The following is a 56,052-nucleotide window of genomic DNA, read 5'->3' on the forward strand; positions in this document are numbered from 1 at the left end:
GGCTACCTGCTCGGCGGATCGATCCTGGTCGAGACAGTGTTCAGTTGGCCGGGCACCGGCTTCCTGCTCAACAAAGCGATCCTGACGCGTGATATCCCGCTGCTTCAAGGCACCATCCTGGTGCTCGCCATGGCGTTCGTCGGCATCAACCTCGCCGTCGATCTGATCCAGACCGCCGTCGATCCACGGATCAAGCGCGCATGAGCGATCTCTCTATCAGCGCCAAACCCGGTGCCCCGACACCTGGCATCGCCGTGCCGGCCATCGATCCGCTGTCACCGCCGGATCAGCCGGCGCTGCGGGTGCGTGGCTACTGGGGCAATGTCTGGCACCGGCTGCGCTACGACTATGTAACGCTATGCTTCCTCGCGCTGATCCTGCTGATCATCCTGTCGGCGGTATTCGCGCCCGAACTGGCGCCGTTCAATCCCGACAAGGCCAGCATGGCCCACCGGCTGAAGCCGTTGCTTTATCGCGACAACCTTCTGGGCACCGATGAACAAGGCCGAGACATACTGTCGCGCATCCTCTACGGCGGCCGCACCTCTCTGCTGATGGGCATCGTCCCGGTCATGGTCGCGACCATCGTCGGCGGTCTGTTCGGCGTCATCGCCGGTTTCGCTGGTGGCCGCATCGGAACCATCATTATGCGCGGCATGGACATCTTCTTCGCCTTCCCGTCGGTGCTGCTGGCGGTGGCGATTTCCGGCAGTCTCGGCGGCGGCATGGTCAACCAGTTGATCACACTGAGCGTGGTGCTCACACCGCCACTGTGCCGAGTTGCGGAAACCGCAACGAGTCAGCTTCGCGGCCTGGACTTCGTCGATGCCGCGCGTGCGACCGGAGCGTCAGCAACCTCGATCCTGTTCCACGACATCCTGGTCAACGTGACCTCCCCGGTCCTGGTCTATGCCTCGACCCTGGTCTCCGGCTCGATCCTGCTGGCGTCCGGTTTGTCGTTCCTCGGACTTGGCGTGTCGCCACCGACGCCAGACTGGGGCTTGATGCTGTCCACCCTGCGCCAGGCGATCTACGTGCAGCCGGTGGTCTGTGCCATGCCCGGTGTCGCCATCCTGATCACCTCGGTCGCTTTCAACCTGGTCAGCGACGGTCTGCGTCAGGCCATGGACGTCAAGGCTTGAACATTGGAGCGCCACATGACGTTACACCCGCGGACCTCCGCGCCGCGGCTGCAATCGCTCGCCGATCGGGGCGGCAAGGCGCAGCCGATGCTGATCGCCACCGGACTGAAGCGCTATTTCCCGATACGCGGCGGCGTGCTCAATCGTACTGTCGCCGAGGTGAAAGCTGTCGACGACGTCTCGTTCACCGTAATAAAAGGCGAAACGCTCGGCGTCGTCGGCGAATCCGGCTGCGGCAAGTCCACACTGGCTCGGTTGCTCATGCACCTGCTGGTCAAAGATGCAGGCGAGTTGATCTTCGACGGCGATCCGGTCGGCCAAGCCGAAGGCCTTTCGCTCCGAGTGTTGCGCCGCAACATGCAGATGGTGTTTCAAGACAGCTACTCCTCGCTCAATCCCCGCCTGCCGGTGGAAGAGTCGATCGCCTATCCACCCCGTGTGCATGGCATGAACCGAGCCGATGCAAAACGCACCGCCGGCGAACTGCTGCAACGCGTCGGACTGAAACCGGAACATTTCGGCGGCCGCTATCCGCACGAGCTGTCAGGCGGCCAGAAACAGCGAGTCAATATCGCCCGTGCGCTGGCCTTGAGCCCGCGCATGCTGATCCTCGACGAGGCGGTGTCCGCACTCGATAAATCCATCGCGGCGCAAGTGCTCAATCTGCTGGGACAACTCAAGCGCGAGTTCAACCTGACCTACATGTTCATCTCGCACGATCTGCATGTCGTGCAGTATATCGCCGACCGCGTGCTCGTGATGTATCTAGGCCAGGTCGTCGAGCTTGGCCCGGTCGCCTCGATCTACAACGCGCCGCGTCATCCCTATACCGCCGCTCTGCTCGAATGCCGGCTGACAACCAACCCCGCGGATCGCATCGATGCGCCGCCGTTGCTCGGCGATCCACCCAATCCGATCGATCCACCCTCCGGCTGCCGGTTTCGTACCCGTTGTCCACACGCCGAACCGGTCTGTGAGGCACGCATGCCCCGGCTGGGCGAATCGAACAGCGATCCATCCGTCCATCTCGCCGCATGCCACATGGCTCATCCTGGTTCCGGACACAGCCATGCTGAAAGGACCGTGCATTGATGCGCTCGGGCTCAATGCCACAAACCGCAATGCCGACAGCCGGAACCGCGCCAACCGGAACGATGCATGGCACAGCGTCTCGCCCACTCGTAGCAGTCCGCGACCTGCAGGTCAGCTTCGTCAGCCGGGAGGCGACAGTCGCCGCGGTCAACGGCGTCTCGTTCGAACTCATGCCGGGCGAAGTCCTCTGCATCATAGGCGAATCCGGTTCGGGAAAGTCCGTGACGCTGCGCTCGCTGATGGGTCTGCACCCGCCGCGCCGCACCGTCATTCGCGGTGCCATCCGGATCGGCCAGCACAACATCCTGGCGCTCAGCGATCGCGCCATGAATGACGTGCGTGGTTCGGTCGTCTCGATGGTGTTTCAGGAGCCGATGACCGCCCTCGACCCGGTCTACCGCATTGGCGACCAGATCGCCGAGACCGTGATCCGCCACCAGCACTGCTCACGCCATCAGGCCATGGCTCGGGCGCTCGAACTGCTGCAACTCGTCAAGGTGCCTTCACCCGAACGCCGCCTGCTTGCCTTTCCGCACGAGCTTTCAGGCGGGTTACGGCAGCGCGCTATGATTGCACTCGCGCTGTCCTGCCGTCCGTCCCTGCTGCTCGCCGACGAACCAACCACCGCCCTGGATGCCACACTGCAGATCCAGGTCCTGATCATGCTGCGCCGGCTGCAGCAGGAGTTCGGCATGGGAGTCATATTCGTCACCCATGACCTCGGGGTGGCGGCACAGATCGCCGACAAGGTCGCGGTCATGTATGCCGGGCGGATTATCGAATACGGCAGCGTCGCCGACGTCCTGCTGCGTCCGGCCCATCCCTACACCCTGGGACTGCTGGCCTCCACGGTCCATGGTCGCTCCCGCGATGCCGAGATCGAGGCCATTCCCGGCAGCCCGCCCGACCTGCGGGCGCTGCCCTCAGGCTGCAGCTTCGCGCCACGCTGCCGCTTCCAGATACCAGACTGCTGGAAGGCGTTTCCGCCGAGCGCCCCGGTTGAGACCGCCCACACAGTATGCTGCCTGCGCGTCGACGCGGTGCGTCAAGCAGCACGCGCTTATGCCGACGCATGACAACCGCTGATCGACAGCAGGAAACGCAACATGGAAGCCGAGGCAACCGATCTGCCCCACCTGCAACCCCCGAACCGGCGGCGCTGTTTCACCCATTGCGCCGACGCGTGCCCGGCCGGACCGAATTTGCGCCAGCCGCGACCGCAAGTCCTACCACGGTTTGGTGCTTGCCGGCGACGCCTGGCATAGATTCGGAGATTGGCAAGATCGTTAACTTCGGTTCGGCCCATGGCCGCCAATAACGATTCTGTGCAAGGCTAACGAAGCGCGAGCCAACCTCTGTAGGTAGTCGACGCGCTCAAACCCCGTCGCATCGCGCGACACAAGGAGACAATCGAGTATGTTGAACAAGACGCGTGCTTTTGCTGTCGCGCTAGTCCTTACAGCAGCACCAATATCGGCGGCGCTTGCCGCGGGTGGTGGCGCAGGCGGCGCCGGCGGAAGCGGAGCTGGTGCGGGGGGCTCGGGGGCCGGGGGCCCGGGTGCTGGGGCCGGTGCCGCAGGTTCGGCCAGTGGCGGTGACATGAAAGCGGGTAGCGCTGGCAACAGCGCACCGCCGCAATCGGGCGCGACCACTTCGTCGGACGGGTCCAGCACGACCCGGGGCGCTCCACCGACGGCTGGATCCTCGAGCAAAACAGGTATCGGCAGCGGGAACGGTAAGTAGGCCGGACCGGTCGCGGCGCTGACCCCGGCCACTTCACCAAGAATGCTACGCCACAGCGCGTCCTGACGAGTGACACCCGTCAGGACGACCCCACCTGAGCTCAATACGACCGCCGCCCGTCCGCATCAAAGCTGTTGCCTTCGGTTACTGCAACAGTGCTGAAGCACCGTTACCAAGCGCCAACCTCCTTGATGAACAGGCGCCACTCGCGGTTATGGTATCGCCCGGCTTGCCATTAATCTTCACATGCTGCTGACGCTGAAAACGAACGATTCACCCATGATGCATCTCACGTGGTCATGCTCAGAGCCTTTTCAGTAGAGGGTGCGGTGGCAGCAAGCGACCGGCATTCCCGTTGTCAACACAGATATTTAGTCGGTGCCCCCAGACAAGTCTGTTGCAGTAACGGCGCACGGCGCCAGGCAATCTAGTATCCTGCCTTCGAACTTCGCCGCACTATGCGGCGGACGTAGAAGACAAGCAGGCCACTGAAACAAAGAGCTAGTGGCGCGAGACTCGCCAGCCACGGCGAACTTCAGACTCGAAACACTAGTGCCGCATGCGCCTAACGGATGGACGTTCGCTCCTGGACGCTGCCGACATCTTGTGCATCTCCCGCTAGAGCTAGAACGCCCTCGCCACACCAAGGCACCCCGGCACAGCTTCTATCATGCATGACCTTGCCGAACCGCACGAACCTGAGCCATTGGCGCCAAAGGCTATTTGCCTGCCCGACGTTATCCTGAAATAACGCGCCGTTGTTGCAAGCGATCGAGCCGCCATCTCGCAGCATCGCCGACTTCATGAAACCGTCGCCTGAAAGATGCCCAGCATAATCGGTCCGCATAGGCAGCGACAAATGTATCAACCGTAGATATATCACATTGTATGCTTAAAAGATTGACACCATACATCGTTTCGATCATCGATATCGAGCGCCCATCGCAACATGATTGTCCGACCGCAAATTTAGGCATGGAACTTGCGAGGCGTCCTCTGGCTCTTGGACCGACTGCTGTTCCAAGAACCAGGCTTCCAGTCCAACGCCTCAAAGGGCCTGAAGATGTCGCGGAATGCTGCTTACGATGCCAGCCTCTGCATCGGAAACGAAGATAGTTACCGGCTGGGCATTACGACATCGGGCATCCGTGATCGCGCGCCTGATCTCCAACGACATTTGAAATTAATCACCGGGCGTTGCCCAAACAAGGAGCCGCATGATGAATCGTCTGCCTGTTGCTGCCACACTTCTCGCGGGCGGCTTGCTCTGTCTGTCTACCACAGCGCAAGCCCGCGAATTTCTTGGCTTTAGTCAGCCCGGTTTTCCAGGCTCCTTGGCTTGGCAGCTCTATCCTACTTTCCAGCCGACCTCCGGTGGCACCAACTCAGCCTACGCCTTCGCCGAATTAGCCTACTACTCGAAAACCGGCTTCACCGGCACGACACGGGACCAGTTCGAATACTGGGTCGGTGCGGATATAGGTTATGCCGATACCAAAGGTGCGGCAGGCAGCAGCGGTTGGGGGACAGCATTTCCCGAACTTGGAATTGAATACTATTACAATGTGCTTCAACCAACAACGCCACGAGGCTCGGCGGATTTTCGCTCATTTTGGGTCAGCCCCACATTTTACGTGAACTTCCCCAACGGCAACACGCAAAGCTCGGGATACGGCGCCGGCGATGACCAGTACTCGATGAATTTCAACGTCAACACCTTCAACCAGTGGGGGCCTGTTATCCTCACCTTTGATACGGTCGAGTTCAACTACTCCTTCAAGAACCTCAACAGTACACCGGCACCCGGAACCTTGAATGGATTCACCAAGGCAACCGGTGGCCTAAGCCTGACCTTCGCCGATTTGGCGGTCGGCTATCAGCTTACCCCCGACATAGCCATCGGCGTGCTCCATCAATTCGATTATAACAACGTCGCAGGCTCTAGCTTCAGGCATACCAGCGAAGGCATTATCGGCCCCACCTTCACCTATGCCGGCTTTGCCAAGATCGGTCTGTTTTTCGCCGGCGCGGTCGAGACCGACTACTACCGGGAAAACATGAACCACAACACCTACATCACCGGCTGGATAACAAAAACCTTCTGATACAACACCGGCGACTGCACGGGCTGGTGCAGTCGCCAACATCACCGAAACGCAACAACGGATCGGAGCTCGCTATGAGCCAGCCTGTAGTTCAAGACGCCGGGCCGTCGCTGGACGATTACGCTCTGTCCCGTGTGCCGCAGGCCGCACGCTATTCGTGGTGGAGCGTTGCACTGCAGCGCTTCGGACAACTGTCTTGCTTGTCGCAGTTCTTGCTGGGATCGGCGCTTGGCTTCGGCATGACCTTCTGGGCCGCGTTCTGGGCACTCACCTTTGGTTCGGTGATCCTCGAACTGGTCTCCATCCTGATCGGCATTGCAGGACAGCGCGAAGGCCTCAGCACCTATGTATTGGCGCGCTGGACCGGCTTCGGCCGTCACGGCGCAACCCTGTTGTCGGTGGTCATCGCCATCACCCTGATCGGCTGGTTCGGCGTGCAGAACGAATTGTTTGCCCAGGGGCTGGCCTCCCTGATCGGCGGCTTGCCGGTCGCCGTATGGTCGTTGATCTGCGGCCTGGCCGTCACCTTGATCGTCATTTTCGGCTTCCTGTCGATGACCTGGACAGCCTACGTCACCGTTCCCGCCTTCCTGGTGCTCGCCGGCTGGTCGATTGTCAGCGCGCTGCAGCAGCATTCCCTCGCCGCCCTGATCGCTTCCCCACCACCCGGGCCGCCGCTCAGCCTGGGTGCCGGAACCACCCTGGTCGCCGGCGGCTTCATCGTCGGCGCTGTCATCACCCCGGACATGACACGCTACAACCGATCCACGGCTGATGTCGTGAAGCAAACCATCGTGGGCATGTCCATCGGCGAGTATCTGATCGGGCTGATCGGCGTCCTGTTGGCCCACGCCGTCGGCAGTTCCGATGTCGTGCGGATCGTGACGTCAACCACAAGCTCCATCGGCACCGTGGTGTTGATCGCCGCGACACTAAAAATCAACGACTGGAACCTTTATTCCGCCTCACTCGGCATCGTCAACGTGGTGCAGGCGATCACCGGGCGGCACGTCAGTCGCGCCTGGATGACGCTGCTGGTCGGCATCCTTGGCTCCGTCCTGTCGATGCTGGGAATCCTGAGCGGCTTCGTCGGCTTCCTGATCTTGCTGGGTGTCGCCATACCCCCGGTCGCCGGCATCATCGTCGTCGAGTATTTCGTGGTGCAACGCTGGCGCCCGCAACTTGAACAGACCCGCCTGACAGGAACGCTGCCGACCGTGGTGCAAGACTGGAACCTCCCCGCCCTGATCGCCTGGGCCAGCGGATTCGCGGTCGGCTACGTCGTGCACGTGGGTGTGCCGTCGATCAATTCTCTGGTGGTCGCCGGCGCCGTCTACTGGGCGGTCACCATGGTTTCCGGCCAGAACCGCCAACAGGTCGCCCACCCCAGCAGCATCTGATACCAGCGCCCAGCGGGACGATAACCGGCGGGACGATAACCAAGGACCACAACATGCGGATCGGCATAGACGTCGGCGGCACCAACACGGACGCCGTCTTGATGGACGGCATGAACGTGCTCGCCTCCCGCAAGGCTTCGACCACCCAGGACGTCAGCGGCGGCATCGTCGCCGCATTGGAATCCGTCTTGCGCGACGCCGCGGTCGAGCCGTCACGCGTCCAGGCGGTGATGATCGGCACCACGCATTTCACCAACGCCGTCATCGAACGTCGGCGCTTGCTGCAAGTGGCAACCATGCGCCTTGCGCTGCCCGCAACCCAGGCACTGCTGCCCTTCATCGACTGGCCGGACGAACTCCGCGATGTGCTCGGTGGCCATACCTATCTCCTACGTGGCGGCCACGAGTTCGATGGGCGTCTGATCTCGCCGTTGGACGAGGACGGGATGCGCGACGCCGCCGCCGACATCCGCAGCAAGCGGCTCCGCGCGGCAGCCATCACCTCGGTCTTCTCGCCGGTCAATCCAGCCATGGAAAAACGCGCCGCCGAAATCCTGCGCGAGGCCGTACCCGACATCGCGATCACGCTGTCCCACGAAATTGGTCGCATCGGCTTTCTGGAGCGGGAAAACGCCACCATCATGAATGCCTGCCTGGCGGACCTGGCCGCCCGCGTCGTCCAATCGTTCCGCCAGGCCCTCAAACGGCTAGCGATCGACGCGCCATTCTTCATCAGCCAGAACGACGGCACCCTGATGGCAGCCGAACAGGTAGAGCGTTTTCCGGTGCTGACATTCGCATCCGGCCCGACCAACTCGATGCGTGGCGCCGCTCTGCTGTCGGGCTTGCGCGATGCGATGGTGGTCGATATCGGGGGCACCACATCTGATGTCGGCATGCTGACGAACGGCTTCCCCCGCCAATCCTCGGTGACCGTCGACATCGGCGGCGTGCGGACCAACTTCCGCATGCCTGACGTGCTGTCGTTCGGGCTCGGCGGCGGCAGCCTGGTGCGGGACGGCGGCGCGCGGATCGGTCCGGATTCGGTCGGCTACGAGATCACCACCCGCGCCATGGTGTTCGGCGGCAACGACCTGACCACAACCGACATCGTCGTCGCGGCGGGGCTCGCCGATATCGGCGACCGCAGCCGCGTCGCCGCGCTTGATCCGCGGCTGATCGAGACCGCGCTTGATACCATTCACCGGATGGTGGACGAAAATGTCGACCGGATGAAGACCAGCGCGAATCCGCTGCCGGTGATTCTGGTCGGCGGTGGGGCCATCCTGGTGCAGCGTGAACTGCCCGCCGCCTCCGCTGTGATACGCCCCGAACAGGCCGGCGTGGCGAATGCCATCGGCGCCGCGATTGCGCAGGTCGGCGGCGAGACCGACCGCGTCTTCTCCCTGATGGGCATGACCCGGGCGGAAGCGCTCGACGAAGCGAAGCGCGAGGCGACCGATCGCGCGCTGGCAGCGGGGGCGGATCCCACCAGCATCGAAATCGTCGATGTGGAAGAAGTGCCGCTTGCCTATCTACCGAGCAGCGCTGCCCGCATCCGCGTCAAAGCGATCGGCGATCTCATCTTGCAGCCAATCCCATGAAGCTGAATGAGAAAGACCTCGCGGATCTTTGCCGCGGCGCCGCCTTTCTGGGCACCGGTGGCGGCGGTGACCCTTATGTCGGCAGGCTGATGGCACAAGCGGCGATGCGGGCAGGCAACGGTGTAGAGATCATCCCGCTCGATCAACTGGCGGACGACGCCCTGGTGATCCCCACCGCCATGATGGGCGCGCCAACGGTCCTGGTCGAAAAGCTTCCCTCCGGCGACGAAGCCTTCCAATCGTTGCGTCGGATCGAGCAGCGACTCGGACGTCGTGCCACCGCAACCATGCCGATCGAGGTCGGAGGCATCAATTCGACCATCCCGTTGATCGTCGGCGCACGCCTCGGACTGCCGGTGGTCGATGCGGATGGCATGGGACGCGCCTTTCCCGAACTGCAGATGGAGACATTCTCGGTCTACGGCATCTCCGGCACGCCGATGGCTGTCAGCAACGAACACGGTGACATGGCGCTGATCGACACCCGCGACAATGCCTCGATGGAATGGATTTCCCGCGGCGTTGCCATCGCCATGGGCGGCTGCGCCTATATCGCCGAGTACGCGATGTCGGGGGCGGAGGCACGCCGCACCGCCATTCCCGGCACGTTGACGCTCGCGCTGCGCATCGGCCGCACTATTCGTGAGGCACGCGAGCAGCACCGTGATCCATTCCGGGCGCTGATCGAGCTGTTGCCAAGCACACCTTACTCGTTCGGCTGCATTCTTTTCGATGGCAAGATCGTCGACGTCCGGCGTGAAACCCGCAACGGCTTCGCACTCGGTCGCACCACGATCCGCAGCCTGAACGGCAGCTCGACGATGGAACTGGAATTTCAGAACGAGAACCTGATCGCCCGTGACGGCAATGAGGTTCGCGCGATCGTGCCGGACCTGATTTGCGTGCTGGATAGCGCAACCGCGGAACCGATCACCACGGAAACGCTCCGCTACGGCCAGCGCGTCAAGGTCATGGCCGTCGCTGTACCGCCGATCATGCGCACACCCGAAGCGCTGGCGGTGTTTGGTCCCGCCGGCTTCGGGATGTCCGAACCGTTCCGCCCGATCGAGCAACTCGCGGCCGGCCGTCGAGGAGACAGCGCATGTGGCTGACCGCTGCCGAAATCAGCGATCTCGCCCGGGGCGCAGCTTTTCTCGGCACTGGCGGCGGCGGTGATCCCTACATCGGGCGGCTGGTCGCGGAGCAGGCGCTTGTCCGCAGCGGCGGCGTTGAGTTGCTGCCGCTTGAAGCGCTTCCGGACGATGCGCTGGTCATCGCCGCTGGCAACATGGGCGCGCCCACCGTGCTGGTGGAAAAGCTGCTAAGCGGCGGCGAGTCGGTGGCAGCCGTGCGACGCCTGGAGACCCATCTCGGACGCAAGGCAACCGCGATCATTCCCTGCGAGGCAGGAGGTATAAACTCCACGCTGCCGGTGTTGATCGCTGCGGAAATGGGTCTGCCGGTGGTCGATGCGGACGGGATGGGACGGGCTTTTCCCGAAATGCAGATGGAAACTTTCGGCGTGTACGGCGTCAAGGCCTCGCCGATGGCGATCGCCAACGAGCACGGCGAGACCGTGATCGTCGAGGCCCACTCCAACCACATGGTGGAATGGATCGCCCGCGGCATCGCCATCCGCATGGGCGGCCAATGTTCTATCGCCTCCTATGTCATGGATGGCCGCACCGCGCGTGACGTCTCGGTACCGGGGACAATGAGTCTGTGCCTGCAAATAGGGCGTATCATCCGCGAGGCCCGCCAGTCCCACCGCGATGCCTTCGCCGCCTTGATCGCGTTCTTTCCAACCACGCACTACCGCCATGCGCGGCTGATTTTTCGCGGCAAGGTCACTGATGTCAACCGTCGTACCGAACGCGGCTTCGCGCTGGCTCATGTCCGCATCGAAGGTCTCGACGAATGGGCCGGCACGATGGAATTGGAGGTGCAGAACGAAAACCTGGCCGCCCGCGTCGGCGGCCAAATACGGGCGATCGTGCCAGACCTGATCTGCGTGCTCGATACGCCAACCGCCGAACCAATCACCACCGAGCGGTTGCGTTACGGCCAGCGGGTCACTGTCATGGCTGTGGCGGTGCCCCCGATCATGTGTACGCCGCAGGCACTAGCGGTTTTTGGACCAACGGCATTCGGAATGGCCAAACCCTACGAACCGCTTGACTCAATCCCGATATCGGCCACGCCAGCCGGCCCGATATAGGCAACGCAGCGGGGACCGTGCATCGCAGGGCCAAGCCAGCGAGCCTCAACTGCCTCGATCCGGAACCACCGCGCAGACCTCCCCCGCGACCCGCCTGGAGGACAGCGAAGTGCTCGAGGTTGCCTGCACGACAAAGACCGTGTGCGTGCGACCGCGATGGTTGTGGCGCTCGTCGTCCAGGTTATCGCGCAGAGCAGCCGGATTTCGGTCCAGCGCCCTCCTTCATCCCCTAGACGCTTCTCCAAAGCCGTGATCCCCTGGACGCTTCGCCAAAGCCATACCTTCGCTGCGGGCAGGCGGCGTCCAGGCCGTCACACGCCCGACACGAGGCACGCCGGCCGCGGACGCTACTCCCCACCAGTCGCCGCACTACCAGTCGCCGCACTACCAGTCGCTGCGGTAGAAGACTGTGCGCCCGGCATCGGATTGTCGGTCCCGCCGCCGCCACTGCCGCCGCCTCCAGCCGCGAAAGCCGGTGCCGCGGTCGCAATCGCCAGCGCCGCCACGGCAGCGAACATCAATTGCCTCATTTGTCGATCTCCATAACAAGGGTCATCGAGACGAATTCAAAATGATGCCCTTACGCATCTATATGGCGCGTCCGCCAGGCGCCAGTAGAGCGTTCGTTGCATATGTCCCATACGCAAAACCGATGAACAACCTATGCGCTGAACACATCCCTCACGACGACACACGGCAATAGCGGGGGCACCGCCGCTTTCGCGCCGTCCGCCGCCGTTACCTGGATCGTCGTCCTCGTCGCCTCGACCAATGAACTTTGCGCGCACCCCGGGCAATTGCATCTGACCCAACCGCACGACGCCCAACCCACGGAAAGCATATGCAAGGTCTTCAAACTCGGTTTCCAGCATAACGCCTATCTGCGGCCATCAGCGTGAATCTGCGGTCCCAAACCGCTTCTCTTGCTCACACCGCGTCCGCCGAACACCCCCGACCGAAAATCCATATGCGATGACCCCGCCTGCGCCCAGATTGCGCATGATTGGTACGTCGTTTGCATCACGAAGTCCGCATCATCGAGCCCAGATCGCAAAGCGTAACGCCCGGTAATGGCCACGCTGTGTGCCATTACCGGGCTGTCGGGCAAATCTGGAAAAGGGGGCTGGCGTGACCACAAGCAGCAAGACAACGGGCAATCAGCCGGGGCTGTCGCGCCGCCGGCTCCTGAAGGGCGCCGCCATCGGTGCGGGTGCCGCGATCGGCTCAAGAGCCGTCACCGGATTCCCGACAATCTGGGCGCAGAACATCAAGGACGTGAAGCTCATCCACATCGGCGGCTCATACGCCTGCATCAAGGAAATCGGCGATCAGGCTGGCAAGGACCTCGGCTTCAAGGTCGAGATGCAGGTGGTCGATCCCTCGACCCAGCTCAGCCGGACGCTCACCCAGCCGCAGAGCTTTGACATCAACAACATCGACAACTCCTCGATCGCCTACATGGTAGGCAAAGGCGTGCTGAAGCCGATCCCGGTCAAGGACTACAAGCTGTGGGACCAGACCGTGCCGATCTTCACCACCGGCAAATTCCCCGACGGCAGGCCGATCCCGACGCAGGGACTCTCGCCGATGAAGACCGGGTTCTGGACCGGGCCCGACGCCAAGAAGCTTGCCACCACGGCGACCGACTACCTCACCATGGTGCCCAGTCTGTTCAACGCCGACACCTTGGGCGTCCGCCCGGACATGGTGGGCGGACGCGACAAGGTCACCAGTTGGGGCGACCTGATCAGCCCGAAATATCACGGCAAGGCGGCCCTGGTCGACTACGCGCCGGTCGGCATTATCGACGCAGCGATGGCGCTGGAGGCCACCAACCAGGTCAAATACGTCGACAAAGGCAACATGACCAAGGCGGAGATCGACAAGACCGTCAAACTCATGGAGGCCCTGAAGAAGTCCGGACATTTCCGCGCGTTCTGGAGCAATTTCGACCAGTCGGTGAACTTGATGGCGTCCGGCGAGGTCGAAATCCAGTCGATGTGGTCGCCCGCCGTCACCGCCGTGCGCTCACGCGGGATCGACTGCTACTTCGCCCCGCTGAAGGAAGGCTACCGCGGCTGGAGCAACGGCATTACCCCGATGGCGCACCTGACCGGCCTGAAGTCCGACTGCGCGATGCAATACCTCAACTGGTACAATTCCGGCTGGCAAGGTGGTTTCATCGCGAAACAAGGCTACTACACCCCAGTGCCCGAAACCGCGCGGAAATTCATGACGCCGGAGGAATGGGACTACTGGTACGAGGGCAAGCCGGCCGCCGTGGACATCAAGGACCCCTACGGCAACCTGATGGAGAAGAAGGGTGCGGTACGCGACGGCGGCTCGCTTTGGCAGCGCGAGGGTAACGTCAAGGTCTGGAACACCGTGATGGACGAAGACCGCTACCTCACGCGGCGGTGGAACGACTTCATCTCGGCATAATCAGACCTAGGTCGGCGTGATCAGGCGCGGGCGGTCATCCGCCCGCCCGCTATCTCGCCTGATCCTCAGGCCCATTTCCATTACAGGGAACGCACACCGGCATGAGGATACGCCCAACTCTCGCGTCCTGGCTGCAAATCGGCCCGCTCGCCACCGTACTGTTACTGTTCTTCGGCATTCCCGTAATCGTCGTCGTCGTCGTCAGCTTTTTCGACTTCGGGCACACCGACATCATCCCGACCTTCATCCTCGATAATTACACAGACATCTTCACCTCCGAAACGACGAAGCGGCTCTACCTGAGCTCGTTGAAATACGCCGTCATCGTGTGGGCAATCACCTTGGTGATCGGCTTCACACTGGCCAATTACCTGGTGTTCCACGTCCACAGCCTGCTGCTCAAGATCGGCCTGTTCCTGCTGTGCTCGGTGCCGTTCTGGACCTCCACGATCATCCGCATGATCTCCTGGATTCCGTTCCTTGGAACCAATGGTATCATCAACTCGGCACTGCTGCGCATGCACCTGATTTCGCACCCGCTTGAGTTCCTGCTGTTCTCCGACTTCGCCGTGATCGTCGCCTATGTCCACCTGTTCACCCTGTTCATGATGGTGCCGATCTTCAACTCGATGGCCCGCATCGACACACGCCTGATCGAGGCGGCAAAGGATGCCGGGGCGTCGCGCTGGACCATCCTGCGCGAGATCGTACTGCCGCTCTGCAAAAGCGGTATCGCGCTTGGCTCGATCTTCGTGGTGACGCAGGTGATGGGCGACTTCTTCGTCGTCAAGGTCATGAGCGGCGGTCAAAGCGCTTCGGTCGTGTCGGCACTGCAGAACGAGATCGCCGCGCTGCAGTATCCGCCGGCAGCGGCGAGTGCCGTCGTCCTGGTGATCGTGGTCATGATGATGGTGGCCGGGATCCTTCGCGTTGTCGATGTGCGCAAGGAACTCGCCACCTGATGGACAACACCATGCAAACAACGATCGCCAACAATCGCCCGTGGACGTTCTACGCGCTGACCCTCTGCTTCGTGCTGTTCCTGGCGTTTCTGTACGGGCCGATGCTGGTCATCTACATCCTGTCCTTCCAGGGAACGGAAGGCGGTCTGACCTTCCCGCTGCGCGGCGTCTCGACGCACTGGTTCCACGAACTGATCGATAACGGGCGCAGCGGCGACATTGCCGGGACCTTCGTCCGCTCGATCGAACTGGCCGCGGTCGTCGCCGTCATCTCGGTACTGATGTGCGTCAGCGCCGGACTTGGTTTCCGCCGCCGCTTCTTCGGCTCAGGCGTCGTGTTCTACATGGTGATCGCCAGCCTGGTGATGCCGGGGCTGTTCGTCGGGCTGGGCATTTCCCTGATCTACCAGTTGCTCGGCTGGCAGACCGATTGGCGCAGTTCCGGCCTCGGCGCCCAGCTAACCTGGACGCTTCCGTTCGGCCTGCTGGTGATGTTCGCCGTGATCGGCCGCTTCAACCGATCGTACGAAGAAGCCGCCAGCGACCTTGGCGCCACCGCCTGGCAGGGCACGCGGGAGGTGACGCTGCCGATCCTGCTACCCGGCATCATCGGAGTTGCCCTGTTCGGCTTCACCCTGTCCTACGACGAGTTCGCCCGCACCGTGCTGACGGCAGGCAGCCAGAACACGCTGCCGCTGGAGATCTGGGCGATGACCACCAACGTGACGTCGCCGGCGCTGTACGCGGTCGGCACGGTCACCACGCTGGTGTCGTTCGTCGTGATCGGCACCGCCCTCGGCTCGATCGCCCTGATCCAGCGGCGGCGATCGCGCCACCTCGCGGCATCCACCGCCGGCTTTCGCCCTGACGCGACGCTTTCCACCGATCACGGGAGACCCGCCATGGCCACCGCCCCGAAAAACGGCCAGATCGAACTCGTCGCTGTGTCCAAGATCTACACCCCCGGTGCGCCGCCGGCGGTAAACCAGCTCGATCTACGCGTCGATAACGGCGCCTATTGCTGCTTGCTGGGGCCCAGCGGCTGCGGCAAGACGACGATCCTGCGCATGATCGCCGGTCACGAATTTCCCACCTCCGGCGACGTACTGATCGGAAACCGTAACGTCACCACCCTGCCCCCCGCTGAACGTGGCACCGCGATGATGTTCCAGAGCTACGCGCTGTTCCCGCATCGCAGCGTGATCGACAATGTTGCCTTCGCCCTGAAGGTGCGCGGCATCGGCAAGACCGAACGCCACGCCACCGCGCGGACGCTGCTGGAGAAGGTGCGGTTGGAGGCATTTGCCGACCGGCTGCCATCGGAACTGTCCGGCGGCCAGCAACAGCGTGTTGCATTGGCACGCGCATTGATCACCAACCCGCAGGTGCTGCTGCTGGACGAGCCGCTATCGGCGCTCGACGAATACCTGCGCCTGCGCATGCGCGGCGAACTACGGCGCATTCAGCGCGAGCTTGGCATCACCTTCGTCCACGTGACCCACACCCAGCTCGAGGCAACCGCCGTCGCCGATACCGTTGTGGTCATGGAACAAGGCCGCATCGAGCAGGCCGCATCGGCCCGCGATATCTTCCTGCACCCACGCAATGCCTACGTCGCGCGCTTCATCGGCGGGCAGAACGTGCTGTCCGGCGCGGTAGAGCGCCTGGTCGATGGCCGGGCAATGATGTTGACCGGCACCGGCGCGCATATCGATGTGCCGCTTAAGGGTGCTCGGGTGGCGGCCGGAGAAACCTTGTTCGCCTCGCTCCGCCGAGACCGCATCGCCGTGCGCCGGCCGGCCCCGGGCGAGTTGTGCCGTGAATTGCCCAACAGCGTCACCGGCGAGGTCCACACCATCGAAAACCAGGGCTCATACGTCAAGATCACGATCGATCTCGCCAACGGCGAGGAGTTCGTCGCCAATGTGCTTGATGAAAATTACTTCGTCGATCCGATCGATATCGGCGATCAGGCCGTGGCCAGTTGGTCCGCGACCGATGTGCGTCTGCTGGAGGATCGTCCTCCAGTCGAGGATACAGCCATGAAACAGCCACACACGATCGCGGCCTGAGCCGGAACCCAGGCGTGCTGTGCCCGGGCAACCGATAGATCTATCACGGAGCTGAACTCATGGATATTGGCGTATTCATTCCGATCGGCAACAACGGCTGGCTGATCTCCAAGACCTCGCCACAGTACAAACCCAGCTTCGCGCTGAACCGCACCGTGGTGCGGAAGGCCGAGCAGTATGGGTTGGATTTTGCGCTGTCGATGATCAAGTTGCGCGGTTTCGGCGGCGCGTCCGAGTTCTGGGACCACAACCTCGAATCCTTCACCCTGATGGCCGGGCTCGCTGCGGTCACCAGCCGCATCCGGCTCTATGCCACCGCCGCGACGCTGACCATCCCGCCGGCGATCGTTGCGCGCATGACCAGCACCATCGACAGCATCGCGCCCGGCCGGTTCGGCGTGAACCTGATCACCGGCTGGGCGAAAGCCGAATATGACCAGATGGGCCTGTGGCCGGGCGAGGCACATTACGAACGTCGCTACGACATGCTGACCGAGTACACCACGATCCTGCGCCAGCTCTGGACCGAGGGACGCTCGGACTTCAAGGGCGAATTCTATACCATGAACGACTGTCGCCTGAGCCCCCGCCCGGCTGCCTTGGTGCCGCTGGTATGCGCCGGTCAGAGCGCGCGCGGCATGCAGTTCGCAGCCGCGTTTGCCGACTACAATTTCTGCGTTGGCAGCGGGCTCAACACGCCCACCGCCTACGCCGCCACCAATGCTCGGCTATCGGCGGAACTGGCGAAAACCGGACGCGATGTCGGCAGCTATCCGCTGATGATGGTTATCGCCGACGAAACCGATGACGCCGCGTTCGCCAAATGGCAATGCTATGTCGACGGCGCGGATGCCGAGGCGCTGTCCTATCTCGGCCTCCAGGCCGGCGCCGACAGCAACGCCGATGCCGGTTCCTCGGCACGCTGGATGACGCAGACAACATCGCCGGTGAACTTCAACATGGGAACCCTGGTCGGCTCCTACGCCAACATCGCACGCATGCTGGATGAAGCAGCCGCGGTGCCCGCTACCGCGGGCATCATGCTGACGTTCGACGATTTTGTCGTCGGCATGGACCAGTTCGGCCAGCGCATCCAACCGCTGATGACCAGCCGCACCCATCTCCGTGCGGTGGCGTGACAGACAGCAAGCTTGCGGCTGCGCCGGCGCGCAATCCGGCGTGCCCAACACCGGCTGAGGCAAACGCGGTTCGCGCCAAACTCGCCCGCCATCTTCGATAACCACTAAGCTGGAGTTGCACTGCAATGACATCTGAACCCTTGCACTATCTCAGCCTGATGGATCTGTCGGCGAAACTGAAATCCGGCGCCATAACGCCAACAACGGTGACCGAAGCATTGCTGGCGCGCATCAAGCAGCACGATGGCAGCCTGAAGTCCTACACCACACTTCTGGCCGACCGAGCGATGGCGCAAGCCCGTGTCGCGGAGCACGAGATCAAACGCGGCTTCTGGCGCGGCCCACTGCATGGCGTACCGATCGCGGTGAAAGACCTCTGCTACACCACGTTCGCGCCAACCGCGGCCGGCATGTTCATCCACAAGGACTTTGTCCCGCCGTACAACGCAACCGTGGTCGAACGGCTGGAACGCGCCGGCGCCATCATCCTTGGCAAGCTGACAATGACCGAGGGCGCCTACGCGACCCACCATCCCAACATGCCAACGCCGCTCAATCCGTGGAACGCGGAGGTCTGGACAGGCAGTTCGTCGAGCGGTTCGGGTGCCGCGACGGCCGCCGGGTTGTGCTACGCGTCGCTAGGATCGGACACCGGCGGCTCGATCCGTTATCCGTCGTCGGGCTGCGGGCTGACCGGGCTGAAGCCGACCTGGGGACGGGTCAGTCGCTACGGCATCTGCCATCTGTCGGAATCGCTTGATCACATTGGTCCGATGACCCGCACCGCCGCCGATTGCGCCGCCGTGCTGGCGGCCATCGCGGGCGCCGATCCGAACGATACCACAGCGCTGCTGGCGCCGGTGCCCGACTACCTTGGCGAACTCGATGGCGGCATCCGCGGCCTGCGCGTCGGCATCGCCCAGGAGTACGCGTTTGACGGCCTCGACGACGAGCTGCTGTCCGTGCTGCTGGCGGCAAGCGACTCTCTGGTGACGCTGGGCGCTCGGCTGGTGCCGGTGACATTCCCACCGATCACCGAGGCGGCGACCGCCTGGGGCCACCTGTGCATGACGGAAACCGCGATCGCCCATGAAAAAACCTATCCCGACCGAGCGAAGGAGTATGGGCCGGGGCTTGGCAAATTCCTGGCCGGGGCGGCGTCGGTGAGTACGATGGATCTGGGCAAGGCGCAGATCACCCGCGGCAAGTTCGCCGGACAAGTGGCCGCTTCGATGCAGGACGTCGATGTATTGCTGGTGCCGGTGATGAAAACCACGACACCAGGTGCCGCGGAATGGATCGAGATGGCGAAGGGCGATCTGGCGCATTTGCTGCGCTACACCGCCGAGTTCAACTTCACCGGCATGCCGGCGATCACGCTGAATGGCGGGTTCGACAAACGCGGTGCGCCGGTTGGCTTCCAGTTGGTCGGCAAACATCTGTCAGAGCCGCTTCTGCTGCGCGCCGCGCACGCGTTTCAGTCGGTCACCGACTTCCACGCCCGCTACCCCGCGCTCGCTGGGTGACGGTTGTCATGACAAATGACGTTCACGCCCGGCACCCCACGCTTCGCTGGGTGACAGTTGTCATGACAACTTACTTCCACGCCTGGCACCCCGCGCTCGCTGGGTGACGGTTGTCATGACAACGGCGATGCCATTGCGACAGGAACGCAAAACGACAGCACTGACGGGACAGGCGGCATTGGTTACGAGCGCGCGACGGGCGATCGGCAAAGCGACCGCCATTGCCCTGGCACGAGCCAACCGAGCCGCGTTATCGTTTCCCATTGGCAAAAACTTCGCCCGACCGCGCCTTCACCAATGACCTGATCCGTTCCGCCATCGCCGGCGTCGCCGGATTGTAGACCACCATGCTCAAGTCCGGTCGGCCGTCCACCGCGAACGCTGAATATTCGAACGCGATCGGGCCGAGAACCGGGTGTCGTATCTGCTTCACACCCTCGCCGTGGCTGCGGACGTCGTTGTCAGGCCACATCGCCTTGAACTCAGGGCTCAGCCGGCAGAGGTCGTCGACCAGAGGTTGCACCTCGGCCGCCGCTCCCGCACGCGCCGCATCCACCCTGAATGCGCCGACCACGAACCGCGCCACGCTTTCCCAATCATGTTGCGCAGCGCGCACGCCAGGATTGAGAAAGATGATACGCAGCACATTGCGCTGCTCCGGCGGCAGCGACCCATAGTCGGTCAGCATCACAGTCGCCGCCCGGTTCCAGCCGACCACGTCCCAAGTCGCGGTCCTGATAAAGGCCGGGCTCGGTTCCAACGCATCGAGCACGCGCTGCAGCCGCGGCGTGACGCCTTCGTCCTTGCGGTAGCGCACCTCGGGCTGGCGGCCCAGGCCAAGCAGGAACAGGTGCTCCCGCTCGACATCGGTCAGCATCAGTGCGCGGGCGATCCGGTCCAGCACGTCGGCCGAGGGTGCGCCGCCGCGGCTTTGCTCAAGCCACGTGTACCAGGTCGGGCTGATATTGGCACGCTGCGCGACCTCCTCGCGGCGCAGGCCAGGAGTGCGGCGCCGCGCCGCCGAAAAGCCCAGCACCGCCGGATCGAGCTTCGCGCGGCGGTCCTTCAGATAGGTTCCCAGCAGGGTCCCGCTGATGCTGTGCTCGCCCATCCTGTTACCCATTATACGATGATGATGTCACTACTTTACCAGGATACCCAACGAGCAAAGATCTGTCTCCGTCGAAACCTGGAGATCGATCATGCGTGTATTTGTGACTGGCGCCACCGGCTGGGTCGGCTCCGCCGTCGTCAACGACCTGATCGCCGCCGGCCATCAGGTCCTGGGTCTGGCCCGCTCGGACAACGCGGCAGCAGCGCTCGCCGCGGCAGGCGCCGAGGTTCATCGTGGCGCGCTCGATGACCTCGACAGTCTGCGGATCGGCGCCGCGCGCTCCGATGGCGTGATCCATACCGCCTTCAACCACGATTTCTCGAAATTCGAGGCGAATTGTGCCGAGGACGCCGGCGCCATCGGAGCGATCGGCGCGGTGCTTGAAGGCTCCGACCGTCCGCTGCTGGTGACGTCGGGGGTGCTGCTGCTCGCCCCTGGCCGCATGGCGACCGAGGCGGATCTACCGCCCGCCCACTCGGCCTCTTATCCCCGCAAGTCAGAGGCGGCGGCGGCCGCGCTTGCGGAACGCGGCGTCCGGGTAACCACCATCCGGCTTGCGCCGTCGGTCCATGGCCATGGCGACCATGGCTTCATTCCGCGGCTTATTCAGTTGGCGCGGGAGAACGCCGCGTCCGCCTACATCGGCAACGGGCTCAACCAATGGCCGGCGGTGCATCGGCTCGACGCCGCCCGCGTCTATCGGCTCGCGTTGGAACGCGGCGCCACCGACGGGCCGTTCCATGCCATCGCCGAGTTCGGCGTGCCGCTGAAGGCGATCGCCGAGGTGATCGGACGCCGCCTCAACATCCCCGTGGTCTCGAAGTCACCCGAAGAAGCGGCCCAGCATTTCGGCTGGATCGCGACGTTCGCCGGCAACGACGCCCCGACATCGAGCGCGCAGACCCAGTCCTTGCTCGGCTGGCAGCCGGAACAGCCCGGGCTGATCGCCGATCTCGATCACCCGGCCTATTTCACCCAATAGTTCCGCATCGGCAGCCCCAGGTCGGCCTCCCCGGATCGGCAGCCTTGGGTCGGCAGCCAGAGGCCGGCAGCCTCAGGCCAGCACCCCTGGATCGGCGGCTCCGGATCGGCGGCCCTGGATCGGCCGCCCCCGGCCGGCAAGAAATGACGATAGCCGCAGTGGCTTTCACAGGAGATGAACGATGAGTGATACGACGATGTCGCTTGCGGGAAAACGTGTCGTCCTGATCGGCGGCGCCTCGGGCATCGGCTTCGCGGTCGCCGCGCTCTCGCGAGCGCAGGGCGCGGAGGTGCTAATCGCTTCCCGCAATGCGGCCAATGTCGCGGCGGCCGTCGAGCGCTTGAGCGGAACCAAGGGCGCCACCGTCGATCTGCGGGACGAAGCGAGCGTATCAGGCTTCTCGCAGAACCTCGGCGCGTTCGATCATCTCGCGATCACGGCGGGCGACTGGGACGGCAGGCTGTTCCGGGCCACGCAGGACCTCGATCTCGCCGCGGCGCGCAACGGCTTCGACGTGCGTTTCTGGGGTGCGCTCGCCGCCGTCAAGCACGCCAGCCGCCTAGTCGCTGCAAACGGGTCTATCACCTTGACCAGCGGTATGCTCACCCATCGCCCCAGGAGAGCGACTTTGCTTGCGACCGCGATCGGCGGAGCGGTCGAGTCCCTGGTGCGCGGCCTTGCCGTCGATCTCGCTCCGCTGCGGATCAACGCTGTGCGTCCAGGTCTCATCCTGACCGATCATGTAAAGCAAATGCCACCCGACATGCAGCGGACTTACGTCGCCGGCTTGCCGTTGCCGCGCGCCGGGTCGCCGACCGAGGCCGCCACGGCCTATGTGTATTTGATGCTGAACAGCTACACGACCGGACAGATCCTCCCGGTGGACGGCGGTGGCGGCTTGGTGTGAACCCACCGCCTGCTCTGTCGGTGGGCCGGGAGGAAGCCGGCGCTCTGTTGTCTGTCAGCTCAGGGCCGCGTGCATGTCCGGGCATCCCAGCCCCGTTCATTCGCGGCACCCGAACCCGCCCCAGCCCAGTGTATTGAGGGCTCGGTGTATCTGATACTCACAGCCAATCGAGCGGTCGGATCCTGTCGGGCAACCGACGCCCCAGCCATTCGTTTATGATCCGAACCGCTGGCCGGTCCGTAGCAAGGTCGCATGGCACCCAACAAACGCACTCTGATGAAACGCGCCCCGGCCAGACCCATCCTGGCCACACCCATCCTGGCCACACCGTTGCTCGCCACAGCCACCCTGGCGACCGGCAAACCAACCAAACGCACCGCGGTTGCACGCAAGCTGGCCGTGCTGGCGATCGCGGCGCTCGGGGTCTCCGCTCTGGCTGCGTGCAGCGGCGACTCCGCGCCGCTGACCCTGGCGCCGAAGGTGGAGCTGGACCGCTATGCCGGGCGCTGGTACGTGATCGCCAACATTCCGTATTTCGCCGAAAAGGGTAATGTCGGCAGCTACTTCGACATCAGCTTCCAGGCCGGCGACAAGCTGACCGACGTCTACACCGCGCACCCCAAAACATTCGACGCGCCGACCAAATCCTACACCTTGAAGGGCTACGTGGTGCCCGGCACCGGCAACGCGCGCTGGCGGGAAAGTCCGTTCTGGCCGTTGTACCTGTCGTATCTGATCCTGTACGTCGATCCGGACTACCAGACCGCCCTGGTCGGCTACCCCGGCCGAGGCTACGGCTGGGTGTTCGCCCGCAAGCCGGTGATCGCGGACGCAGCCTATCAATCCCTGCTCCAGCGGATGCGGGATAAAGGCTACGACATCAGCCAATTCCGCCGGGTTCCGCAGGATGCCGCGCAAATTGGCAATCCTGGCTTCCAATAGCCACCCCAAGCGGTCTATGTGCGCCGCGCCGGATCGTTGACACGACTCGATCGTGACCGGTCACGGTTCGACAGCTTTGGACAGGGCGCAGGCAATATGACCGATAACCGAGTAGGCCCTCGTGCGGGCTGCAAGCGGCACGGGCCAGGGAACACGCTTTCGGGGAGCACGCTTTCGGGGACCACGCCTTCGGGGAGCACGCTTTCAGGGACCACGCCTTCGGGGACCACGCCTTCGGGGACCACGCCTTCGGGGACCACGCCTTCGGGGACCACGCCTTCGGGGACCACGCCTTCGGGGACCACGCCTTCGGGGACCACGCCTTCGGGGACCATGCTTTCGGGGACCATGCTTTCGGGGACCATGCTTTCGGGGACCATGCTTTCGGGGACCACGCTCTCAAGGACCATACTCTCGGGCACCATGCTCTCGCGGACCATGCTGCCGATGACCGTGCTCTTGATCAGCGGGCTGACGCTGGGCGGCTGCTTGCAGAACGCGGCTTCCGTATCCGGCCCGCGGGTCTATGCCGCCGACCTGGCCGGGGCGGCGAAAGCCTGCGAGGTGGGCAAGATCACACCGCTCGCCAATACCGGGTCCGAGACCGCGATGAAACTGGCCAATGACGGCGGCTGGTGCGCCATCAGCGTGCATCAGGAAGGCCCCAAGCCATACGAGGCCGGACTGCTGACGCAACGGCCGGACCACGGCAACGTGCTGATCCACGAGGTCGGGGACGAAACCCGGATCGACTACACGCCGGATCGCGGTTTCACCGGCAGCGACAGCTTCGCGGTCAAGCTGATCCCCGGCGGGGCCAGCATCCGCACCGCGGTGACGGTGACGGCAAAGCGCGGCTGACCGTTTTTCCCGGCGCGGCGACAGGTCAGGGTAATCGCATTTTTCTGGAACCACGGATGCGCAACGGAGGTCTTTGCACCGAGCTTTTAGCGAAACTGCTATCGGCGTGCATCGGCGGTGGCAAACCGCTTCTCTGGTCCCGCCGCGTCCGGCGTTTCTCTCGATCACGCCGCGTCCGGCGCTTCTCTCGATCACGTCGCGTCCGGCGCTTCTGTTGGTAACGCCGCATCCGGCGAATAGCGCCGACAGAAAATCCAAATGCGAGTACCCTGGGCGGCAGGGGCTGGCCGATTGACGGATGACGGCGCTGCGTTCAGACCGCAAGGCGGCGCCGCTGCCTCGGGCGGTGCGCCCAAGCCGAGCCGTAGGGAGGTCACGCAATGAAGGATTTCGCCGGCAGGATCGCGGTTGTTACCGGCGGCGGCACCGGGATGGGCCGCGAACTGGTGCGCCAGCTCGTCGCCGAGGGCTGCAACGTCGCGATGTGCGACGTCTCGGCCCGGGCGATGGCGGAGACCACGCGGCTATGCGAGGCCGCTCGGCTGCCGCAGGGGCTGCGGCTGAGCAGCCATGTCGCCGATGTCTCGGACGAGGCACAGGTGCAGCGGTTCGCCGCCGAGGTGGCGCACCGCCAGGACACCGACAAGATCCACCTGCTGTTCAACAACGCCGGCATCGGCGGCGGCGGCAGCCTGTTCACCCATAGCCGAGAGGAATGGGAGAAGACCTTCAACGTCTGCTGGGGCGGGGTCTACCACAATACCCGAGCGTTCCTGCCGATGCTGCAAGCCGCCGACCAGGGTCATATCGTCAACACCAGCAGCGTCAACGGGTTCTGGGCCTCGATCGGGCCGAAGGTGCCGCACACCGCCTATGCCGCGGCGAAATTCGCGGTCAAGGGCTTCACCGAGGCGCTGATCACCGATCTGCGGATCAATGCGCCGCACATCAGCTGCTCGGTGGTGATGCCGGGCCATATCGGCACCTCGATCGTGGGGAACTCGCGCAAGGTGCAGGGCGGCCACGACTCCGACGAGATCAGCCCGGCCGAGATTGCCTTGGCGCGGGCACGCATGGCCTCGACCCGAGCGGACGCGGCGTCGATGTCGGACGAAGACATCCGCGCCATGATGGCGGAACGGGCGCGCCGCTTCATCGAGGAGGCGCCGATGACCGCGGCGGCGGCGGCGACCGCGATCCTGGAGGGGGTCAAGGCCGACCGCTGGCGGATCTTGGTGGGCGAGGATGCGCACGGGCTGGACCAGCGGGTCCGGCAAGCCCCGGAACGCGCCTACGACATCGACTTCTTCGAGCAGATGGCGGCCGACATCGGCTGGCGCCTGGGAACGTGAGCGCCGCCGCGGACCGCAAGCGGCGCAATCAATCAGGTCCGAAAACGGCCAGACGCGTCACCCGGCGTGTGCCAAAACCCGGCACAAATCGGAGCGCATGAACGTGACCCAGCCAGCAAGTGCCAAATCGCCGCAGGCCTACCCAGGGATCAAGGCTGGGGTCGCGGCCGGGATCGAGACTACGATCGAGTCAGGTATCGAGACCGGGACCGAGGCAGGGATCGAGACCACGATCCAGCCAGGGATCGAGACCGGGACCGAGGCAAGGATCGAGACCGGGACCGAGCTAGGGATTGAGGCCGGGATCGAGGCCGGGATCGAGGTCGGGATCGAGCCGGGGATCGAGACCACGATCGAGGCCGGGATCGAGCCGGGGAGCGAGACCACGATCGAGGCCGGGATCGAGCCGGGGAGCGAGACCACGATCGAGGCCGGGATTGAGCCGGGGATGGAGACCACGGTCAAGGCCGGGATCGAGCCGGGGATCGAGGCCGGGATCGAGCAGGTCGAGGCGGGCATCGAGGCGGGGCGCCTCGATCTGGATCACGACGCCTGTTATCGCGCCATCGCGGTGCGCGACGCCCGCTTCGACGGGCGGCTGTTCACCGGGGTCAAGACCACCGGGATCTACTGCCGTCCGATCTGCCCGGCGCGGACGCCTCGGTCGGAGAACGTGGTGTTCTTCCCCACCGCGGCGGCGGCGCACGAGGCCGGGTTTCGGCCCTGCCTGCGCTGCCGGCCGGAGACCTCGCCCGATCTCGGCGCCTGGCACGGCGCGTCCAACACGGTGTCGCGGGCGCTGGCCCTGGTCGAGTTGGGCGCGTTGGACGATGCCCCGGTGGATGCCCTGGCCGGCCGGGTCGGGGTGGGAGAGCGGCAGCTTCGGCGGCTGTTCCAGCAGCATCTGGGCGCGTCTCCGGTGGCGGTGGCGCAGAGCCGGCGGGTGCTGCTGGGCAAGCAGTTGATCCACGAGACCAGGCTGCCGATGACCGAGGTTGCCATGGCGGCAGGATTCGGCAGCCTGCGCCGGTTCAACGACACCTTCCAGACGCTGTTCAAGCGGCCGCCGACGGCGCTGCGGCGCTCCGCCGGACGGGATGTGTCGGCTGGCCCTGACGGTGAGATCAGCCTGAAGCTGCGTTATCGCCCGCCGTATGACTGGCCGGCGATGCTGGATTTTCTGCGGGCGCGGGCGATCAGCGGGGTGGAGAGCGTGGACGGTGACGTCTATCGCCGCAGCATCGGGCTGCACGGGCGCCAGGGCACCGTTTCGGTGCGCCCGGCCGGGGGCAACGCGCTCTGCGCCACGGTACGGTTTCCCGTTCTGTCGGCGCTGCCGCGGATCATCGCCCGGCTGCGCCGGGTGTTCGACCTGGCGGCCGATCCGGATGCGATCGCTGAGCAATTGGGGAAGGACCCGACCTTGGCACCGCTGGTCGCGGCGCGGCCCGGGCTGCGGGTGCCCGGCGCCTGGGACGGGTTCGAGCTGGCGGTGCGGGCGGTGCTGGGCCAGCAGATCACGGTGTCGGGGGCGATTCGGCTGGCCGACGCGCTGGTGGCTCGGTTCGGCGCGCGGTTGCAGGCTCCGGACGGCGCGCTGACCCACGTGTTTCCCGATCCGGCGATGCTGGCGGCGGCCGATCCGGCGGCGATGGGCATGCCGCGCAGCCGCGGCGCGGCGTTGCTGGCGGTGGCGGCGGCGGTGGTAGCCGAACCGCGGATCTTCGCCACCGGGCGCAGCCTGGAGGAGGCCGTGGCACAATTGCGGGCGCTGCCGGGCATCGGCGAATGGACCGCGCAGTATATCGCCATGCGCCAGTTGCGTGAGCGGGACGCGTTTCCGGCGGCCGATATCGGGCTGATGCGGGCGATGGCGGATGCCGCCGGATTGCGGCCGACGGCGCGCGCGCTGCTGGCCCGAGCGGAAAGCTGGCGGCCGTGGCGGGCGTATGCGGCGCAGCATTTGTGGGCCAGTGGCGCGCAGCGGGGAAGCGCGACGCGTCGGGGCTTGTTCGAGTCTCCGGCTCACACGCCAGATCCGGGCTCCGCGTCTCCGGATCCTGGACGCTCCGTGTCTCCGGATCCTGGACGCTCCGGGTCTCCCAATCCTGGACGCTCCGCGGCTCCCAGTCCTGGACGCTCCGCGGCTCCCAGTCCTGGACGCTCCGCGGCTCCCAGTCCTGGACGCTCCGCGTCTGGCGCGTCCGCGCGCGCGGAGAGCGGCGCATGAGCGGCGCACCGTTCCACATCGAGCAGGTGGCGACGCCGACCGGGCCGATGCTGCTGCTGACCGATGACGACGACCAGGTCCGCTCGCTGGAGTGGCAGGACCACACGGCGCGCATGCACCAATTGCTGCGGCTGCACTGCGGCGAGGTGGAGCTGCGGCCGCGGCCAGGCGCGTCCCCGGCGCGACGGGCGGTGGAGGCGTATTTCGGCGGCGACCTGGCGGCGATCGAGCGGCTGCCGGTGAAGACCGCCGGGACGGCGTTTCAGCGCGCGGTGTGGGCGGCTTTGCGCGCCATCCCCGTCGGCGAGACCACGACCTATGGCCGGTTGGCCGCCCGGCTCGGCCGCGCTGGGGCGATGCGGGCGGTGGGGATGGCGAACGGCGCCAACCCGATCGGCATCATCGTGCCCTGCCATCGGGTGATCGGCGCCAACGCCGCGCTGACCGGCTATGGCGGCGGCGTCGAACGCAAGCGCTGGCTGCTGCGGCACGAGGGCGCGATGGCGGAGCTCGCCTTGTAAGCGGCGTCGAACCTGAGGGCTGGCCGGCGCGGCGCGAGGCAGCGACGGTGGCGTTCGCCGGGTGATCCGGTTTACTTGCTGACGGTGACCGCGACCTCGTTGCGACGCAGGAAGGGGATGGTGAACGGCGGGTCGTAGTTGAGCTGGAACACCTCGCCCTGGGGCTTCCAGGCGGTGGTCGCAAGGATCTGCTTCAGTTGCGCGGCTTTCTGGTCGCGCGTTGCCTGGGTGGCGATGCCGCTGTAGCGCAGCGCGGCGATGGTGGTAGCCGGGATCCGCACCAGATGCAGGCGCGGGTCGAGCGGCGCCGGCGCGCCGGCCTGTTCCACCGCTTGCGGCAGGAAGAAGCGCATGGCGATCTGGTCATTGGCGCTGGTGGTCTGCACCGGCACGGTCATGGCGATGCGTTCGGAGCGGGTCTGCACCGGCGCGGTCATGGCGATCTTCTGGTCGCGCTGATTGGCCCCGGTGATGTAGCGGAACAGCAGGCTGAAGGCCTCGCTGGCGGCCTTGCCGCGGTCGGGGTCGTCGATCGTGGCCTCGATCGCGAGGCGGGGATCGTAGCGGCGGATTTCGGCGCTGTGGCCGATGTCCTGCTCCACCACGTAGCGCGGCTGTTCGTAAGGAAATCGCAGCCCGACCACCGAGGTGACGGATTCGGCGAAGGTCAGCAGGTAGTAGAAGAAGCCGGACATCCGGTAGCCTCCTGGACGGGCCCCAGAGGTGGGTCTCGGGTGGCGGATCGGCAATCGCGGCGGATCAGGAATGCTGCATCCGGCGGCGTTGCGGTCGCATCCGGGTGGAGCTGCCTCGATGCGCGGCGGCGGGGCCGAACGGGTATGGGGTCAGGTCGGGTTCGGCGTTGCGGTGCCGAGGTCACCCGGTCTTGGGCGGGTCGGCGGCTTGCCGGAGCGTAGTTCGACGGCGCAGTTGTTCAGCGCCCGGATGTGGGTCTGCGCGGCTTGGCGTTGGTCGGGCGGCAGGTGATCGAAACCGGCGGCGTATTCGGCGGCGACCACGCTCATTGCATTGGCCCAGAGTTGCTGGATCTCGGATTCGCTGGGTTCGGCCGCGAACGGTGGCGCGGCCGTGGGCTGCTGCGAGACAGCGGCTCGCGACGCGGGGGCTGGCGAGGCGGGGGCTGGCGAGGCGGGGGCTGGCGAGGTGGGGCGCGGCGCCGCGGAGGGTGGCGAAGCGGGAGGCCGGGGGTCGGGGCGTGGAGTGTTCGGAAGCGGGACGTCCGGGTGTGGGGCGTCCGCGCGCGGCGGCTCCCGATGCGGCGGCTCCCGGTGCGGCGGCTCGGGGTGCGGCGGCTCCCAGTGTGGCGGCTGGGGGCGCGGCGGCTCTCGGTGTGGCGGCTGGGGGCGCGGCGGCTCGGGGTGCGGCGGGTTGGGGGGCGCGGCCGGTTCGGCATTCGCCGCGGCGGTCAGCACCAGGCGGTTGCGCTCGGCGGTGCGGGCGGTGCTGTTGGCATTGCCGCGCAGACGCAGGACCATCGGCAGCGGCAGGTCGTCGGCCATCGACCGGCAGACCGAGTCAGCGGCGCCGAGGCTGAAGCTGATGATCTGCACAATGGTCAGCAGGTCGGCCTGGGTGCGGCCGATGGTTGCGAGCGCGGCCATGCGAGCGAAGTACAGCTCGCCGCCGGCGGCGGTGATGAACAGCGGAACCAGAAGGCTGACCACGAGATTCAACAGGATGTCGGCGGGATCGAACCCGAGGGGTTCGTCGGCGGCTTCGGTGGGGGCGATGGCGATGGTTTCTGACATGCCGGCACGCTCTTGACGGTGATTAGGTTTTTTACCTTAGATTATTCTAAAATATCAAGGAAAATTTCCTAATATGGGCTACATGGCCGCGACGGGTCGAGTACGGGTTGGTAGCGCTGTGAACTTCGTGTCTCTGTGTCTTGGTGTTGATTCAGCACCAAAAACCGCACGAACCCGGACCCGGACCCGATGTCCGACGACCGGTTCAAATCAGTGCCACGAGCCGACCGGTCCTCGGTTTCAATGGCAGTAATCCAACACGAAGACACAATGACACCAAGATATTGGGTCTGGTTCCGGCCGCCAGCGGAACGCGTTTTCGGCGATTTCCGTTCGTCCAGCTCCGACTCTGGCCGCCTCCGATCGGCGCCCGTCACTGGCCATCTATCACTGGCCATCCGTCACTGGCCGCCCGTCACTGGCCGCCCGTCGCTGGCTGCCCGTCGCTGGCCGCCCGTCACTGGCCGCCTGTCGCTGGCTGCCGGTCACGGCCGCCTGGCGGTCAGGCCGAACGGGTTGCTTCGCGATTGAATTCGGGTCGCCGACGTCCTGGATATCGCAAGATGCGGGTTCTTTGGATGCGGACCCAAGGCTAAAGTAGCTCGCGCCGCATCAGTGCGAACGGTTTCCCGTTGTGTTGGATAGTCTCGGTCGTCTGCCACCCGAGACGGGCATAGATGCGTTCAGCGGTGTTGGTATAAAGCCAAAGCGTCGGGATCGATGCCGCCGCGGCAGTGTTTTCCACCGCGGCGACCAGACGAGCGGCATAACCCTGGCCTCTTGCGTGGGGACTGACGAAGACGCCGGCAAGCCAGGGTGTCAGGTCGGGGCGGTCGTCCAGATCGTGGGCGACCAGGCTGGCGGTGCCGACCGGTTCGCCGTCGGCAAGCAGGATGAAGGTCCGCGGCATCGGCTGGCCCGTAACCGACCGACGGACGGCTTCAAGAAGCTGGTCAGGCGTTTTGTCGGTGTGGCGCCAGAACGCGTCCCACAGCCAGCGCGCGACCAAGGGAACGAAGTCGGGGCGGTCGGTGGTGGATGTGACCGAGATCGGCATGGCGACGCTTACCTCCTGCCGTTTGCAGTATGCGTGACGGCGTGAGTTCCTGCCATCATAAGGCGACCCTATGGTCGGGCGAGATCTGGTCGGCGGCGAGCGGGTCGCTCGGGCGCCGGAGCGGGTCGGGTGGGTCATGGCGGGCGTCGGTATTATCGGCGGATTTGCGCGCCCTGCCGGTGACCCCATATCGTGGGTTCAACCACCGCAAGGATCTGCCATGCCCGGCCCGCTGCACGGCTTCCGGATCGTTGACCTGACCTCGATGATCTCGGGTCCGTTGGCGACCATGATCCTGGCCGACCAGGGGGCCGACGTGATCAAGGTGGAAAACCCCGATGGCGGCGACCATACCCGCGCCGCCAACAACCGCCGCAACGGCTTCTCGGCCTCGTTCCTGAACAACAATCGCAACAAGCGTTCGGTGGCGCTGGACCTAAAGAGCCCGGCGGCGCGCGAGGCGATGTTGCGGTTGCTTAGCACGGCCGACGTGCTGGTGCAGAATTTCCGGCCCGGGGTGGCCGAACGGATGGGGCTGGGCGAGGACGCGGTGCGCGCGGTGGCGCCGGCGATCGTCTATGTCTCGATCAGCGGCTTCGGCGAGACCGGGCCGTATGCGCAGAAGCCGGTGTATGATCCGCTGGTTCAGGCGGTGTCGGGGCTGGCCTCGATCCAGGCCGGATCGGATACCGAACGGCCGCGGCTGGTGCGCACCATCATTCCCGACAAGCTGACCGCCTACAATGCCGCCCAGGCGATCACCGCGGCGCTGCTGTCACGCGAGCGGACCGGCCAGGGCCAGCATATCCGGCTGTCGATGCTGGACGCGGTGATCGCGTTTCTGTGGGCCTCCGACATGGGCAGCCAGACCTTCGTCGGTGAGGAAATCCCGCAGCAGCAGGCGGCCAGTTTCATCGACCTGATCTATGAAACCGCGACCAGCCCGATCAGCGCCGCGGTGCAGACCAATCGCGAATGGGTCGCGCTGACTCGCGCGCTGGACAGACCGGAGTGGCTGGACGACCCGCGTTTCAAGACCCCGGCGCTGCGCCAGCGCCATATCGACGAACGGCTGATGTTGACGCAAGAGGCGTTGCGCACCCGCTCGGCCGAGGATTGGCTGGAGCGGCTGACGCAGGCGGGCGTGCCGTGCGCGCCGGTGCTGACCCGTTCGGCGATGCTGAGCGATCCGCAGGTGATCGCCAACGGCATCATCGAGGAAACCGAGCACAGAGGCGCCGGACGGCTGCGCCAGGCGCGTCCGGCGGCTCGGTTTTCCGCCAGCCGGGGCGGCCCGGCTCAGGGCGGCGCGGCGTTGGGCGAGCACACCGCCGAGGTGCTGGCGGAACTGGGCTACTCGGGCGAACAGATCGAGGCGCTGGCGGCGCGGGAGCAGGCGGCATGATCGACTTCTATTACTGGCCCACTCCGAACGGCTGGAAAGTCTCCATCATGCTGGAGGAGACCGGGCTGGCGTACAGCCTGAAGCCGGTGAACATCGGTGCCGGGGATCAGTTCAAGCCGGACTTCATGGCGATCAGTCCGAATGCTCGGATGCCGGCGATCGTCGATCACGATACCGCGGACGGTTCGCTGCCGATCTTTGAATCCGGCGCCATCCTGATCCATCTGGCGGAGAAGTCCGGCCGGTTGATGCCCTCGACGCCAAAGGGTCGTAAGGAGTGCCTGGAGTGGCTGTTCTGGCAGGTCGGCAACCTGGGGCCGATGGCCGGGCAACTGAGTCACTTCGTCAACTATGCCAAGAGCGTGCAGCCGGGCGATCATTTGTATGCGCATCAGCGCTACGCCGGGGAATACAACCGCTGCCTGGGAGTGCTGGAGCGCCGGCTGCAGGGGCGTGGGTTCATTCTGGACGACTACTCGATCGCCGACATCATTGCCTGGCCGTGGGTGCTGATCGCCAAGCCGCTGGGGCAGTCTCTGGATGAGTTTCCCAACGTGTCGCGCTGGCGCGACCTGATCAAGGCGCGTCCAGCGGTGCGGCGCGGGGTCGATCTGGCCAAGGACCTGCGGCGCAGCGGCCAGCACAGCGAACAATCGCGCAAGATCCTGTTCGGCCAGACTGCCGGTTCGCTAGGCGATGGGTGATTGGCGGCGGCGTTGAGACCGATCTGGATCGCTCGGTGGTGATCTGCTGACGGGAGGGTTGCTTGGTGTCATTGTGTCTTTGTGTTGAACCAGCGTTTACGGGTTGATGGCCGGTGGGGCGGGGGCACTGATTTGAAGCGGGATGTCGGTCATCAGGTCCGGGGCTGGGTTCGTGCGGTGTTTGGTGCTTATTCAACACAAAGACACGGAGGCACGAAGTTCATCGCGCGGTGGACGGGACGCTAGGCTGCGTGCTGGACTTTCTACGATCGGTTCGGGTGGAGACGCGGGGGGGTGCCGCCGCTGGGTGCCGCGATAAGCTGTCCGGCGGGCCTATCTTAGGGTCGCCGCGACCGTTACCGGTGATTTACTGGACCCCGGGACCTTTCGGGTCAGCGAGGCGTGCTTGATCCTTTTGCGTGTCTCTCGTGGCTCCTGTACCTCGACGGCTCCGGGTAGCTCGGGGGCTTTCTCCTCCTTCGTGATTAATGCCGCATTTGCGATCGTGATTAATGTCGCGTTTGCGATCGCGCGAACGGCGCGACCAAGGCGGTTTGGGACGAAGCGGGTCGCGTCTGGGTTTCGTGTTGCGTATCGAATCGACTTGGCTTGAACGATCAAGGTCGGTGATGCGGTTGCTGAAAAAAAGCAGCCGCGGATGAGCAGCTTTCTGGCTACTTTTAAGGATCGGTCAACGATAGCCGGGCGGCGGCGGTGGGTAGCCGGGCGGGTAGCTGGGGGGCGCCGGGTAGCCGCGCGGTGGAGGCGGCGGGGCGTAGCCGGGCGGCAGCGGCGGTGGCGATCCGGCCGGCACGAACCCGGGAACCTGGTTGCCGCGCGAATACATGCATTGCGAGTAGGCCAGGTTGTAGCGCTGCTGCAGGCTGCCTTGGGCCTGCCCGGCCGGCCCGGCGCCCACCGCGGTGCCGCCCAACGCGCCGGCGCCGGCGCCGATCGCCGCTCCGCGTCCGCCGCCGATCGCCGCGCCGAGGCCGGCCCCTAGCAGGGTGCCGATCACCGCGGTGCCGATCTGGCGGTTGTTGGCCGATTGCGCCCCGCCCTGGGTTTCGTTGGTGGCGAACTGCTTGCACAGCGCCTGATCGCCCTGGAATACGTCGAACGGCTTGCCGGGGGCGGGCATCACGGCAACCGACGGGCCCATCGGTTCCGATGCGCAGGCGTTCAGCAGCAGCAGCGGCACCAGAAGCGCGGCCGGGCGGGTCAATGGTGGCATGGCATGGTCCTTAGCGGCATGGTCGTTATCTGGGCGGCACCGACGGCACTAGCCGCCAGGGTGTCTGGCAGGTCGGGATATAGGGATAATACCCGGCGGGGGAATCACACCGGTATGAGAAACCGGCCTGTGCCGGGCCGAGACGCGACGGGTCGAGGGCGCCCAGGGTCAGGACGCGGGGGTGACGACGCTGATGGTGACGCCAATCGCCGCGATCGGGGTCGGAGTGATGCGCATCGGCGCGGTGCTGTTGCAAGCCGGGGGCATCGTCGTACAGGGCGTTCTCGGCGCGTGCGCCCGAGGGCCATGCCGCTTGGGACCATTCGCCTTCAGACCATGCGCCTTCAGACCATGCGCCCTGGGAGCATGCCCCTTGAGACCATGCGCCTTGTGACGATGCGCCTTGGGACCATGCCGCTTGAGGCCTTGCGGCTTCGGCCGAGACGGTCCACGGCCATGCGCCTTGGGCCAGCGTTGCCGCGGCCGAGAGCAGAACAATCCAGCAGCACGACCGCACCATGCCAATGACCCCCGACCCGTTGCCGGCAGCATCGCCGCGCTGGCTTAACATTTCGTTAACCAGGACCGATCGGGTTGACCCGCGCGGGTCCGGATCAAACAACCCCGCCCGCATCGGCCGCCCGCGGTGCGCCACCGAGGCATCCGCCTCGGTCAGCTCTCGGCGGCCGGTTCGCGCCCGGCCAGCACCTTGTCCACGCGGCGGCCGTCCATCGCCATGACCTCGAAGCGCCAGCCGCCGAACACAATCCGGTCGCCCAGCCTGGGCACTCGGCGCAGCAGCGCCAGCAGCAGCCCCGCCAGGGTGTGATAGCTGCCCTCGGCGGGCAGGTCGGGCAGGTTCAACCGATCCTTCAGCTCGTCCACCGGGGTCATGCCATCGAGCGTCAGGGTGGTCTCGCCCTCGGGCCCGGGGACGCCTTCCTGGTGTTCCGGACCGGGTGCCTCGCCGACGATCGCTTGCAGCACGTCGGCGGCGGTGACCACGCCTTCAAAGCTGCCGTATTCGTCCATCACCAGCGACAGGCCCAAGGTGTCGGATTTCAGCCGCTCCAGCGCATCCAGCGCACTGATCGTGTCGGGCACGATCATCGGCTGGCGCAGGCTGGCGCTGACCGAGAGTTCGCCACCGCCCAGAATGCGGTCCAGCAGGTCCTTGGCCTGCACCACGCCGACCACGTTGTCGATCGACTTGTCGCACACCACGAAGCGCGAGTGCGGCGCCGCCTTCAACGCCGCGGTGATCGCATTGGCCGAATGGCTGCGGTCGATCCAGGCCAGTTCGGTGCGCGGCGTCATGATCGCGCGCACCGGCTTGTCGGCCAGCCGCAGCACGCGCTCGATCATGTCGCGCTCTTCCATCTCCAGCACGCCGACCTGGGCGCCCTCGGTCAGCAGCGCCTTCAATTCCTCCTCGGTGACCGACTGGCGAGAGGCCCGGTGCAATCCGAACAGCCGCAGGATGGCGTTGGAGGATTTGCCCAGCAGCCAGACCGCCGGGCCGACCAGGCGCGACAGGATGGCGATCGGGCGGGCGACGCGGATCGCCATCAGCTCCGGCGTGCGCAGCGCCAGTTGCTTGGGCACCAGCTCTCCCAGTACCAGCGTCAGGTAGGTGGTGACGATGACGACGATGGCCAGCGCCAGGCTTTCGGAGAACGCGCCGATGCGGGGGATCGGTGCCAGCAAGGCCTGCACGTGGGCGGCGATGCGAGCGCCGCCGAATACCCCGGTGAATACGCTGACCAGGGTGATGCCGACCTGCACGGTGGGCAGGAAGCGCTGCGGATCGTCCGACAACGCGCGCGCCGCGCCGGCGCCTTTGACACCCTTGCGCTCCAGCACCGCCAGCCGGGCTCGGCGCACCGAAACCAGCGCCAGTTCGCTCAACGAGAACAGCCCGTTCAGCAGGATCAGCAGCAGGATGACGACGATCTCGGAACCGATGGTCATGTTCAGCCCAGGTGAATGAAATCCACGATCAACGTGAATTGTAGCGGTCTAGCATAAGTCGGCCGCGCTCATGAGGGTACAAGGTCGCGCCGATTCGAGGAGCCGCCATGCCGACCATCGCCATTACCTTGACCCTGCTGGGGCTGGTGCCGCTGATCGTGTTCGCCGGTGGTGCGGTCGGCCAAATCCCCGAGACGGCGGAGCGCATGCAGGTGGCGCTGATCGACTACGCGGCGCTGATACTGGCGTTCGCCGGCGGCGTGCACTGGGGTCTGGCGCTGTTGCCCGGGGCGGTGCGGCCGTCGCTGCGCTTCGTCGCCGGCGCGCTGCCGATGATCGCGGCGTGGGTCGGGCTGGTGCTGGCGCAACTGGTGGCACCCTCGATCGCCTTGATGGTGCTGATCATCGGCTATCTCGCAACTGTGTTGGCCGAGCACCGGGCCGCCCGGCTTCTGCTGGTGCCGGCGCGATATGTGTGGATTCGCTGGGCTTTTTCGTTGGTTGCGGTGGTCATGATGGCGCTGGTTCTGATCCTGCGCGGGGTCGGGCAGACCGTTGTATTCTAATAATTTGTGGCCTCGTTCGCGCGGTTCATGATTGATTAACCACTGCCTGTTTCCTGACCGGAGCGCTGCCGTGATCCCTTCCGATTTAACTGATCCGCCAATGGTGGCTGCCGCCTCGGCGCTGGTGATTCCGTTCCCGGTCCGGGCGAAGCGGCCGGGGTCGCGCGCGCAGCGTTCGCCGCGCCGCGCCGGCGACACTGGCACTGGGCAGAACAACCGGGTGATCGTAGCGGACTGGACTTCGCCGGCGGTTGCCGACGTCAGGTTGGCGGCGGATCCGACGCCGGAACAGCGGCTGAACCGCGCCTTGACGTCGCTGAACACCGCCTTGGCCGAGCAGCGGGCGGCTGTCGCGGCGTGGCGGGATCGGCTGGTGACGCTGCGGACCACCACCGCCCGTCTGGCGGACAGCCTGCAGCGCTATCGGGTCAACCTGGACAAGTTGAACGACAGCGTCTCGATGCTGAGCGACAACGCGCGTTCGCTGGAGACATGGGCCGACGGGGCGGCGGCGACCGGGGACTAGACCATTTTCAGCCTGACTGTGCATGCCGAAAATGGTCTAGCTCTTTGTTTTGTCGCATGATTCACGCGCCTTGAACGTTCCGCTCAGCGCGATCATGCTCTAGGCCCTGTCGTCGCGTCATGTGTCGTTAGTGTGGGTACGGCGGTGAAGGGCCGATGCTCGGGTCTTGCAGCCAAGCTATTTTGGCATCGACGAACGAGACGAGCTTCTCCAGGTCGGAAATTCGTCCGGTAAGCCGATCACGTTGCTCCGCTAGAAAGGCGATGACGACATCGTCTTCATTTCCGTCGAAAGCTCGTTTGTTGAGGAACACGCCAATCTCCTTGAGCGATAGCCCGAGCGCTTGGCCGGCACGGATGATGCGCGCCTTCTCAATATCGAGGGCTGAGAAAATCTGGTAGGGGCGCGACCCTCCCTTTGTCCCGGTCTCCGGCTGCAACAAGCCGCGGCGGACGTAAAGCCGGACTGCATCAACCGACAGCCTACTTTCACGGGCAAAGGCAGCGATCATCATTGCGGACAAGACCATTGACTATGGACCATGGGCCACAGTTATACCCATCTGCCGGGAGCGACAATGCCTCGGCCGTCAGCCGCTCCATCCGGTTCTATCCATGATGGAGATCAATGTGTCCGAAACCGATTCCTTTGAAAGCTTTCCGGCTATGTTGCGTCGCGTGCTGGGTGATCGCCTCAGACCCGATGCCGAGACGTTTCCAGAGATGTTCGCCGTGGATGGTGTCCTTGAGTACCCTTATGCGCCGCCCGGACTGAGCACGCCGATTGCGGGTCGGGATGCCATCATCGCGAATTTCCAGAGGATCAGGAAGCTACTTCGGATCGACGGAGTCGCTGACGTATGCGAAATTGGGGCAAGTGATCCGGATATGGTTGTGCTTGAGTTCTCCGGGCGCGGAGAGGGCGTGATTACGAAAGAAGCCTACAACCAACGCTACATTTCGGTGATCCGCATGCGTGATGGAAACATCGTTCATTACAAAGACTACTGGAACCCGATTGCTTTGCTTCGGGCAGTCAAAGGCAGTGTGACAACGAGGGCTTTCACGATCGACTAGGCGCTGTCGACGGAAACTTGCAGCGTTGCCGGAGAAGTCAGGGTAATAAAACCAGGCCGAGCATGGCGCATGATTGGCTCAGCAGAATGCCGCCGTGCAAACCACCCCAAGGGTCGCCTGAGCCGCGATCGCCACGCCCAGGATGGGTGCCGTCGCGACATCCCAGACTGCAACGACCAAGGCCCGATGGGCTACGCGACCCGGGGCACCGGCACGGCATTCTTCCGATAGAACTCGTCGGCCATCTCGGGCCCGGCCAGGATCTCCACCAGCCGCACCGCCGCCATGGTCCCGATACTGCCCTGACGCACCGCCGCCTGCACCGCTTCGCTCGCCTTCCCAAGCAGCGCATCATAGGCGGCCGGGTTGCCCAGCTTCCGCCCGGCGGTCTCGATGGTGCGAAGATCCCTGGCGAACGATTCCATCTGCCTCTGGCCGGCGCCGTCGATCGCGGCCCTGGCGACGGCCAGCGGTCCGACCAGCCCGTTGGTGATGCCCTCGACGAAGCGCCCGCGGCAGACTTCGTCCAGCTTCTTGCGGATCCCGCTCAGCCGAGCACGATGGTGGCCCGCGCCGGGGTCCTGGTCGATGTCGCGCAGCAGCGTGGCGATGCGCTGCACCTCGGTTCCCACCGCCGAGAAGACCCCGTCGCGCAGTCCCTCGGTCAACTCCGATCGATCCTCCATGTCGGCCAGCAGCGCGTCGGTGCCCTCGTCCATCGCGGTCTGCAGCATGGCGCGGTCGGCCGGCGTGCCGCTCAGGATGATAAGCTGGCGCAACCGCGGCACCACGTGCGGCAGACGCCGCAGCAGCAGCTTGAACACCATCGTGCCAGCCGGCGCGTTCGATATCATCCCGCCAGCCGGCGCGTTCGATATCATCCCGCCAGCCGGCGCGTTCGATATCATCCCGCCGCCCGGCGCGCTGGATAGCATCCCGCCGCCCGGCGCCGGTTCGCTGCTCAGGCTCGCCACGATGTCGCGGATGGTCTGTTCATCGGGTTGCAGCACACCGATTTCGACGTCACGCTCCAGGTCGCGCAACGCCGAGGCGCTGCGCAGCACGGTGGCGATGGCGCGAGCCAGCGGTGCATACAATCCTGGCGGCAGCCCGGTCTCCGCCCAGCCTATCGGCGCCGGCGCGCGGCCCAGTATCTCAGCTGCCCGACCCCACGTTGCCAGTCCGGTTCGGCTGACGATTTCGGCTTCATCGGTGTGGTGCCCGATGATCATCGTCTCGATCGCGCTGGCCTGCTCGCCCAATGCGGCCTGAACGGTCCGCGACATCGCCTCCAGCACGCTGCGCGGGATGGTCGCGTGCCCGGGTTTCCATTCCGGTGCGGGCACGATCAGCCCGTCCAGCGGCATGAACAGCAGCCGGGTAAAGCGCAACATGCGCGGCGGCTTCAGGCTGGACAGCCGCCGGCGCAGCGGCTCCAGCACCGCCTTGCGGACCCCGGGTTCGGCGGATGCCTCCAGCAAGGCAACGATCTGGCGGATCTTCGCATCGTCTGCATGCAGCAGATCGGCGCGCAGCGCGCCCATCTCGGACCGCGCCGGCCGGCCCGCCGCCGGCGGCTGCGCCGCGGCTCGCATCAGCATGACAGCGCCCGCATGTGTTCGTTGCGAGCGACCGTATCGAACACCGTCGCCCCGGTGCGCCAGTCCTCGTTCAGCGGGATCAGCCGGCGCAGTTTCATTGAAATATCGAACTCCTGGAATTGGTCAGCCCATTCCTTGGCCTCCTTGGGCAGCACCGGCAGCAGTTGCACCATCTCGACCAGCGCGGCGCGGCGCCCGGCATCGTCCTGCGCCAAGGTCCAAAGCAGGCAGATCTGCTCCCAGCCGTCCAGCAGCCATTCCGGACGTCCGGACAGCCGCACGATCGGGTCCGGATCGTTGCCCCAGGTGCGCAACAGCCCGACCACGTCGTTGGTCAGGTCGCGCGCCTGCCCCAGCGTGGTCTCGGCCAGCTTCAGAGTGTGGTCGGCAACGGTGCAGACCATCTCGGCATAGGACGCCTGGTCGTCGGAGCGCTGCGCGCTGCTCCACGCCGCGACTTCTTGCGAGCAGCGCTGCAGCAGCTTGATCAGCCGCGGTATGCGACCGCTGGTGCTGCCGACGGTGACGCCGATATAGGACATGGTGTCGCCGATCGCCTCCAGCGCCGAGGCCACCCAGTTGGTGGTCCGCCGCAGCCGCGGCGCCACCTGGTCGACCGCCAAGCGGGCGCGGCGCTGCATTTCCTCGGGATCGCTGACGGCGGCGAGTTTCTGCTCCGCGGTCGGGGCATCGACCTGCTCGACCAGGGCCAGCAGCAGCAGGTAGTTCGCCAGCAGCCGGTCGCCCTTGTCATTGTCAGCTGCCTTTTGCGCGGCGGCCATCGCCTCATCGCCGGCCAACCCCTCGGCGGCGATTTCGCGGCTGACCCGGCGGATGGTGCCGGGGGTCACGCTGGTCAGCGCCTCGATCCGATCGTTGAGCTGCCGGTCATGCAGCGTGGGACTGCACAGCGCGCTGATGCTTTTCCACGCCATGATGTAAACCCCGCGGCCGCCCGAGGGGTTGGGGATCACCAGTTCCAAGCCACGCTTCTCGCCCGGCCGCGCTCGGGTGCCGGCAAGCAGCGGCGTGGTGAACGGCACCGCGACGCCTCGTTCGAGGAACGTTGTCGGATGGTAGGTTTGTACCGGCGGCAGGCAGCTTGCAGACACGTTCGGTCCCTCAAGAGCAGCCAACCCGTTGCAATCGGCCGGCATTGCGCATGCAATAGACCGAATTAGTTGATAAATGATTAGCGCGCGCCCTGGGACTTGCCGCCCGGGGGCGGGTTGCGTTCGGCTCTTGAGCAATCGCCAAGACCGGCCGATGATCCGGCAGGATTTGCCAGAAGGAAGCAGCCATGCCCGACAGTCCGGCCGACAAGGCGATGTTCGCCGCCAGCACGACCCGCCTGCCGCTGAACGGCATCACCGTGCTGGACCTGACGCTAGCGCGCGCCGGGCCGACCGCGGTGCGCCACTTCGCCGACTGGGGCGCCGACGTCGTCCGCATCGAGCCGCCGGCCGGCGAAGGCGAGGACGTTGCCGGGCGCCGCCACGGCTTCGACTTCCAGAACCTGCACCGCAACAAGCGCGCCGTCACCCTGAACCTGAAGTCGAAGGAAGGCCACGAGGCGTTCATGCGGCTGGCGGCCAAGGCCGACGTGGTGCTGGAGAACATGCGGGCCAACGTGAAGCACCGGCTGAAGGTGTCGTACGACGACGTCCGCGCGGTCAACCCGCGCATCGTCTATGGCAGCATCTCCGGCTTCGGCCAGGACGGCCCGTATGGCCCGCGCGCCGGGGTCGACCAGATCGCCCAGGGCATGGGCGGGCTGATGTCGATCACCGGCGAACCGGGGCGCGGCCCGATGCGGGTCGGCATCCCGATCGACGACCTGACCGCGGGCAACCTGCTGGCGCTGGGCTGCATGATGGCGCTGTTCGACCGCGAACGCACCGGGGTCGGCCGCTGGGTCACCACCAGCCTGCTGGAGGCGCAGGTGTTCATGCTGGATTTCCAGGCCAGCCGCTGGCTGATGGAGGGCGAGGTCGCCGGCCAGGCCGGCAACGACCACCCCACCGGCATCCCCACCGGAGTCTTCCCGACCAGCGACGGCCACATCAACATCGCCGCCAGTTCGTCGCGCGTGTTTACCCGGTTCTGCGAGGCGATCGAGCGCCCGGATTGGCTGACGCGCGACGACTGGAAGACCCAGGCCGGCCGCTCGCGCGACCGCGCCGCGATCAACGCCGCGATCGGCGAGATCACCCGCACCAAGCCGTCGAACCACTGGATCGAGCTGTTCGAGACCAACGGCATCCCGTGCGGGCCGATCAACTCGATCGACCAGGTGTTCGCCGATCCGCAGGTCAAGCATCTTGGCATGGCGACCAAGATGCGCAGTCCGCATCTCGGGGAGAAGGAGGTGGTTGCATCCGCGATCAGTATATCGGGGTTCTCCAAGGCGATCCGCGAGCACACGCCGAACGCCGGTGAGCACAGCGACGAGATCCTGAAGAGCGTCGGCTACAGCGACGCCGAACTGAACGACATGCGCCACAAGGGAGTCATCTGATGCTGCCCGACCACGCCGAGACCCGCGCTTTCGCGGGCGGAAAGATGCTGGCCGCGAAGGATGACGGCGTCGGCCTGATCACCTTCAACCAGCCGGAAAAGCGCAACGCCATGTCGATGGAGATGTGGACCGGGCTGGGCGAGATCCTGGACGAATTCGCCGACGACGACAGCGTCAGCGTGGTGATCATGACCGGTGCCGGCAACAAGGCATTCGTCTCGGGCGCCGACATCAGCCAGTTCGAGAAGAACCGCAACAGCGCCGACGCACAGGCCGAGTACGATCGGGCGACCGGTGTCGGACGCAACAAGTTCCACGCCTTCAGGAAGCCGGTCATCGCCCGCATCCGCGGCTTCTGCATGGGCGGCGGGCTGGCGATCGCGATGGCGACCGACCTGCGCATAGCTGCCTCGGACAGCCAGTTCGGCATTCCCGCGGCACGGCTGTCGATCGCCTATGCGCCGGACGCGGTGAAGCGGCTGATCGACCTGGTCGGACCGGCGCACGCGCGGATGATCCTCTATACCGCCAAGCGGATCGATGCGGCGGAGGCGGAACGCATCGGCCTGATCAACAAGATGACGTCGGAGGAAGGCCTGAACGACGTGGTGCTGGATATCGCGCGCTCCATCGCCGATAACGCCCCGCTATCGGTTGCCGCGTCCAAGCTGACGATCAACGAGATGATCAGGGACCGGTCCGAACGGGACATGGAGGCGATCCGCAAGATGGGTGAGATCTGCTTCAACAGCGCCGACTACAAGGAAGGCCGCACCGCGTTCATGGAAAAGCGCACGCCGCGTTTTGTCGGGCGGTAAGGCTGGCGGCCGGTCGGATGGTTGATGATCGGAGGTTGAAGCCTCAGATCTTGAAGCGAGCGGCTTCGACCTTGAGCGTCGGCTTGCCGGGTCTTACTTTGGTCGGTAAGAACCAGGAGCCGAACATGCGCGTTACATCGAAAGGTCAGGTGACCATTCCGCTTGAGATCCGTGAAAGAGCCGGCTTGATGCCGAACACCGAGGTCGAATTTGATTTCGATGGGCAGGTCGTTCGCATCCTTCGAGCCACCTCCCCGACCCGCATCAACCGAGGCGGTCGGCTGGTGGCGCACCTGCGCGGGCGGGGCGATGTGACCATGAGCACGTCCGCCATCATGGCGTTGACGCGTGGCGATTGAGTGACCGCGGTTCTGATCGACAGCAACGTCCTGCTCGACATCATGACCGAGGATCCGCAATGGTTCACGTGGTCCGCCGTTGCGCTGGAAGCCGCCGCCGATACGTCTCGTCTGGTCATCAATCCGATCATCTATGCCGGGGTTTCAGTGCGATATTCGCGCATCGAAGACCTGGAGGCAGCGTTGCCGGTCGGGCTCATCGACCGGGAGGCGATACCGTACGCAGCGGCCTTTCTCGCGGCGAAGGTGTTCCGCGCCGACCGGCGCCGGGGCGGGGTGAAGCGGTCGCCGCTGCCGGACTGCTTCCTCGGCGCCCATGCCGCGGTTGCCGGTTACCGTCTGCTGACCCGCGACACCGGCCGCTATCGAAGCTATTTCCCGACGTTGAACATGATCTGTCCAGGGTGACGGATACTCGGCTGGTCCGCCGCGAACCCGCGTTGTCGTGACGCGGCGGGCGGATCGTGCTTTGCTTTGCCGGCCCAGCCCAGTGCGTGGCTCTAACCAATCAGGACTTGCCCATCATGCTTGAACGCCCCGAAGAGCACCGGATGCTCCAGGATCTGGTCAACAAATTCATCGACCGTGACGTCATTCCGTTGGAGAAAGGCGTGCTGGCGCGCGAGATGTCCGGCCAGGGATCCGGGCTTGCGGCCGAGGACGAAGCGGCCCTGCTGAGCAAGTGCAAGGAGCTTGGGCTGTGGGGGCTGGACGTGCCGGAAGAGTATGGCGGGGCCAACCTGCCGTATGCGGCGCTGGCCGGGGTGTATGAGGAACAGGGGCGGACCTGCGTGCCGTTCACTTTTCCCCCCGACAGTCCGAACCTGCACATGCTGATCGCGGTGGCCAACGACGAGCAGCGGCGCAAATACCTTGAACCCTATGCGCGCGGTGAGGCGCACTCCGCGATCGCGATCTCGGAGCCGGGGGCCGGCGGTGATCCGGCGGGGATGACCACGCGCGCGGTCCGGCAGGGCGGCGACTGGGTGATCAACGGCCGCAAGATCTGGGTCAGCCGGGTGCCGCAGGCCGATTTCGTCATCGTAATGGCGCGCACCGGGGAGGGCAAGCGGGCCGAGGGGGTGACCGCCTTCATCGTCGAGCGCGGCACCAGGGGCTTCATCATCGAGCGTGAGATCCCGATGCTGGGCGGGCAGCGCACCTATGAACTGGTGTTCGAGGATTGCCGCGTTCCGGCCAGCCAGTTGCTGGGCGTCGAGGGCAAGGGCTACGCGCCGATGCAGCTCCGCCTGACGGTGCGCCGGGTGCAGATCGGGGCCTGGTGCGTCGGCATCTCGCGCAGAGCGCTGGACATGATGGTGGAGCACACCAAGCAGCGGGTGACCTTCGGGCAGCGGCTGGCCGACCGCCAGGCGATCCAGTGGTGGATCGCCGATGCCGCGGTGAAGATCCATGCCTGCCGGCTGATGGTGTATGACGCCGCGATCAAGGCGGATGCCGGGCAGGATGTGCGCACCGAGGCGTCGATGGTGAAGCTCTATGGCACCGAGATGGCGACCGAGATCGTCGATCACGCGATGCAGGCGTTCGGCGCCATGGGGGTGGCGAAGGAACTGCCGCTGCAACTGATGGCGCAGAAGGTCCGCACCATGCGGGTGTATGAAGGCCCCTCGGAGGTGCATCGGATGGCGATCGCGCGCCGCATCATCGGCAAGTGAGCGACGGGCGCGAGACGCCGACGCCGCGGATCAAGGCGGGAATCTGGGTCGGCATGGCGTTGCGGATGGGCAACGCGGGTGGCCGCTACGGCGCGGTGATCCGCAAGGGCGATCCCGATGCCGGAGGGGTGCTGGTGGTGCTGCGCAACGACAAGCAGGTGTCTGTGTTGTCGCAGGTCCGTTCGGCGGCCGGTGCGCTGGCCTGGATGCGTGCCACCGGTGACGCAGCGGTCGATGACGCTGCTGCCGATGCCTACATCGCGCGACAGGTGAAGTTCGACCCCGACCTGTGGGTGATCGAATTCGAGGCGCCTGATCTGCTGCCGCCGTTCGAGGCGAAGCTGTTGTGATCGCGGCGCCGGCGGGCCGTCGGCGTTTTGCCGCGGGCTTTCACCCACTTATTGCCCGGGCTTTCCGCCCAGTACTGCCCGGGCTTTCCGCCCGGAATTGCCGGGGCTTTCCGCCGCGTTTTTGATTGCAACGATGGTCCTGGCGACCTATGTTGCACTGCAACAAGACGGAGGCGTCCTTTCCGAGTTATTGAAAGGAAGTGCCAGATGCATGAATCCGATTACTGGGTGGATTGGGCCAAGGCGATGGAATTGTCGGTCCAAGGCAACAGAATGATCGCGCGTGAGATTGGCGAACTAGCCGGGCGCCTGTGGCGTCGGCTGGGTTATCGCGTGACGGGCGTGGTCGGCGGCTCGCATCCGCCGCCGCCGGTCTGATCGGCGACGCGCCACCCGGGATCAGCCTTGCTGGCCGGCCATGACCATCCAGTTCAGGCCGAAACGGTCGGTCAGCATGCCGAACTTCGATGCGAAGAAGGTCTTGGCTAGTGGCATGGTGACCTGACCGCCATCGGCCAATGCGGCGAACAGCCGGTCCGCATCGGCGTCCTCGGCCACGCCGAGGGATAACGAAATGCCGCTGAATGCTGACGTTCCAGAGCACCCTCCGTCGCTTGCCATTACCGTCGAGTCGCCCATGCGCAGGCTGACATGCATGATCTTGTCCGCCGACCCCGGCGGGACAATCGACTGGTCGGGGGCGTCCTTGAAACGCATCAACATGCGAACCTCGGCGCCGATGGCGGCCTGGTAGAATTTCACTGCCTCGTCGCAACGTCCGTTGAACGAGAGGTATGGCTGCACGAGCATTGTCGTTTCCCCTTGCTGACAGCACGGCCGCTGCGTCGGCCGTTTGTGAACGTCGTCCACATCGGCGTTTAGCAGCACTTCTGGACACTGTCCACATGATTGCGCGATAGTGTGCGGGATCGATGAGACCTGCCAGCACCGTCGCGGCCCGCGACACTTATCGCCATGGCGACCTGCGGCGCGCGCTGCTGGAAGCCGGCATCGCGCTGGCTCGCTCTGGAGGACCGCAGGCGGTGACGCTGCGTGAGGCGACGCGACGCGCCGGGGTGGTTCCGAATGCCGCCTACCGCCATTTCAACGGTCAGCAGGACTTGCTGCAGGCGGTGCGTTCGGCGGCGTTGTCCTCGATTGCGGTGGCGATGGAGCAGGAACTGTCCGCGATTGCGGCAGAGCTATCGCCGGCGGCGTTTGCCAAGGCCAGCCTGCGCGCTGTCGGGCGCGGCTATCTTCGGTTTGCCTTCACGGAGCCGGGGCTGTTCCGCACCGCGTTCGGCACGGGTCCGCAACAGGGCCAGGGCCGCAGCACGGAGCAGGCGGGCGGCAGCGGGCTGGATCCGTTTCAGTTGTTGAGCCTGGCGCTGGATCGGATGACAGCCGCGAGCGTGCTGCCGGCGGAGCGTCGCGATGGCGCCGAATATCTGGCGTGGTCGGCGGTGCATGGGCTGGCGATGCTGGTGATCGATGGTCCGTTGCGGGGGATGGATGGCGGACGGATCGAGGCGGCAATTGCTCGGCTGCTGGGGATGGTGGAGGACGGCATTTGATCTTGGGCGGTGGAGCGCCTGGGGCGTTGGACTTTTTTCAGCCTGATTTCGCATGCGGGAAAAATGATAAGCTTTGCGGTGTTCCTGGTTTTCAGAACGACTTCGAGTTCCAGCGAATCCGTGAGGCGAAATTTTATGCTTGTGATGGTGCACCGGATCAACTTAAGCCGTTGCTGGCGAGCATAGGGTTCGAAAGTTCGTGGTTGTTGCGTGACACTTCCGAGGCGTCTTTTCAGGAAACCATGCCGGTTGCACGAGTGCCCCCGGCCCCACGAAAAGGAGCCGAAATGGATGAGCTTCCAAATGAGCAAAGTTAGAGTTGGTTTCTATCTAATACTATTGCTTACGCCGTGGAGCGCGAAAGCGGCGAGTTTCGATTGCCGCAAAGTTCTGGCTTCGCCCGTTGCCCCGGCGGATGAGAAAGCGATCTGTAGCAACGATCATCTCTCTGCTCTCGATGATCTGCTCGGTACAGCCTATACAAATATCCGCCGCAAGATCGGCGAGATGCGCGATGGCGGGCGCGAGAGTTTCTAGCGGACCGCAGGCGGTGCCAGGCTAAACTTGCTTGTATCGTAACCACATATTTTGATGCGCTGCAAACGTATGGATCGCTTGGCTCCTCAGTCAGCCTCCCGGCCTGGGCCTATTCTTTCGGGACCGAAGTCGGCGCCGAACCCCTTAAAATCGGGACCTGTGTTCACATAGCCATTGCCGAGATCAGTGGAAGGTTGGAGGGCGACTCTGACTTCGCGTCAGGAACATCGGTTGCATTTGATAACGGAACCAGACAGGTCAGCTATGAGCGCGAACAGGCGGTTGTGGCATCAAGGCACGGGGACACTGTACTGCAATGTCTTACTTCCCTTCCAGAAGATTGTCCGCCCGGAGATCTTCGTGGCAAGACCTACGCTGTCACCAATCTGCGCACTCGACAATCCTGGACTTTGTCAGACTCCCAGCACATGTGTGGCGGGGCGTAACCCAGGCTCTTCAATCTCGGTGTTGCTCCGCTCGCTAGCGTGCTATTGGTCCAGTCGCAAGAAGTCACCATTACCAACGTCACGACGTCGCTGACCTTTAACATGGGGCAGAACGCAGTGGTCATGGCTAAAGTGATCAATATGGGCCAATCACGACTAATATAATGCGCTTCGTGTTGGTCAAGGTGAGCGGCCAGTGGCGAATCGACGATGTCGATAATACTCGAAAGGTTTTTGCCAAGGCCGGCCGTTAAAGAAAGAGATTTTTGACAAGTGGAACCCATCCAGCAAGACGGTTCGCCCGTAGCATAAGCCACTCTATTTGCCATAATAGGCCAGTAGGAAGCTGCAACCGCTTCTGCTCCAGCAAATGATCGTCATCATGCGCGCTTCTTGAACCCCCGCAACGGTGGCGAAAGCGCTGCAGTTTAGGTTGGTCAACTATGTGACGAAAGGCACTGACAAGCCACTAGGCGGAGCTGTGGCGGGGATGTTGGCGGAAGAAGCGCAGCATTTCGGCGGTGGCATCGGGCCCGCGCGGATCGGTGTATGATCCATCGGGGCTGCCGCCGAACCAGGCATGGCCGGCGCCGTGGACGATCCATTGCTCCGTCAGCGTGATGCCGTCGCGGTCGATCCGCGAGGTTCGCGTATAGGCGTGACCGTTTGGCACCTGAGCGATCTCGACCTGGGTGCGCAGCGGCTGACGCTGTGTTGACTGGGCGATGACGGCGTCGGCGTTGCGGGCGTTGACCGTGGCGTCTCGGTCGCCGTGAAAGACGATGGCGGGGACGATCCGTCCGGTTGCGGATCGAGCGCCGTCGTTGCCTCGCTGCATGGCTGTGAATGCCGAGTGCATGTCTCGGGCTGCGCCGCAGGCCAATCCGGAATGGATACCGACGGCGGCGTAAAGCTCGGGGTAGGTGTTGGCCATGATTGCCGCTGCCGCTGCGCCGGCTGACAGTCCGGCGAGGTAGACCCTGGCTGGGTCGATGGCGAAATCGTGCATCACCTGGCGGGTGATGCCGGCGATGAGGGCGGCTTCTCCGCCGTCGCGCTGCTGGTCGGCGGGGTTGAACCAATTCCAGCACCTTTGCGCGTTGGCGCTACCGGTTTGCGCCGGATAGGCGACGATGAAGCCGTGTGCCTCGGCGGCATGGTTCATCCGGGTGCCGGCGGCGAAGTCATCGGGGGACTGGGTGCAGCCGTGCAGCATGACCACCAGCGGCACGGGCTGTCCGGCGTAGTTGGTTGGTATATACAGTTTGTATGGTCTGGTGCCTGCCGAAGCGGTGAAGCTGCCAGACTTGAAACTGCCGCCAGGGGCCGGATCGCTGGGCGGCGAGGCACGGCGCGTCCAATTGGGGAAGCCGGCGCCGGGGTGCGGCGATCCGGGGTACGGCCACCGGGGTTGCGACGGCTGGGGTTGCGACGGCTGGGGGTGTGGTGCCCGCGTGTGCGGTGTCTGCGTGTGAGGTGCCTGCGTATGCGGTGTCTGGGGATGCGGTGTCTGGAGGTCCGGTCTCTGGTGCGGTGTCTGGAGGTCCGGTGTCTGGTGCGGTGCCTGGAGGTCCGGTGTCTGGAGGTCCGGTGTCTGGTGCGGTGTCTGGGGGTGCCGTGCTTGGGGGTGGGGTAACTGGGCATTCAGGCTGCCGAGCGTCCGACGAAGGGCGTTGGTTGCGTCGATCAGGCGGCCGGTGGAAGCAAAACGTTTCGGTGTTAGTAGGTCTCGTGGCGAGAAGAATTTCATGATGTTCACTTTCGGCATGGCAGGTTCGGCAACCAGGGCCGGCTTGGGTCGTCCTGGTTCAATGTGTGCGGTCGGCCAGCGCGGCCTTGACCGTCGGACTGGCGTGGAGCGCGCCCAGGACTGTGATCGAGGCAATCGCGGCGCGCGCCAGTTCGGCGGTCACGTCCTGGGCGATGCTGGCCAGACCGAGCACGTTGATGTGCAGCATTTCGTTGCGGCTTCGCGCGGCCTCGAGGTCGCTACTCGTGTAGTGACAAAGGCCGAGGTCGAGGGTTTTTCGGGTCACCGATTGGCGGACCACCTCGGCATGGCGATCGAGCTGGTTGCGGATCGCGGTGCGGATGAAGTCGGTGCGGTTGGCGTAGAAGCCGTCGCGCACCATCAGATCGACCTGGCCGAGGTCGACGAAGCCCAGGTTTATGGTGATTTTTTCGCTGTCCGGAGGTTTTGGTCGTAACTCGTGAAGCTTGCCCATCACCATCTCCTTACCATCCACATGGATGGTAGGTGGGGCGCGCTTGCCGGCTTGCAAGCGGTCAGTCGAAACCGAGGAAGCCCGGGGAGGCGTTGATCGGCGGTGCGGCGCGCAGGGCAGCGAGGTCGGGCAGCGGCCTGGCGGTGCGGGTATCGTGGGCGAGCAGGGTCTCGAGTTCGGCGGCGACGCGCAGAACCAGGGCGTCACCGCCGCGCGGGCCGACGATCTGCAGGCCGAACGGCATGCCGTTGCGGTCCAGGCCGAGCGGCAGCGACAGCGCGGGGTGTCCGACCACGGTGACGGAGTAGGCCATCGCCAGCCAGTGGAAATAGGTGCGGGTGGGCGTGCCGTCGATCTCGGCTGGGTAGAGCTCGCGCCAGGGTCGCGGACTGATGGTGATGGTCGGGGTCAGGATAATATCGTATTGTTCAAAGAATGATTGCCAGCGGTGGTATTGCTTGGTCTGCGCGGCCTGCGCGCTGGCGATATCCTCGGCGCTGTAGCGTAGGCCTTGCTCGACGTTGGCACGCACGTTGGGGCCGACCTGATCGGGGGTGTTGCGGACTTTCTCGAGATGGGCGGACAGGAACAGGGTGGCGCGCAGCACCTCGAATACGCGGTTGGCCTCGGTGCAATCGGGCGTGGCGTCGTCGGCGCGGGCGAACACGTGGCGAAACAGGCTGGTCTTTTCCGCGAATACCGCGGCGATGTGGCGATCGGTTGGCGCGAAGCCGAAATCCGGGGTCAGCGCGACGCGCAGACTGGCGAGGTCGATCGGCGCCAACGGGTGGAAATCGACGGGCTGGCGGAGGGTTTTTCCGTGCATCGTGGTGGCGAGCGGATCGCCGGCGTCGTCGCCGATCATGGCGCCCAGCAGCAGCGCGGTGTCGGCGACGGTGCGGGCCATCGGGCCGACCACGGGCAAGATGCTCCAGCCGAGCGGGCGGCGTTCGGTGGGCACCAGGCCGGGGGTGGGACGGAATCCGACGATGCCGCAGAACGAAGCCGGGTTGCGCAATGACCCGCCGGTGTCGGAGCCCTGGCAGATCGGCGCCATGCCAGTTGCCAGCGCCACCGCCGATCCGCCGGCGGACCCGGCGCAGGATTTGGTCGGATCGAATGGGTTGCCGGTGGCGCCGTAGACGGCGTTGCGGGTGTTGGCGCCGGCGCCGAATTCCGGCGTGTTGGTCTTGCCGATGACGATCGCCCCGGCGGCGCGGATCTTTGCCACCAGGCGCATGTCCTGGGCGGGAACGTTGTTGCTGAATAATGGACTGCCGAAGGTGGTGCGCAGGCCGGCGGTCGGCTCCAGGTCCTTGATCCCGATTGGCAGGCCGTGCAGCGGCGGCAGCGTGTCGCCGCGGGCCACGGCGGCGTCCGCGGCCTCGGCGGTGGCGCGGGCGCGGTCGAAGTCGCGCGCGACCATGGCGTTGACGGCAGGATCGACCGCCTCGATGCGGCCGATGCAGCTTTGCAGCAGTTCGCGGCTTGACAGGCTTTTGGTTCCGATCAGCCGGCGTGCCTCGACGGCGGTCAGGTGGCAGGGGTCCATGGTCAGTAGCCCAGCGCCAAGCCGTCCTTGCGCGGTTCGGATGCGCCGACCAGGCAGCCGCGGGCGTGGTCGATCCAGATCGCCTGGCCGCCGCCGTGCGGGCGTTCGGTCGGCGCCAGGTCATGGCCCATGGCGGCGAGCTTGCGCGCCAGATCGTCGGGCACGCCGCGTTCCACCAGAACCTTGCCGCCGGTGGGGAAGACGCGGAACAGATCGAGCGAGTGCTGCAGGTCCAGGCCATATTCGAGGAAGTTGGTCAGGAACCAGGATTGCCCCATCGGCTGATAGTGACCGCCCATCACGCCGAACGGCATGACGGCGCGGCCGTTCTGCATCAGCATCCCCGGGATGATGGTGTGCATCGGCCGCTTGCCAGGGGCGATGCAGTTGGGATGCCCGCGCTCCAGGCGGAAGCTGAGGCCGCGGTTCTGCAGCATGACGCCGGATTTGTGGGCCAGGATGCCGGTGCCGAAACCCTCGAACAGGGAATTGATGAAACTGCAGGCGTTGCCGTCGCGGTCGACGACGCAGAGGTAAACCGTGTCCTTGTGTTGCGGCAGGATCGATTCGCCTGGCGCCGGCAGGTTGGGCATTGCTGTCGTGTCGCTGATCAGCGCGCGCTGGGCGGCGAGATACTCGGGGCTTAGAAGTTTCTTGACCGGAACGTCAACCGCGCCGGGGTCGGCTATGAAGGCATCGCGATCACGGTAGGCCAGGCGGGCGGCCTCGATATGGCGGTGGGCGCGGATCGCGCCGGATGCGCCGTCGGGGGCAGGCGGCAGGCCGTCGAGCATGCCCAGCAGCATCAGCACCAGCAGGCCTTGGCCGTTCGGCGGGCACTGGTAGACGTCGTAGCCCTTCCAGTGCAGCGTGATGGGTTCGACGAATTCGGCGTTGTGCAGGCCCTTGGCGAAATCCGCCTCGGTGTGCAGGCCGCCGCGTTCGCGCAGTGTGGCCACCATGTCGGCGGCGACCGGGCCTTGGTAGAACGCCTCGGCGCCGTGGCGGGCGATGGCGCGCAGGGTTTCGGCCAAAGCGGGTTGGGCGAACAGGTCGCCGGGCTTGGGCGCGGTGCCGTTGGGCAGGAACGGGGTGGAGCCGCCCTTGCGCAGTTTATCGGCCAATCTCGCCCAGTCCCAGGACACCTTGGGGTGCACCGGCCAGCCGTCCTGGGCGAAGCGGATTGCCGGCTGCAGCAGCTCGTCGAGGCCCTTGCGACCGTGCGCCTTAAGTAACGTTTCCCAGGCGTTGACCGCGCCCGGCACCGTCACCGAGTGCGGCGAGGTGTTGTCCTGGGCACGCATCTGGCGGCTTTCGTAGTATTCGATGGTGGCCGCGGCGGGTGCCCTGCCCGATCCGTTCAGCGCGTGGACCTTGCCGGTGCCGGCGGGTGCGTAGAGGCAGAAGCAGTCGCCGCCGATGCCGGTCGATTGCGGCTCTATCACGCAGAGCGCGGCGACCGCGGCCACGGCGGCGTCGAGCGCGTTGCCACCGGCCCGTAGCACGTCGAGCGCGGTCAGCGTGGCTGCCGGCATCGAGGTTGCCGCCATCCCGTGGGTGGAATAGACGGGACTGCGGCCGGGCAGGTGGTAATCGCGCATGGGGGGTCCTTCGGTCAGCGAACCGTCACATTAACCCAGGTCTCCGCCAAAGCAACGCAGAGGAAACAATCAGATGGCGCAGCAGATCAGCTACGAGGCGTTCGAGGCGGTGGACATCCGGGTCGGCACCATCACGGAGGCGAAGCCGTTTCCGGAGGCGCGCAAGCCAGCGGTCAAGCTGACGATCGATTTCGGGGCGGAGATCGGGACGAAGAAATCCAGCGCGCAGTTGACGGTGCACTACCGGCCGGACCAGTTGATCGGGCGGCAGGTGTGCGCCGTGGTGAATTTTCCGCCGCGCCAGATCGGGCCGTTCCTGAGTGAGGTGCTGACGCTTGGGATGCCGGACGAGGACGGCGCGGTGGTGCTGGTCCGCCCCGATCTACGGGTGCCCAACGGCGGGACGTTGTTCTAGGATGGATTGGTGTGGCGGAGAGACGGGTGAATGACAACGCATGCAGAGACTGGGCAAGCTGCTGAGATTGGTCTGCTGACGCGCAATCCTTGGGTGGCTCGGCGGCCGCTAACTGTGGCTGAGTACCATCGCATGGGCGAGGTCGGCATCCTGACGGAGCGCGACCGGGTGGAACTCATCGAGGGAGAACTGGTCGCGATGGCGCCGATCGGAAGTCAGCATTCGGGCACGGTGAATGGGCTAAATCGCATGCTGATGCAGGCCGTGGGTGATCGCGGTGTCGTGTCGGTGCAAAATCCGGTGCAGCTTGGTGATCGCTCTGAGCCTGAGCCGGATTTTACGGTGCTGCGGCCGCGGGCGGACGATTATCGGCGTTCGACGCCGAGCTCTGAAGACGTGCTTTTGGTGATCGAGATCGCCGCCAGCAGTCTGGACTATGATCGCGCGGTAAAAAGGCCGCTGTATGCCAGCCACGGCATTTCTGAACTGTGGATCGTGAACCTGGCGGTGGGTGAGGTGGAAGTTTGCCGCAATCCGGCCGGCGATGATTACGCGTCGGTGTCGCGGGTTGGGCGCGAGGGCGTGCTGGAACCGCTGCTGCTGCCGGGCGTGGCGATTTCGGTTGCCGCGCTGTTGGGTTAGGAAGCGCGGTGGTCTGGGGACGACGCCCATCGGGGCGACAGATTGGGCGGCCATCGCCCTCCCCGACAAATTGCCGGTTCGGCTGGGCTCGAGATGGCCTGCGGGAAGCAGGCTATGCACTTCCAGAGCATCGGCAGTCGGTGACGCTAGCGCGGTTTATTTGAGCGAGCAACTTTATCAGCCCGACTTTTCAGGCAGGCTGATGTTGCGCTTTGTTTGAGCGAGCAACTTTATCAGCCCGACTTTTCAGGCAGGTTGATGTTGCGCTTTGTTTGAGCGAGCAACTTTATCAGCCCGACTCTGCAGGCAGGCTGATGTTGCTCTACCGGCCGCTATCCTTTCTGGTGGAAGCCGGGCTCTTCCGGCAGTTCCGCCAGGTCTTCGTCGATCGAGGATACCTCGGCCATGCGCGGGCCGCGGCGGCATAGGCGGGACATTTCCTCGACCGAGGCGGTATCGCCCGAGATCAGGGTCTCGACTGTTCCATCCGGACGGTTGCGGACCCAGCCGGACAGGCCGAGCTCGGTTGCCTTGTGGGTCATCCAGGCGCGGTAGCCGACGCCTTGGACATGACCTGCGATAACCAGTCGTTTGGCGTTCACTGATCCCCCCGGGTCAGGTCGATATAATGCGCCGCCAGCGTGATGTCGGCCAGCACGGCGGCGCGGCGGGTGACGGCTTCGTCGTCTTCCCCCCATTGCTCCGCCTGGAACAATTCGTCCAGAGCACCCAGCGCGTGAGCGGTCTCGGCGTCGAGTTGCCGGGCGGCCAGGGCGAGGCCGAGCACCAGGCTGCCGAGTGCGGGGACGGCGATGCCGAGGCCGGCTAGGGCGTCGACGTCGAGGGCGGCGACTTTCAGCCGGAGTGCGGTGATGCTGTCGTGGTGCTGCTTGACGTAGCCGACGCCGGTCACCACGCGCAGCTTGGCGCCATGGGTGCGTTCGGCCCAATCCAGCCAGGGGTGCCATTGGTCGTGCTGTCGTTGCACCAGGGCTTGCGGGGTTTCGGCGCGGTAGCACAGCAGGTCGGTTTCGCCGTAGCGGGCGACGGCGTCGATGGTGAGGGTGGGATCG

53 protein-coding genes and 3 pseudogenes (2 of these 56 cut by a window edge) are annotated in these 56,052 nt (G+C 65.1%); 40 read left to right on the forward strand and 16 right to left on the reverse strand.

The window, feature by feature from the left end; translation table 11 throughout:
• From ACQY4T_RS24705 to ACQY4T_RS24775, 15 genes and pseudogenes are all read left to right on the forward strand, one after another.
• Positions 1-204: the final stretch of an ABC transporter permease gene (locus ACQY4T_RS24705; RefSeq protein ID WP_428536070.1), read on the forward strand. Its footprint begins 753 nt before the window's first position; 204 of the gene's 957 nt are visible here — the last part of the coding sequence; its start codon lies beyond the left edge, outside the window; it ends in the stop codon at positions 202-204.
• The gene (locus ACQY4T_RS24710; RefSeq protein ID WP_428536072.1) at positions 201-1,142 is read left to right on the forward strand and encodes an ABC transporter permease; all 942 of its coding nucleotides are present in this window, start codon (positions 201-203) and stop codon (positions 1,140-1,142) included. Before ACQY4T_RS24705 ends, ACQY4T_RS24710 begins: the two co-directional genes overlap by 4 nt.
• Positions 1,143-1,157: 15 nt before the next feature.
• Positions 1,158-2,234: an ABC transporter ATP-binding protein gene (locus ACQY4T_RS24715; protein ID WP_428536074.1), complete on the forward strand. Its 1,077-nt coding sequence runs from the start codon at positions 1,158-1,160 to the stop codon at positions 2,232-2,234.
• 62 nt (positions 2,235-2,296) lie between these two features.
• Positions 2,297-2,869: pseudogene (locus tag ACQY4T_RS24720) on the forward strand (ATP-binding cassette domain-containing protein); the annotation flags it as partial.
• 123 nt (positions 2,870-2,992) lie between these two features.
• On the forward strand, positions 2,993-3,310 hold the full coding sequence (locus ACQY4T_RS24725) for an oligopeptide/dipeptide ABC transporter ATP-binding protein (RefSeq protein ID WP_428543067.1): 318 nt from the start codon (positions 2,993-2,995) through the stop codon (positions 3,308-3,310).
• Positions 3,311-5,197: 1,887 nt separating this feature from the next.
• Positions 5,198-6,082, forward strand: coding sequence for a hypothetical protein (locus ACQY4T_RS24730; protein ID WP_428536076.1), 885 nt, complete (start codon positions 5,198-5,200; stop codon positions 6,080-6,082).
• 74 nt (positions 6,083-6,156) lie between these two features.
• Complete coding sequence (locus ACQY4T_RS24735; protein ID WP_428536078.1) at positions 6,157-7,482, forward strand: purine-cytosine permease family protein; 1,326 nt, start codon at positions 6,157-6,159, stop codon at positions 7,480-7,482.
• A gap of 53 nt (positions 7,483-7,535) precedes the next feature.
• On the forward strand, positions 7,536-9,086 hold the full coding sequence (locus ACQY4T_RS24740; protein WP_428536080.1) for a hydantoinase/oxoprolinase N-terminal domain-containing protein: 1,551 nt from the start codon (positions 7,536-7,538) through the stop codon (positions 9,084-9,086).
• Complete coding sequence (locus ACQY4T_RS24745) at positions 9,083-10,198, forward strand: DUF917 domain-containing protein (protein WP_428536082.1); 1,116 nt, start codon at positions 9,083-9,085, stop codon at positions 10,196-10,198. Before ACQY4T_RS24740 ends, ACQY4T_RS24745 begins: the two co-directional genes overlap by 4 nt.
• Positions 10,189-11,304, forward strand: a complete 1,116-nt coding sequence (locus ACQY4T_RS24750; protein WP_428536084.1) for a DUF917 domain-containing protein — start codon at positions 10,189-10,191, stop codon at positions 11,302-11,304. Before ACQY4T_RS24745 ends, ACQY4T_RS24750 begins: the two co-directional genes overlap by 10 nt.
• Positions 11,305-12,432: 1,128 nt before the next feature.
• Complete coding sequence (locus ACQY4T_RS24755; protein ID WP_428536086.1) at positions 12,433-13,746, forward strand: ABC transporter substrate-binding protein; 1,314 nt, start codon at positions 12,433-12,435, stop codon at positions 13,744-13,746.
• Positions 13,747-13,847: 101 nt separating this feature from the next.
• Entirely contained in the window at positions 13,848-14,708 is an 861-nt protein-coding gene (locus ACQY4T_RS24760; RefSeq protein WP_428536088.1) for an ABC transporter permease, read from the forward strand.
• 11 nt (positions 14,709-14,719) lie between these two features.
• Positions 14,720-16,780 carry an ATP-binding cassette domain-containing protein gene (locus ACQY4T_RS24765; protein ID WP_428536090.1) on the forward strand — a complete coding sequence of 687 codons (2,061 nt, stop codon included), beginning with the start codon at positions 14,720-14,722 and terminating at the stop codon, positions 16,778-16,780.
• A 59-nt stretch (positions 16,781-16,839) separates the two neighbouring features.
• On the forward strand, positions 16,840-17,919 hold the full coding sequence (gene rutA, locus ACQY4T_RS24770; protein WP_428536092.1) for a pyrimidine utilization protein A: 1,080 nt from the start codon (positions 16,840-16,842) through the stop codon (positions 17,917-17,919).
• A 125-nt stretch (positions 17,920-18,044) separates the two neighbouring features.
• Positions 18,045-19,445: an amidase gene (locus tag ACQY4T_RS24775; protein ID WP_428536094.1), complete on the forward strand. Its 1,401-nt coding sequence runs from the start codon at positions 18,045-18,047 to the stop codon at positions 19,443-19,445.
• 250 nt (positions 19,446-19,695) lie between these two features.
• Here the strand turns inward: ACQY4T_RS24775 and ACQY4T_RS24780 are convergent, their stop codons facing one another.
• Positions 19,696-20,556 carry a helix-turn-helix transcriptional regulator gene (locus ACQY4T_RS24780; protein ID WP_428536096.1) on the reverse strand — a complete coding sequence of 287 codons (861 nt, stop codon included), beginning with the start codon at positions 20,554-20,556 and terminating at the stop codon, positions 19,696-19,698.
• Between the two features lie 91 nt (positions 20,557-20,647).
• On the opposite strand from ACQY4T_RS24780, the gene ACQY4T_RS24785 reads away from it, so the two are divergent.
• The 9 genes and pseudogenes from ACQY4T_RS24785 (at position 20,648) to ACQY4T_RS24825 (ending at position 28,354) form a co-directional block, all read left to right on the forward strand.
• Entirely contained in the window at positions 20,648-21,541 is an 894-nt protein-coding gene (locus ACQY4T_RS24785) for an SDR family oxidoreductase (protein ID WP_428536098.1), read from the forward strand.
• Between the two features lie 181 nt (positions 21,542-21,722).
• Positions 21,723-22,448 (forward strand): SDR family oxidoreductase, encoded by a 726-nt coding sequence (locus tag ACQY4T_RS24790; RefSeq protein WP_428536100.1) that lies wholly within the window; start codon positions 21,723-21,725, stop codon positions 22,446-22,448.
• Between the two features lie 252 nt (positions 22,449-22,700).
• Positions 22,701-23,390, forward strand: a complete 690-nt coding sequence (locus tag ACQY4T_RS24795; RefSeq protein ID WP_428536102.1) for a lipocalin family protein — start codon at positions 22,701-22,703, stop codon at positions 23,388-23,390.
• Positions 23,391-23,511: 121 nt separating this feature from the next.
• Positions 23,512-23,601, forward strand: a pseudogene (locus ACQY4T_RS24800) (hypothetical protein); the annotation flags it as partial.
• A gap of 122 nt (positions 23,602-23,723) precedes the next feature.
• Positions 23,724-23,798 (forward strand): annotated as a pseudogene (locus ACQY4T_RS24805) (hypothetical protein); the annotation flags it as partial.
• 39 nt (positions 23,799-23,837) lie between these two features.
• Positions 23,838-24,251: a hypothetical protein gene (locus tag ACQY4T_RS24810; RefSeq protein WP_428543082.1), complete on the forward strand. Its 414-nt coding sequence runs from the start codon at positions 23,838-23,840 to the stop codon at positions 24,249-24,251.
• A gap of 380 nt (positions 24,252-24,631) precedes the next feature.
• A complete protein-coding gene (locus ACQY4T_RS24815) occupies positions 24,632-25,603 on the forward strand; it encodes an SDR family NAD(P)-dependent oxidoreductase (protein WP_428536104.1) in 972 nt (323 codons plus the stop codon).
• Positions 25,604-25,706: 103 nt separating this feature from the next.
• A complete protein-coding gene (locus ACQY4T_RS24820) occupies positions 25,707-27,833 on the forward strand; it encodes an AlkA N-terminal domain-containing protein (RefSeq protein ID WP_428536106.1) in 2,127 nt (708 codons plus the stop codon).
• Positions 27,830-28,354 carry a methylated-DNA--[protein]-cysteine S-methyltransferase gene (locus ACQY4T_RS24825; protein ID WP_428536108.1) on the forward strand — a complete coding sequence of 175 codons (525 nt, stop codon included), beginning with the start codon at positions 27,830-27,832 and terminating at the stop codon, positions 28,352-28,354. Before ACQY4T_RS24820 ends, ACQY4T_RS24825 begins: the two co-directional genes overlap by 4 nt.
• Before the next feature lie 71 nt (positions 28,355-28,425).
• On the opposite strand, the gene ACQY4T_RS24830 is transcribed toward ACQY4T_RS24825, so the two are convergent.
• From ACQY4T_RS24830 to ACQY4T_RS24840, 3 genes are all read right to left on the reverse strand, one after another.
• Entirely contained in the window at positions 28,426-29,049 is a 624-nt protein-coding gene (locus ACQY4T_RS24830) for an SOUL family heme-binding protein (protein WP_428536110.1), read from the reverse strand.
• A 150-nt stretch (positions 29,050-29,199) separates the two neighbouring features.
• Positions 29,200-30,123: a hypothetical protein gene (locus tag ACQY4T_RS24835; RefSeq protein ID WP_428536112.1), complete on the reverse strand. Its 924-nt coding sequence runs from the start codon at positions 30,121-30,123 to the stop codon at positions 29,200-29,202.
• 592 nt (positions 30,124-30,715) lie between these two features.
• Positions 30,716-31,180: a GNAT family N-acetyltransferase gene (locus ACQY4T_RS24840; RefSeq protein WP_428536114.1), complete on the reverse strand. Its 465-nt coding sequence runs from the start codon at positions 31,178-31,180 to the stop codon at positions 30,716-30,718.
• 220 nt (positions 31,181-31,400) lie between these two features.
• On the opposite strand from ACQY4T_RS24840, the gene ACQY4T_RS24845 reads away from it, so the two are divergent.
• Together ACQY4T_RS24845 and ACQY4T_RS24850 are read left to right on the forward strand one after the other, a co-directional pair.
• Positions 31,401-32,585 (forward strand): CaiB/BaiF CoA transferase family protein, encoded by a 1,185-nt coding sequence (locus tag ACQY4T_RS24845; protein WP_428536116.1) that lies wholly within the window; start codon positions 31,401-31,403, stop codon positions 32,583-32,585.
• The gene (locus ACQY4T_RS24850; RefSeq protein ID WP_428536118.1) at positions 32,582-33,289 is read left to right on the forward strand and encodes a glutathione S-transferase family protein; all 708 of its coding nucleotides are present in this window, start codon (positions 32,582-32,584) and stop codon (positions 33,287-33,289) included. Before ACQY4T_RS24845 ends, ACQY4T_RS24850 begins: the two co-directional genes overlap by 4 nt.
• A gap of 691 nt (positions 33,290-33,980) precedes the next feature.
• Here the strand turns inward: ACQY4T_RS24850 and ACQY4T_RS24855 are convergent.
• Positions 33,981-34,523, reverse strand: a complete 543-nt coding sequence (locus ACQY4T_RS24855) for a YMGG-like glycine zipper-containing protein (protein WP_428536120.1) — start codon at positions 34,521-34,523, stop codon at positions 33,981-33,983.
• 672 nt (positions 34,524-35,195) lie between these two features.
• Positions 35,196-36,494, reverse strand: coding sequence for a hemolysin family protein (locus tag ACQY4T_RS24860; RefSeq protein WP_428536122.1), 1,299 nt, complete (start codon positions 36,492-36,494; stop codon positions 35,196-35,198).
• Positions 36,495-36,601: 107 nt separating this feature from the next.
• On the opposite strand from ACQY4T_RS24860, the gene ACQY4T_RS24865 reads away from it, so the two are divergent.
• Both ACQY4T_RS24865 and ACQY4T_RS24870 read left to right on the forward strand, forming a co-directional pair.
• Entirely contained in the window at positions 36,602-37,060 is a 459-nt protein-coding gene (locus ACQY4T_RS24865; protein ID WP_428536124.1) for a DUF3429 domain-containing protein, read from the forward strand.
• Positions 37,061-37,160: 100 nt separating this feature from the next.
• Complete coding sequence (locus ACQY4T_RS24870) at positions 37,161-37,586, forward strand: hypothetical protein (protein WP_428536126.1); 426 nt, start codon at positions 37,161-37,163, stop codon at positions 37,584-37,586.
• A gap of 127 nt (positions 37,587-37,713) precedes the next feature.
• Here ACQY4T_RS24870 and ACQY4T_RS24875 read toward each other — a convergent pair whose 3' ends face one another.
• The gene (locus ACQY4T_RS24875) at positions 37,714-38,100 is read right to left on the reverse strand and encodes a MerR family transcriptional regulator (protein WP_428536128.1); all 387 of its coding nucleotides are present in this window, start codon (positions 38,098-38,100) and stop codon (positions 37,714-37,716) included.
• Between the two features lie 100 nt (positions 38,101-38,200).
• On the opposite strand from ACQY4T_RS24875, the gene ACQY4T_RS24880 reads away from it, so the two are divergent.
• Positions 38,201-38,662: a nuclear transport factor 2 family protein gene (locus tag ACQY4T_RS24880; RefSeq protein ID WP_428536130.1), complete on the forward strand. Its 462-nt coding sequence runs from the start codon at positions 38,201-38,203 to the stop codon at positions 38,660-38,662.
• A gap of 191 nt (positions 38,663-38,853) precedes the next feature.
• On the opposite strand, the gene ACQY4T_RS24885 is transcribed toward ACQY4T_RS24880, so the two are convergent.
• A complete protein-coding gene (locus ACQY4T_RS24885; protein ID WP_428536132.1) occupies positions 38,854-40,263 on the reverse strand; it encodes a hypothetical protein in 1,410 nt (469 codons plus the stop codon).
• Positions 40,257-41,375: a hypothetical protein gene (locus ACQY4T_RS24890; RefSeq protein WP_428536134.1), complete on the reverse strand. Its 1,119-nt coding sequence runs from the start codon at positions 41,373-41,375 to the stop codon at positions 40,257-40,259. The genes ACQY4T_RS24885 and ACQY4T_RS24890 overlap by 7 nt, the downstream gene beginning before the upstream one ends.
• Before the next feature lie 188 nt (positions 41,376-41,563).
• On the opposite strand from ACQY4T_RS24890, the gene ACQY4T_RS24895 reads away from it, so the two are divergent.
• The 7 genes from ACQY4T_RS24895 to ACQY4T_RS24925 all read left to right on the forward strand — a co-directional run bounded on the left by ACQY4T_RS24895 (position 41,564) and on the right by ACQY4T_RS24925 (position 46,365).
• Positions 41,564-42,781 (forward strand): CaiB/BaiF CoA transferase family protein, encoded by a 1,218-nt coding sequence (locus ACQY4T_RS24895; protein WP_428536136.1) that lies wholly within the window; start codon positions 41,564-41,566, stop codon positions 42,779-42,781.
• A complete protein-coding gene (locus ACQY4T_RS24900) occupies positions 42,781-43,599 on the forward strand; it encodes an enoyl-CoA hydratase (RefSeq protein WP_428536138.1) in 819 nt (272 codons plus the stop codon). Before ACQY4T_RS24895 ends, ACQY4T_RS24900 begins: the two co-directional genes overlap by 1 nt.
• 125 nt (positions 43,600-43,724) lie before the next feature.
• Positions 43,725-43,958: an AbrB/MazE/SpoVT family DNA-binding domain-containing protein gene (locus ACQY4T_RS24905; RefSeq protein WP_428536140.1), complete on the forward strand. Its 234-nt coding sequence runs from the start codon at positions 43,725-43,727 to the stop codon at positions 43,956-43,958.
• Positions 43,959-44,366, forward strand: a complete 408-nt coding sequence (locus ACQY4T_RS24910) for a type II toxin-antitoxin system VapC family toxin (RefSeq protein ID WP_428536142.1) — start codon at positions 43,959-43,961, stop codon at positions 44,364-44,366.
• 116 nt (positions 44,367-44,482) lie between these two features.
• Positions 44,483-45,637, forward strand: a complete 1,155-nt coding sequence (locus ACQY4T_RS24915) for an acyl-CoA dehydrogenase family protein (RefSeq protein WP_428536144.1) — start codon at positions 44,483-44,485, stop codon at positions 45,635-45,637.
• Positions 45,634-45,987 carry a DUF1491 family protein gene (locus ACQY4T_RS24920; RefSeq protein WP_428536146.1) on the forward strand — a complete coding sequence of 118 codons (354 nt, stop codon included), beginning with the start codon at positions 45,634-45,636 and terminating at the stop codon, positions 45,985-45,987. Before ACQY4T_RS24915 ends, ACQY4T_RS24920 begins: the two co-directional genes overlap by 4 nt.
• Positions 45,988-46,194: 207 nt before the next feature.
• Entirely contained in the window at positions 46,195-46,365 is a 171-nt protein-coding gene (locus ACQY4T_RS24925; protein ID WP_428536148.1) for a hypothetical protein, read from the forward strand.
• Between the two features lie 21 nt (positions 46,366-46,386).
• Here ACQY4T_RS24925 and ACQY4T_RS24930 read toward each other — a convergent pair whose 3' ends face one another.
• On the reverse strand, positions 46,387-46,797 hold the full coding sequence (locus ACQY4T_RS24930) for a VOC family protein (protein WP_428536150.1): 411 nt from the start codon (positions 46,795-46,797) through the stop codon (positions 46,387-46,389).
• A 122-nt stretch (positions 46,798-46,919) separates the two neighbouring features.
• Here ACQY4T_RS24930 and ACQY4T_RS24935 point away from each other — a divergent pair, with 122 nt between their 5' ends.
• Both ACQY4T_RS24935 and ACQY4T_RS24940 read left to right on the forward strand, forming a co-directional pair.
• Positions 46,920-47,561 (forward strand): TetR/AcrR family transcriptional regulator, encoded by a 642-nt coding sequence (locus ACQY4T_RS24935; protein ID WP_428536152.1) that lies wholly within the window; start codon positions 46,920-46,922, stop codon positions 47,559-47,561.
• Between the two features lie 291 nt (positions 47,562-47,852).
• Positions 47,853-48,098, forward strand: a complete 246-nt coding sequence (locus ACQY4T_RS24940; protein WP_428536154.1) for a hypothetical protein — start codon at positions 47,853-47,855, stop codon at positions 48,096-48,098.
• 915 nt (positions 48,099-49,013) lie between these two features.
• Here the strand turns inward: ACQY4T_RS24940 and ACQY4T_RS24945 are convergent.
• The 4 genes from ACQY4T_RS24945 to ACQY4T_RS24960 form a co-directional block, all read right to left on the reverse strand.
• Positions 49,014-50,312 (reverse strand): extracellular catalytic domain type 1 short-chain-length polyhydroxyalkanoate depolymerase, encoded by a 1,299-nt coding sequence (locus tag ACQY4T_RS24945; RefSeq protein WP_428536156.1) that lies wholly within the window; start codon positions 50,310-50,312, stop codon positions 49,014-49,016.
• Between the two features lie 40 nt (positions 50,313-50,352).
• Positions 50,353-50,769 carry a CopG family transcriptional regulator gene (locus ACQY4T_RS24950; protein ID WP_428536158.1) on the reverse strand — a complete coding sequence of 139 codons (417 nt, stop codon included), beginning with the start codon at positions 50,767-50,769 and terminating at the stop codon, positions 50,353-50,355.
• Between the two features lie 61 nt (positions 50,770-50,830).
• A complete protein-coding gene (locus ACQY4T_RS24955; protein ID WP_428536160.1) occupies positions 50,831-52,321 on the reverse strand; it encodes an amidase in 1,491 nt (496 codons plus the stop codon).
• 2 nt (positions 52,322-52,323) lie between these two features.
• Positions 52,324-53,922, reverse strand: a complete 1,599-nt coding sequence (locus tag ACQY4T_RS24960) for a gamma-glutamyltransferase family protein (RefSeq protein ID WP_428536162.1) — start codon at positions 53,920-53,922, stop codon at positions 52,324-52,326.
• Between the two features lie 73 nt (positions 53,923-53,995).
• Here ACQY4T_RS24960 and ACQY4T_RS24965 point away from each other — a divergent pair, with 73 nt between their 5' ends.
• Positions 53,996-54,337 (forward strand): tRNA-binding protein, encoded by a 342-nt coding sequence (locus ACQY4T_RS24965; protein WP_428536164.1) that lies wholly within the window; start codon positions 53,996-53,998, stop codon positions 54,335-54,337.
• Positions 54,338-54,367: 30 nt separating this feature from the next.
• Positions 54,368-54,979 carry a Uma2 family endonuclease gene (locus ACQY4T_RS24970; protein WP_428536166.1) on the forward strand — a complete coding sequence of 204 codons (612 nt, stop codon included), beginning with the start codon at positions 54,368-54,370 and terminating at the stop codon, positions 54,977-54,979.
• A 332-nt stretch (positions 54,980-55,311) separates the two neighbouring features.
• On the opposite strand, the gene ACQY4T_RS24975 is transcribed toward ACQY4T_RS24970, so the two are convergent.
• Together ACQY4T_RS24975 and ACQY4T_RS24980 are read right to left on the reverse strand one after the other, a co-directional pair.
• Positions 55,312-55,581 (reverse strand): acylphosphatase, encoded by a 270-nt coding sequence (locus tag ACQY4T_RS24975; RefSeq protein ID WP_428536168.1) that lies wholly within the window; start codon positions 55,579-55,581, stop codon positions 55,312-55,314.
• Positions 55,578-56,052, reverse strand: the 3' portion of a protein-coding gene (locus ACQY4T_RS24980; RefSeq protein ID WP_428536170.1) for an ATP12 family chaperone protein. 239 nt of this gene lie beyond the right edge of the window; only the last 475 of its 714 coding nucleotides appear in the window; the start codon falls outside the window, past its right edge — the gene reads right to left on this strand; it ends in the stop codon at positions 55,578-55,580. Before ACQY4T_RS24980 ends, ACQY4T_RS24975 begins: the two co-directional genes overlap by 4 nt.

The organism is Rhodopila sp. (assembly GCF_965277825.1).
In the GTDB taxonomy this organism is placed as follows: domain Bacteria; phylum Pseudomonadota; class Alphaproteobacteria; order Acetobacterales; family Acetobacteraceae; genus Rhodopila.

Bases quoted from the DNA above. Each gene is read 5' to 3' on its own strand.
- ACQY4T_RS24850 (WP_428536118.1), top strand. From the start codon at position 32,582: ATGATCGACTTCTATTACTGGCCCACTCCGAACGGCTGGAAAGTCTCC.
- ACQY4T_RS24810 (WP_428543082.1), top strand. From the start codon at position 23,838: ATGACCGTGCTCTTGATCAGCGGGCTGACGCTGGGCGGCTGCTTGCAG.
- ACQY4T_RS24840 (WP_428536114.1), bottom strand. From the start codon at position 31,180: ATGCCGATCTCGGTCACATCCACCACCGACCGCCCCGACTTCGTTCCC.
- ACQY4T_RS24760 (WP_428536088.1), top strand. From the start codon at position 13,848: ATGAGGATACGCCCAACTCTCGCGTCCTGGCTGCAAATCGGCCCGCTC.
- ACQY4T_RS24925 (WP_428536148.1), top strand. From the start codon at position 46,195: ATGCATGAATCCGATTACTGGGTGGATTGGGCCAAGGCGATGGAATTG.
- ACQY4T_RS24900 (WP_428536138.1), top strand. From the start codon at position 42,781: ATGCTGCCCGACCACGCCGAGACCCGCGCTTTCGCGGGCGGAAAGATG.
- ACQY4T_RS24970 (WP_428536166.1), top strand. From the start codon at position 54,368: ATGACAACGCATGCAGAGACTGGGCAAGCTGCTGAGATTGGTCTGCTG.
- ACQY4T_RS24955 (WP_428536160.1), bottom strand. From the start codon at position 52,321: ATGGACCCCTGCCACCTGACCGCCGTCGAGGCACGCCGGCTGATCGGA.
- ACQY4T_RS24715 (WP_428536074.1), top strand. From the start codon at position 1,158: ATGACGTTACACCCGCGGACCTCCGCGCCGCGGCTGCAATCGCTCGCC.
- ACQY4T_RS24735 (WP_428536078.1), top strand. From the start codon at position 6,157: ATGAGCCAGCCTGTAGTTCAAGACGCCGGGCCGTCGCTGGACGATTAC.
- ACQY4T_RS24790 (WP_428536100.1), top strand. From the start codon at position 21,723: ATGAGTGATACGACGATGTCGCTTGCGGGAAAACGTGTCGTCCTGATC.
- ACQY4T_RS24915 (WP_428536144.1), top strand. From the start codon at position 44,483: ATGCTTGAACGCCCCGAAGAGCACCGGATGCTCCAGGATCTGGTCAAC.
- ACQY4T_RS24950 (WP_428536158.1), bottom strand. From the start codon at position 50,769: ATGGGCAAGCTTCACGAGTTACGACCAAAACCTCCGGACAGCGAAAAA.
- ACQY4T_RS24930 (WP_428536150.1), bottom strand. From the start codon at position 46,797: ATGCTCGTGCAGCCATACCTCTCGTTCAACGGACGTTGCGACGAGGCA.
- ACQY4T_RS24960 (WP_428536162.1), bottom strand. From the start codon at position 53,922: ATGCGCGATTACCACCTGCCCGGCCGCAGTCCCGTCTATTCCACCCAC.
- ACQY4T_RS24815 (WP_428536104.1), top strand. From the start codon at position 24,632: ATGAAGGATTTCGCCGGCAGGATCGCGGTTGTTACCGGCGGCGGCACC.
- ACQY4T_RS24785 (WP_428536098.1), top strand. From the start codon at position 20,648: ATGCGTGTATTTGTGACTGGCGCCACCGGCTGGGTCGGCTCCGCCGTC.
- ACQY4T_RS24825 (WP_428536108.1), top strand. From the start codon at position 27,830: ATGAGCGGCGCACCGTTCCACATCGAGCAGGTGGCGACGCCGACCGGG.
- ACQY4T_RS24710 (WP_428536072.1), top strand. From the start codon at position 201: ATGAGCGATCTCTCTATCAGCGCCAAACCCGGTGCCCCGACACCTGGC.
- ACQY4T_RS24750 (WP_428536084.1), top strand. From the start codon at position 10,189: ATGTGGCTGACCGCTGCCGAAATCAGCGATCTCGCCCGGGGCGCAGCT.
- ACQY4T_RS24855 (WP_428536120.1), bottom strand. From the start codon at position 34,523: ATGCCACCATTGACCCGCCCGGCCGCGCTTCTGGTGCCGCTGCTGCTG.
- ACQY4T_RS24905 (WP_428536140.1), top strand. From the start codon at position 43,725: ATGCGCGTTACATCGAAAGGTCAGGTGACCATTCCGCTTGAGATCCGT.
- ACQY4T_RS24965 (WP_428536164.1), top strand. From the start codon at position 53,996: ATGGCGCAGCAGATCAGCTACGAGGCGTTCGAGGCGGTGGACATCCGG.
- rutA (WP_428536092.1), top strand. From the start codon at position 16,840: ATGGATATTGGCGTATTCATTCCGATCGGCAACAACGGCTGGCTGATC.
- ACQY4T_RS24740 (WP_428536080.1), top strand. From the start codon at position 7,536: ATGCGGATCGGCATAGACGTCGGCGGCACCAACACGGACGCCGTCTTG.
- ACQY4T_RS24940 (WP_428536154.1), top strand. From the start codon at position 47,853: ATGAGCTTCCAAATGAGCAAAGTTAGAGTTGGTTTCTATCTAATACTA.
- ACQY4T_RS24895 (WP_428536136.1), top strand. From the start codon at position 41,564: ATGCCCGACAGTCCGGCCGACAAGGCGATGTTCGCCGCCAGCACGACC.
- ACQY4T_RS24730 (WP_428536076.1), top strand. From the start codon at position 5,198: ATGAATCGTCTGCCTGTTGCTGCCACACTTCTCGCGGGCGGCTTGCTC.
- ACQY4T_RS24885 (WP_428536132.1), bottom strand. From the start codon at position 40,263: ATGCTGATGCGAGCCGCGGCGCAGCCGCCGGCGGCGGGCCGGCCGGCG.
- ACQY4T_RS24945 (WP_428536156.1), bottom strand. From the start codon at position 50,312: ATGCCGAAAGTGAACATCATGAAATTCTTCTCGCCACGAGACCTACTA.
- ACQY4T_RS24725 (WP_428543067.1), top strand. From the start codon at position 2,993: ATGTATGCCGGGCGGATTATCGAATACGGCAGCGTCGCCGACGTCCTG.
- ACQY4T_RS24845 (WP_428536116.1), top strand. From the start codon at position 31,401: ATGCCCGGCCCGCTGCACGGCTTCCGGATCGTTGACCTGACCTCGATG.
- ACQY4T_RS24870 (WP_428536126.1), top strand. From the start codon at position 37,161: ATGGTGGCTGCCGCCTCGGCGCTGGTGATTCCGTTCCCGGTCCGGGCG.
- ACQY4T_RS24795 (WP_428536102.1), top strand. From the start codon at position 22,701: ATGGCACCCAACAAACGCACTCTGATGAAACGCGCCCCGGCCAGACCC.
- ACQY4T_RS24775 (WP_428536094.1), top strand. From the start codon at position 18,045: ATGACATCTGAACCCTTGCACTATCTCAGCCTGATGGATCTGTCGGCG.
- ACQY4T_RS24835 (WP_428536112.1), bottom strand. From the start codon at position 30,123: ATGTCAGAAACCATCGCCATCGCCCCCACCGAAGCCGCCGACGAACCC.
- ACQY4T_RS24780 (WP_428536096.1), bottom strand. From the start codon at position 20,556: ATGGGCGAGCACAGCATCAGCGGGACCCTGCTGGGAACCTATCTGAAG.
- ACQY4T_RS24875 (WP_428536128.1), bottom strand. From the start codon at position 38,100: ATGATGATCGCTGCCTTTGCCCGTGAAAGTAGGCTGTCGGTTGATGCA.
- ACQY4T_RS24745 (WP_428536082.1), top strand. From the start codon at position 9,083: ATGAAGCTGAATGAGAAAGACCTCGCGGATCTTTGCCGCGGCGCCGCC.
- ACQY4T_RS24865 (WP_428536124.1), top strand. From the start codon at position 36,602: ATGCCGACCATCGCCATTACCTTGACCCTGCTGGGGCTGGTGCCGCTG.
- ACQY4T_RS24765 (WP_428536090.1), top strand. From the start codon at position 14,720: ATGCAAACAACGATCGCCAACAATCGCCCGTGGACGTTCTACGCGCTG.
- ACQY4T_RS24880 (WP_428536130.1), top strand. From the start codon at position 38,201: ATGATGGAGATCAATGTGTCCGAAACCGATTCCTTTGAAAGCTTTCCG.
- ACQY4T_RS24860 (WP_428536122.1), bottom strand. From the start codon at position 36,494: ATGACCATCGGTTCCGAGATCGTCGTCATCCTGCTGCTGATCCTGCTG.
- ACQY4T_RS24935 (WP_428536152.1), top strand. From the start codon at position 46,920: ATGAGACCTGCCAGCACCGTCGCGGCCCGCGACACTTATCGCCATGGC.
- ACQY4T_RS24830 (WP_428536110.1), bottom strand. From the start codon at position 29,049: ATGTCCGGCTTCTTCTACTACCTGCTGACCTTCGCCGAATCCGTCACC.